36 protein-coding genes, 2 tRNA genes and 3 pseudogenes are annotated in these 41,486 nt (G+C 65.9%); 14 read left to right on the top strand and 27 right to left on the bottom strand.

Going from position 1 to position 41,486, the window contains the following annotated elements; all coding sequences use genetic code 11:
• A partial coding sequence (locus ABZW18_RS25835; protein ID WP_356191574.1) for a heterodisulfide reductase-related iron-sulfur binding cluster occupies positions 1-267 on the top strand: 267 nt, incomplete at its 5' end.
• Between the two features lie 128 nt (positions 268-395).
• Here the strand turns inward: ABZW18_RS25835 and ABZW18_RS25840 are convergent.
• Entirely contained in the window at positions 396-3,170 is a 2,775-nt protein-coding gene (locus tag ABZW18_RS25840; RefSeq protein ID WP_356191576.1) for a SpoIIE family protein phosphatase, read from the bottom strand.
• A gap of 72 nt (positions 3,171-3,242) precedes the next feature.
• Positions 3,243-3,566 carry a hypothetical protein gene (locus ABZW18_RS25845; RefSeq protein WP_356191578.1) on the bottom strand — a complete coding sequence of 108 codons (324 nt, stop codon included), beginning with the start codon at positions 3,564-3,566 and terminating at the stop codon, positions 3,243-3,245.
• Positions 3,567-3,764: 198 nt separating this feature from the next.
• On the opposite strand from ABZW18_RS25845, the gene ABZW18_RS25850 reads away from it, so the two are divergent.
• From ABZW18_RS25850 to ABZW18_RS25860, 3 genes are all read left to right on the top strand, one after another.
• Entirely contained in the window at positions 3,765-5,318 is a 1,554-nt protein-coding gene (locus tag ABZW18_RS25850; RefSeq protein WP_356191581.1) for an FG-GAP repeat protein, read from the top strand.
• Between the two features lie 425 nt (positions 5,319-5,743).
• A complete protein-coding gene (locus tag ABZW18_RS25855; RefSeq protein ID WP_356191583.1) occupies positions 5,744-6,592 on the top strand; it encodes a hypothetical protein in 849 nt (282 codons plus the stop codon).
• 892 nt (positions 6,593-7,484) lie between these two features.
• Positions 7,485-8,450 (top strand): Yip1 family protein, encoded by a 966-nt coding sequence (locus ABZW18_RS25860; protein ID WP_356191586.1) that lies wholly within the window; start codon positions 7,485-7,487, stop codon positions 8,448-8,450.
• Between the two features lie 250 nt (positions 8,451-8,700).
• Here ABZW18_RS25860 and ABZW18_RS25865 read toward each other — a convergent pair.
• Positions 8,701-9,030, bottom strand: a pseudogene (locus tag ABZW18_RS25865) (phosphoribosyltransferase family protein); the annotation flags it as partial.
• A gap of 408 nt (positions 9,031-9,438) precedes the next feature.
• On the opposite strand from ABZW18_RS25865, the pseudogene ABZW18_RS25870 reads away from it, so the two are divergent.
• Positions 9,439-10,187 (top strand): annotated as a pseudogene (locus ABZW18_RS25870) (transposase family protein).
• A gap of 6 nt (positions 10,188-10,193) precedes the next feature.
• On the opposite strand, the gene ABZW18_RS25875 reads toward ABZW18_RS25870, so the two are convergent.
• From ABZW18_RS25875 to ABZW18_RS25910, 8 genes are all read right to left on the bottom strand, one after another.
• Complete coding sequence (locus ABZW18_RS25875; protein ID WP_356191588.1) at positions 10,194-10,508, bottom strand: hypothetical protein; 315 nt, start codon at positions 10,506-10,508, stop codon at positions 10,194-10,196.
• A 925-nt stretch (positions 10,509-11,433) separates the two neighbouring features.
• On the bottom strand, positions 11,434-11,919 hold the full coding sequence (locus ABZW18_RS25880; RefSeq protein WP_356191589.1) for a hypothetical protein: 486 nt from the start codon (positions 11,917-11,919) through the stop codon (positions 11,434-11,436).
• 571 nt (positions 11,920-12,490) lie between these two features.
• The gene (locus ABZW18_RS25885; RefSeq protein WP_356191592.1) at positions 12,491-13,708 is read right to left on the bottom strand and encodes a tyrosine-type recombinase/integrase; all 1,218 of its coding nucleotides are present in this window, start codon (positions 13,706-13,708) and stop codon (positions 12,491-12,493) included.
• Positions 13,709-13,759: 51 nt separating this feature from the next.
• Complete coding sequence (locus ABZW18_RS25890; RefSeq protein WP_356191595.1) at positions 13,760-13,942, bottom strand: helix-turn-helix domain-containing protein; 183 nt, start codon at positions 13,940-13,942, stop codon at positions 13,760-13,762.
• Positions 13,939-15,345, bottom strand: a complete 1,407-nt coding sequence (locus ABZW18_RS25895) for a replication initiator (protein WP_356191597.1) — start codon at positions 15,343-15,345, stop codon at positions 13,939-13,941. The genes ABZW18_RS25890 and ABZW18_RS25895 overlap by 4 nt, the downstream gene beginning before the upstream one ends.
• 267 nt (positions 15,346-15,612) lie before the next feature.
• Positions 15,613-15,807, bottom strand: a complete 195-nt coding sequence (locus ABZW18_RS25900; RefSeq protein ID WP_356191655.1) for a hypothetical protein — start codon at positions 15,805-15,807, stop codon at positions 15,613-15,615.
• Positions 15,804-17,108 carry an FtsK/SpoIIIE domain-containing protein gene (locus tag ABZW18_RS25905; RefSeq protein ID WP_356191599.1) on the bottom strand — a complete coding sequence of 435 codons (1,305 nt, stop codon included), beginning with the start codon at positions 17,106-17,108 and terminating at the stop codon, positions 15,804-15,806. Before ABZW18_RS25905 ends, ABZW18_RS25900 begins: the two co-directional genes overlap by 4 nt.
• Positions 17,108-17,473 carry a hypothetical protein gene (locus tag ABZW18_RS25910; protein ID WP_356191601.1) on the bottom strand — a complete coding sequence of 122 codons (366 nt, stop codon included), beginning with the start codon at positions 17,471-17,473 and terminating at the stop codon, positions 17,108-17,110. The genes ABZW18_RS25905 and ABZW18_RS25910 overlap by 1 nt, the downstream gene beginning before the upstream one ends.
• Positions 17,474-17,631: 158 nt before the next feature.
• On the opposite strand from ABZW18_RS25910, the gene ABZW18_RS25915 reads away from it, so the two are divergent.
• Positions 17,632-18,408 carry a GntR family transcriptional regulator gene (locus ABZW18_RS25915; protein WP_356191603.1) on the top strand — a complete coding sequence of 259 codons (777 nt, stop codon included), beginning with the start codon at positions 17,632-17,634 and terminating at the stop codon, positions 18,406-18,408.
• A 355-nt stretch (positions 18,409-18,763) separates the two neighbouring features.
• Entirely contained in the window at positions 18,764-18,988 is a 225-nt protein-coding gene (locus tag ABZW18_RS25920; RefSeq protein WP_356191605.1) for a hypothetical protein, read from the top strand.
• Positions 18,989-19,545: 557 nt separating this feature from the next.
• On the opposite strand, the gene ABZW18_RS25925 is transcribed toward ABZW18_RS25920, so the two are convergent.
• From ABZW18_RS25925 to ABZW18_RS25940, 4 genes are all read right to left on the bottom strand, one after another.
• A complete protein-coding gene (locus ABZW18_RS25925) occupies positions 19,546-19,842 on the bottom strand; it encodes a hypothetical protein (protein WP_356191607.1) in 297 nt (98 codons plus the stop codon).
• A 426-nt stretch (positions 19,843-20,268) separates the two neighbouring features.
• On the bottom strand, positions 20,269-20,532 hold the full coding sequence (locus ABZW18_RS25930; RefSeq protein WP_356191609.1) for a hypothetical protein: 264 nt from the start codon (positions 20,530-20,532) through the stop codon (positions 20,269-20,271).
• Positions 20,533-20,761: 229 nt separating this feature from the next.
• Positions 20,762-20,983, bottom strand: coding sequence for a hypothetical protein (locus tag ABZW18_RS25935; protein WP_356191612.1), 222 nt, complete (start codon positions 20,981-20,983; stop codon positions 20,762-20,764).
• A 209-nt stretch (positions 20,984-21,192) separates the two neighbouring features.
• Positions 21,193-21,738: an ATP-binding protein gene (locus tag ABZW18_RS25940; RefSeq protein ID WP_356191615.1), complete on the bottom strand. Its 546-nt coding sequence runs from the start codon at positions 21,736-21,738 to the stop codon at positions 21,193-21,195.
• A gap of 215 nt (positions 21,739-21,953) precedes the next feature.
• Between ABZW18_RS25940 and ABZW18_RS25945 the strand changes: the two genes are divergently transcribed.
• The gene (locus tag ABZW18_RS25945; RefSeq protein ID WP_356191617.1) at positions 21,954-23,324 is read left to right on the top strand and encodes a sporulation protein; all 1,371 of its coding nucleotides are present in this window, start codon (positions 21,954-21,956) and stop codon (positions 23,322-23,324) included.
• 6 nt (positions 23,325-23,330) lie between these two features.
• On the opposite strand, the gene ABZW18_RS25950 is transcribed toward ABZW18_RS25945, so the two are convergent.
• From ABZW18_RS25950 to ABZW18_RS25965, 4 genes and pseudogenes are all read right to left on the bottom strand, one after another.
• Positions 23,331-24,251 carry an aminoglycoside phosphotransferase family protein gene (locus ABZW18_RS25950; protein WP_356191618.1) on the bottom strand — a complete coding sequence of 307 codons (921 nt, stop codon included), beginning with the start codon at positions 24,249-24,251 and terminating at the stop codon, positions 23,331-23,333.
• 408 nt (positions 24,252-24,659) lie between these two features.
• Positions 24,660-24,851 (bottom strand): annotated as a pseudogene (locus tag ABZW18_RS25955) (phosphoribosyltransferase family protein); the annotation flags it as partial.
• A gap of 16 nt (positions 24,852-24,867) precedes the next feature.
• Positions 24,868-25,443 carry a dCTP deaminase gene (gene dcd, locus ABZW18_RS25960; protein WP_356191621.1) on the bottom strand — a complete coding sequence of 192 codons (576 nt, stop codon included), beginning with the start codon at positions 25,441-25,443 and terminating at the stop codon, positions 24,868-24,870.
• An 88-nt stretch (positions 25,444-25,531) separates the two neighbouring features.
• The gene (locus ABZW18_RS25965; RefSeq protein ID WP_356191623.1) at positions 25,532-25,732 is read right to left on the bottom strand and encodes a hypothetical protein; all 201 of its coding nucleotides are present in this window, start codon (positions 25,730-25,732) and stop codon (positions 25,532-25,534) included.
• A gap of 317 nt (positions 25,733-26,049) precedes the next feature.
• On the opposite strand from ABZW18_RS25965, the gene ABZW18_RS25970 reads away from it, so the two are divergent.
• Positions 26,050-26,123, top strand: a tRNA-Gly gene (locus ABZW18_RS25970).
• Positions 26,124-26,186: 63 nt separating this feature from the next.
• Here the strand turns inward: ABZW18_RS25970 and ABZW18_RS25975 are convergent.
• Both ABZW18_RS25975 and ABZW18_RS25980 read right to left on the bottom strand, forming a co-directional pair.
• Complete coding sequence (locus ABZW18_RS25975; RefSeq protein WP_356191626.1) at positions 26,187-27,308, bottom strand: tyrosine-type recombinase/integrase; 1,122 nt, start codon at positions 27,306-27,308, stop codon at positions 26,187-26,189.
• 335 nt (positions 27,309-27,643) lie between these two features.
• A complete protein-coding gene (locus ABZW18_RS25980) occupies positions 27,644-28,558 on the bottom strand; it encodes a DUF4238 domain-containing protein (protein ID WP_356191629.1) in 915 nt (304 codons plus the stop codon).
• Between the two features lie 353 nt (positions 28,559-28,911).
• On the opposite strand from ABZW18_RS25980, the gene ABZW18_RS25985 reads away from it, so the two are divergent.
• Complete coding sequence (locus ABZW18_RS25985; protein ID WP_356191631.1) at positions 28,912-30,363, top strand: hypothetical protein; 1,452 nt, start codon at positions 28,912-28,914, stop codon at positions 30,361-30,363.
• Positions 30,364-30,713: 350 nt separating this feature from the next.
• Here ABZW18_RS25985 and ABZW18_RS25990 read toward each other — a convergent pair whose 3' ends face one another.
• On the bottom strand, positions 30,714-31,277 hold the full coding sequence (locus ABZW18_RS25990) for a hypothetical protein (RefSeq protein ID WP_356191633.1): 564 nt from the start codon (positions 31,275-31,277) through the stop codon (positions 30,714-30,716).
• Between the two features lie 891 nt (positions 31,278-32,168).
• Here ABZW18_RS25990 and ABZW18_RS25995 point away from each other — a divergent pair.
• The 3 genes from ABZW18_RS25995 to ABZW18_RS26005 all read left to right on the top strand — a co-directional run bounded on the left by ABZW18_RS25995 (position 32,169) and on the right by ABZW18_RS26005 (position 34,371).
• On the top strand, positions 32,169-33,425 hold the full coding sequence (locus ABZW18_RS25995) for a HEPN-associated N-terminal domain-containing protein (RefSeq protein ID WP_356191635.1): 1,257 nt from the start codon (positions 32,169-32,171) through the stop codon (positions 33,423-33,425).
• 23 nt (positions 33,426-33,448) lie between these two features.
• The gene (locus ABZW18_RS26000; RefSeq protein ID WP_356191637.1) at positions 33,449-33,994 is read left to right on the top strand and encodes a hypothetical protein; all 546 of its coding nucleotides are present in this window, start codon (positions 33,449-33,451) and stop codon (positions 33,992-33,994) included.
• A 293-nt stretch (positions 33,995-34,287) separates the two neighbouring features.
• Positions 34,288-34,371: transfer RNA gene (locus tag ABZW18_RS26005), tRNA-Arg, on the top strand.
• 148 nt (positions 34,372-34,519) lie between these two features.
• Here the strand turns inward: ABZW18_RS26005 and ABZW18_RS26010 are convergent.
• The 5 genes from ABZW18_RS26010 to ABZW18_RS26030 all read right to left on the bottom strand — a co-directional run bounded on the left by ABZW18_RS26010 (position 34,520) and on the right by ABZW18_RS26030 (position 40,668).
• Positions 34,520-34,708 (bottom strand): hypothetical protein, encoded by a 189-nt coding sequence (locus tag ABZW18_RS26010; protein ID WP_356191640.1) that lies wholly within the window; start codon positions 34,706-34,708, stop codon positions 34,520-34,522.
• 1,492 nt (positions 34,709-36,200) lie between these two features.
• The gene (locus ABZW18_RS26015) at positions 36,201-37,658 is read right to left on the bottom strand and encodes an FG-GAP and VCBS repeat-containing protein (protein ID WP_356191643.1); all 1,458 of its coding nucleotides are present in this window, start codon (positions 37,656-37,658) and stop codon (positions 36,201-36,203) included.
• Between the two features lie 320 nt (positions 37,659-37,978).
• Positions 37,979-38,356: a DUF5958 family protein gene (locus ABZW18_RS26020; protein ID WP_356191645.1), complete on the bottom strand. Its 378-nt coding sequence runs from the start codon at positions 38,354-38,356 to the stop codon at positions 37,979-37,981.
• Positions 38,357-38,950: 594 nt separating this feature from the next.
• On the bottom strand, positions 38,951-40,021 hold the full coding sequence (locus tag ABZW18_RS26025; RefSeq protein ID WP_356191647.1) for a CU044_5270 family protein: 1,071 nt from the start codon (positions 40,019-40,021) through the stop codon (positions 38,951-38,953).
• Complete coding sequence (locus ABZW18_RS26030; protein ID WP_356191650.1) at positions 40,018-40,668, bottom strand: RNA polymerase sigma factor; 651 nt, start codon at positions 40,666-40,668, stop codon at positions 40,018-40,020. Before ABZW18_RS26030 ends, ABZW18_RS26025 begins: the two co-directional genes overlap by 4 nt.
• 661 nt (positions 40,669-41,329) lie before the next feature.
• Between ABZW18_RS26030 and ABZW18_RS26035 the strand changes: the two genes are divergently transcribed.
• Positions 41,330-41,486, top strand: a 157-nt coding sequence (locus ABZW18_RS26035) for a leucine zipper domain-containing protein (protein ID WP_356191652.1), incomplete at its 3' end; no start/stop codon positions are given.

Raw genomic sequence — 41,486 nt, forward strand, 5'->3', positions numbered from 1 at the left:
GAGGAGCGGATCGGCAAGCGCATCAACAACGAGCGCGTCGAGGAGGCCCTCTCCCTCGACCCCGACATCGTCTCCACCGCCTGCCCGTTCTGCCTCGTGATGCTGACCGACTCGGTCAACGGCAAGAAGAACGACGGCCAGGCCAAGGAATCCGTCCAGGTCGTGGATGTGGCGCAACTGCTCCTCGACTCGGTGAAGACGCCTCCGGCCGACCCGGCGGACGAGGCCGAACCGGCGGACGAACCAGAACCCGAGCCGGTGAAGTAGCCCGTACGGCCCCACGGCGTACTGAAACGGCCGGTTCCGCAACTACGGGACCGGCCGTTTCCGTTGCCGCCGTGTCACCGGCCCCGTAAAAGCTGCCCTCGTACGCCCGGGGTCGTACGGAACGCGGGCTAGGGCAACGGCTGCTCGGTCCAGATGACCTTTCCAGCCGGGGTGTAGCGGGTGCCCCAGCGGTCGGCGAACTGGGCGACGAGGAACAGCCCGCGGCCACCCTCGTCCGTAGTGGCCGCCCGCCGCAGGTGCGGGGAGGTGCTGCTGGCGTCCGAGACCTCGCAGATCAGCGTGCGGTCGCGGAGCAGCCGCACCCGGATGGGTCCGGCCGCGTAGCGAATGGCGTTGGTGATCAGCTCGCTGAGGATCAGCTCGGTGGTGAACGCCACGTCGTCCAGTTCCCACTCGGCCAGCTTCCGGGCCACCGCGGCGCGCACCCGCCCGACCTCGGAAGGGTCGGACGGCACGTCCCACTCCCCGACCTGTTCGCTGCCCAGCACCCGCGTGCTGGCGACGAGCAGCGCGATGTCGTCCGACGGGTCCTCGGGCAGCAGGGCGTCCAGCACCTCCGCGCAGGTCTCCTCCGGTGTCCTGCCGGGCCGGGCCAGGGCGCGTCGCAGCATGTCCAAGCCCTCGTCGATGTCCCGGTCGCGGTCCTCGATGAGCCCGTCGGTGTACATCACCAACCGGGTGCCCTCGGACAGCTGGAGCTCGGTGGTCTCGAACGGCAGACCGCCGAGGCCGAGGGGCGGGCCGCCGGGCATCTCGGGGAACTCCACGGAGCCGTCGGGATGGACAAGGGCGGGCACGAGGTGGCCGGCCCGGGCCATGGTGCAGCGCCGGTTGACCGGGTCGTAGATCGCGTACAGGCAGGTGGCACCAGTGATGGGCTCATCACCGCCGCCGAGCGACTCGTCCTGGTCGATACGGGTCACCAGCTCGTCGAGGTGCCAGAGGAGCTCGTCGGGCGGCAGGTCCAGATTGGAGAAGTTGTGCACCGCGGTACGCAGCCGGCCCATCGTCGCGGCGGCGTGCAGCCCGTGACCGACGACATCGCCGACCACCAGCGCCACGCGGGCGCCGGGCAGCGGGATGACGTCGAACCAGTCCCCGCCCACGCCGGCCTGCGCGGGCAGATAGCGGTAGGCCACATCGAGCGCGCTCTGGGCGGGCAGGACGCGGGGCAGCAGGCTGCGCTGGAGCGTCTCGGCCATCGAGTGCTCGCGCGTGTACCGACGGGCGTTGTCGATGCTCACGGCCGCTCCGGCGGCCAACTCCTCGGCGACGGACAGATCCTCGTCCTCGAAGGGCACCGGCTTCTCCGAGCGCCAGAAGCTGACCATCCCCATGACGACACCCCGGGCGCGCAGCGGGACGGTGATCATCGAGTGGATGCCGAATTCGACGATCCTCCGTGCCCGTGGCGGATCCTGCAACTGCCACCCGGAGAAGGCGCGCAGGTCCGCCTCGAGGACCGAGAGACCGCGCTTGAAGCCCCAGCCCTGCGGGGTGGTGGGCAGGTAGTGGATCAGCGTGCCCAGCGCGTAGAGCGGGGGCGCCTCCCGGATGCCGCTGATCGCTGTGCGGCGCATGTCGGAACCGGTGCCGCCCAGCTCCTCACCGCGTACGACGGGATCCACGAGATCGACGGTGACGAAGTCGGCGAACCGGGGGACCGCGAACTCCGCCAGCTCCTCCGCGGTCCGTACGACGTCGAGTGTGGTGCCGATCCGCACACCGGCGTCGTACAGCAGATTCAGCCGGGTGCGCGCCACGTCGGCCCGGCCGGTGAGCGCGCGGAGCTCCGTGGTGTCGCGGAACGTCGCCACGCTGCCGGGCGGCCCGCCGTTCTGGTCCGTCAGCTGGTGGTTGACGGCGAGCAGCCGCTCGCCGACCGGATGCACCTCGTCAGCGGCGACCCGCCCCGAGTTCAGCAGCTCGGCCAGGCCGAGAGGGAGACCGAGCTCCGCGACCGGGCGCCCCTCCGCGTCCTGGGGCAGGTCGAGCAGCCGGCGGGCCTCGTCGTTGGCGAGCAGGAGCCGGCGATCGCCGCCGAGGATGATCACGCCCTCCCGTACGGCGTGCAGGACGGCGTCGTGGTGCTCGTACATCCGGGTCATCTCGGCGGGCTCCAGCCCGCGGGTCTGGCGCCTCAGCCGCCTGCTGACCAGCGCTGTGCCGCCGGTGGCGAGGACGAGCGTGGCCGCGCCGGTGCCGAAGATGATCGGCAGCTGCCGGTCGACCACGCTGGTCACGTTGTTGACCTTGAGTCCGGCGGAGACCAGACCCACGATCGAGCCGTTGGCACCCCGGATGGGAACGACCGCCTGCACCTCGTGACCGAGGGGGCCGTGGACACTCTCGATCTGGACGCGACCGGCCAGCGAGGGTTCGATGGTGCCGACGAAGCGCTTCCCGATCCGGTCCGGGATGGGGTGCGTGTAGCGGATCCCCTTCGTGGTCATCACCACGATGAAGTCGACGCCGGCTGCTCTCCGCGCCTTCTCGGTGAGCGGCTGGAGCACCGCGCTGGGGTCGGGGCTCTTCAGCGTCCGTTCGATGTCCGGGGAGTGCGCGAAGGACTCCGCCACGGCGACCGACCGGTTGCGGGCCTCGAGCCCGCTGTCGTGCTGGGACTGCAGGACGAGCGCCACCACCGCGGCGACGACGAGCAGCACGACGACCGCCACCTGCAGGACGAACACCTGTCCTGCGACGGTGCGCACATTCAGCACCGAGCCCAGGCGCCGCCCCCGTGACGGCTGCGGGGCCTGCTGCTCGTACCGCTTTCGCTGCGCTCGTCCGGAGCGCTGGCGCTCGCGCCGACTGCGTGGGCGCCCTCCGGCGAGCGAGCGGACCGACAGGCCCCAAGATCGGCCGAAACGTCCGGCCATGTCACCATTCTTAACACTGCCCCCATACGGGGGGCGAGCGGTGAGCCATCCGGCGGGGAAGCGGCGCACCGGCTACGCCTTGCCCGCGGATTCCCTCACCAGCCGGCCAGCCGCTGCCGGGCTCAGCCCAGGGACCGCGTTGCGCAGCGCCGCCACACCCGCGACGTAGTCGGTGCGCGGATCGATGCCGGACCCGCCGAGAACGTCCCACAGCCGGCATTCGCGCAGTCCCTCGTCCGTGCGGGCCCGCTCATCCGCGATGATGGCGGCGGCCCGTTCCGGGCCCGGGCGTTCGTCCGGGCCGGCCGTGGCCGGCGCCCGCTGCACGGCGTCGCCGATCTCCTCCGCGTCGCGGAGCACGAGCACAGCCGTCTCCTGCTGGTCCATTCCGAACATGGCACGATCCTGTCCGCGAAGTGACCCGTCCCACAAGAGAGTTGCGCGGCCCAAAACCATCCGCCGCGCCTTCTTCCGCCTTGGGACGTCGCGTACAACCCTTCGTTCCCATCCGCCGTCATACAGGCGCCGGAAAGGACGGGCCCTTTCCGGCCACCCCGCACCAGCCCGGCATTCCTCATCAAAAGGAGCCGTTTCGTGCGCAAGAACTGTTCCACGGCCGTCGCCGCTGCCTCATTCCTTCTGCTGGCCGGCGCGGCCATCACCGTCGCCCCCGCCGCCCACGCCGGTGCCCCGGGCGGGACGCACGCCAGTGACCGCAACACCGACTTCAACGGCGACGGGTACGAGGACGTCCTCACCGGCGCGCCGGGAGCCACCGTGGGCGGCGACCGCGGTGCCGGCTACATCGCCGTGCAGTACGGCTCGTCCGGCGGGATCACCGCCGGCAACCGCACGGTCATCGACCAGGACACCGCGGGCGTGCCCGGCGCCACGGAGCCGGGCGACTCCCTCGGCAAGTCCCTGGCCTCAGGCGACCTGGACGGGGACGGCTACGACGACGCGATCGTCGGCGTACCGGGCGAGGACATCGGCACCCTGGCGGACGCGGGCGGCGTCATCATCCTGTGGGGCTCCCCGCAGGGGCTGAGCGGATCCGCCGCCCAGTGGCTGGAGTCCGACATGCCCCGGCAGCAGGAGACCTTCGGCGCGGGTCTCGCCGCTGCCCGCTTCTCCGGTGACACCCCGGGAGATCTGCTGGCCGTACTCGACCGCGACGACCTGGGCATCTACCTCTTCGGCTCGGCGGAGCAGCCCGTCGCGGGGGCGGAGCGCAAGGCGACCGGCGCGGCACGTACCCCACATCAGGTCCATGAGGACACCACCGCGCTACGGAACCTCGGCGGATCCGCGCGGGCCGCGGAGGCAGCGGCCCGGGAGATCGCCCCGAAGTCCCTCACCACCGGCGACTACGACAACAACGGCTACGCGGACCTGGTCGTCTCCGGTGTCAGCATCGGCGACGAACCCGGTCACGGCTGGTCCGTCTTCTTCGCCGGACAGCAGGACGGCCTGGTCCACGGCCGCGACCTGCGCGGCGGCCCGGTCGCCGCCTCCGGCGACATCAACAGCGACGGCTACGACGACCTGGTCACCGGCGAGCCGAACAGCCCGGACGACGGTGGCGAGACGCTGACCGGCGGCCTCGTCGGTGTCCACTACGGCAGCGCCGACGGCCCCGTCGGCACCGAGGGCCCGGACAGTCCGCCGCAGTGGTGGACCCAGGACTCGCCGGGCGTTCCGGGCACGGCGGAGGCCGGTGACGGCTGGGGCACGGACCTGTCGCTGGGCGACACGGACGGCGACGGATACGCCGACCTGGCCGTCGGCGCGGCCGGCGAGGACATCGGCACGCTCGCCGACGCGGGCGCCGTCTGGGTGCTGCGCGGCTCGCAGGACGGCCTGACCACGACGAAGGCCAAGGACTTCAACCAGGACACGGACGGTGTGCCAGGAGACCCGGAGAAGCTGGACCGCTTCGGCGGCCAGGCCCGGCTGGTCGACCCGAACCGGGACGGCAGGTTCGGTCTGCTCGCCTCGGCTCCCGGCGAGAACACCGATGACGGCGTGGTGTGGGTCTTCTCCGCGGGCTCGGGCGGAGTGACGGCGCCCGGCTCGTGGACGTACGGCGGTGGCTCGCTGGGGGCACCGGCGGCGGACGCGCGGTTCGGCGCGGCGATCGACGACTGAGGGCCGGCTGAGGGCCGGCTGACGGACGGCTGACGGACGATTGACGGACGGCTGACGGACGGCTGCGGGACGGCGGGGGGCCAGCTGACGGGCGGCTGAGGGCCGACGGAGGGACAGCTGACGGGCGGCTGCCGACCCGTGCCCCGGAGTCCTGGAGCGGTTTTCCGGTTCAGGACACCGGTTCCCGGATCTCGTGTGTGCGTGCGAGGCCCGCGGGCAGCTCCGGCACGCCGGGCGCGTACGGCCCGGCCCGCACGCCGACCGCGCCACCTGGGCTCTTCCTCGTCGGTCACCGGTTTTCACCGCCATGACCGCTTGTCCTATTGAGCGGAAGTCAGTAATGACGTCCGTGCGAAGAATCGTCTCTTTGGGTGCAGCGTCACGCCGAGCGATTTCCTGGACCCGGCTGGTGCGTTGGATCCGGCATGGACCCCCGGCAGTTGTGGAACCGGAACACCGCGCTCGCTGAGGCGTTCTGCCTCAGTGACGAGCACGTACGGTCCGCGCAGAGTGCCCTCGACGAGACACAGGCGCACAGATCGCGGCTGCTGGCCGCCTTCGCGGTGACCGTGGGCAGTGACAGCGCGGTCGCGGACCTGCTCGGACTGAGCGAGCGGGAAGTGCGCATCGCGCGCCGCACCGTGGGCAAGGACGATGCGCGGCGGATGGCCGATGACGTGCTCGCCCGGGCGGCGGCCGGTGAGCCGGAGGACGAGTCCGTGCCGGAGCCCGCACCCACGCCTCAGCACGCGGCGCCCCACCCGTCGCAGGCCTCGGCTCACCAACCCCAACCTCAGCCGCAGCCCCAGTCCCAGCCACAACCCCAGCAGTACGTCTCGCATGCGGCACCGCAGCAGTACGAGGTCCCGATGACCGTGCCCGAGCCCGCGCCGGCCACCAACGACATCCCGGGGGTCCGGGAGACGGCCTGGACCTCCGCCATGGACCTCGTCCTCATCGACAGCTGGCAGTCCGGTATCGATCTCCGCGTGCTGGCGGACGAGTTCGGCCTCGACCTGGCCCGGCTGGTCGCCCGGGTCCAGCAGCTGTCCGCGGAAGGGCGCCTGATGCCCCAGCAGGCGGCCCCGGCCGAGGACCGCTCCGGCCGACACCGCCGCGACATGCACGGCACCTCCGGATACGACCCGTACGGCACCTCGGTCGGGACGTCCAGCTGGGAGGCGCCGTCCACCATCCCGGACGAGATGCTCGCTTCGTACCTCCCCCCGCAGCACACCTGGCCCCAGTACATGAGCGGGTCCGGCGTCCGCTAGGTCCGCCCTCCCGGAACACGCGCCCACGGGACAGCCACGACGGCGACGCCAGGATCGGAATCGTGTACGGCTCGGCGCGCGGCCTCGCCCCGCCACCCGGCAGTTACTCGCCCCATCCCAGCACGCCGCCCCACCGACGGCACGCTGCCGGCTGTCTTCGACGAGGCCGCCTGCGACCTGGTCCGGGCCAAGGGATCTCGGCTGACGCTGCTGCTGGGCGGTGCCCAGGGACAGGGGGCGGCGCACGGCCGTACTGTGCCGGTGCCGGTGCCGGTGCCGGTGCCGGTGCCGGTGGCCGGGCTGCCGGGGAAGGGCCCGACGGTGACCACCGTCCTCACCCTCACCAGCCGTGGCCGCACCACCCTTCCGCGAGCATCTCCTCGACGACTCCGGGGAGTTGCCCCGACCGCGCCTACCCGCGCACCATGCGGCGGCGTGAAGCGCGCACCGTGGCGGGCGAGTTGGCCGCCGGGCCGGACCGTACGGAGGGCGACCAGCACCACCGATTTCGCCCCGCCGGAACACGGCCACGATCGGAACGGCTCCGTCCAGGCACCGTTGGCACGCGAACGCGACCGGCAGCGGGCTGGGCAGTCACATTCACCACCTCCCCCGGCCTCGTGGAACAGTGGGCGGCCGCGGGGCGCGATCGGCGTCCGGAGGAACACGCGGCCCGACCGGACATCCGCCACGGTCTGCGCGCGAGGCGTTCCGCGCAGCCCCGTCAGCCGGAATCCCGGCTGACGGCGGTGCCCGCCCTCCCCGCTCGCTCCAATGGCCGAGCTGGGGAAATCCCCCCAGGGATCCCCTAAGGGATGTCACAGCTCGGCAGCAAACCCCCGCCGGTTCCCCTGGGCCCGGCACCTCGGCGCTCGCAACCAGGTACGTTCGAATGGTGGCTGGATTCAGGATGGGACGCGGCCGGGACTCCCGCTCCGCGCAGCAGCAGGCCCCGCAGCAAGGGCAACGGCCGTACGGGCAGCCGTACGGCGGACAGCCCGTGCCCCCGCACGCGCAGCAGTGGCAGCAGCCACCGTCGTACGGCGGAGGGCAGGGCAGGCGCGGCGGACAGGGCGGGCACCGCGACGAGCCGGAGTACTTCGGCGGCCCGGACCAGGGCTACGACCCGTACGCGGGCCAGGGCCACGGCCCCGACCCGTACGCCAACAGCCCTGGCCACACCCAGCAGTTCAGCGTCGGCGACGCCCCGGACGCCCACAGTGCCGGCTACGGCCCGGAGCAGGGCTACGACCCGTACGACGACGGCAGCGGCCGTGCCAACACCTACCGCGCCGGCCATGCCGCCGCGCCGACAGGCCCCCGCCTGCACTGGAAAGAGCTGCTGAGGGGCATCGTGCTGCGCCCGGGCCCGACGTTCTGGCAGATGCGCGACCTCTCCGTATGGGGTCCCGCACTCATCGTGACCTTCCTCTACGGCCTGGTCGCCGTCTTCGGATTCGACGAGGCGCGTGAGGACGTACTGAACGCCACGCTGTCCAACAGCATCCCGTGGGTGATCAGCTCGGGTATCGCCGTGGTGATCAGCGGTCTGCTGCTGGGCGCGGTGACCCATACGCTGGCCCGCCAGCTGGGCGGCGACGGCTCCTGGCAGCCGACGGTCGGCCTGTCGATGCTGATCATGTCGATCACGGACGCCCCGCGGCTGGTCTTCGCGATGTTCCTGGGCGGCGACAGCTCGCTGGTGCAGATCCTGGGCTGGGCGACCTGGGTGGCGGCGGGGGCGCTGTTCACCTCGATGGTGAGCAAGTCGCACGACCTGCCGTGGCCGAAGGCGCTGGGTGCGGCCTCGATCCAGCTGATCGCGCTGCTGGCCCTGATCAAGCTGGGAACGCTGTAACAGCTGCAACGGACGCTGCATGACGACCGAGGCCGGTGCCCTTCCTCTCGGGCACCGGCCTACGTGTTGTCCGTCCACGAAACACGCCGGCTCCGGCGAACCACCCACCTGCGGGGGTACGGCTGACGCCGCGCTGTACGGCCTGTACGAAGGCCGCCCTGTACGGCCTGTACGGAGGGGGAGCCCTGCTACGAAGGGAGCCCCTGCCGTGTGCGCCGGCAGGGCTCCCTTCGTACAGGTCACAACAGCTCTAGAGAGCCTCACGCGATGGAGTGAGCGGCGTACCGGACTTGCGGCACGGGGGCAGCACGGACCAGGGGAAGTTGATCCACTGATCGGTCCTTCGCCACACGTACTCGCACTTCACGAGCGATTGCGGCTTCTCGTAGATCACCGCGCACCGTACGTCCGCGACGTGACCGGCGCAGAAGTCGTGCACGAGCTTGAGCGTCTTGCCGGTGTCGGCGACGTCGTCCGCGACGAGGACCTTCTTCTCGCTGAGGTCCACGACGTTCGGGACCGGCGGCAGCATGACGGGCATCTCGAGGGTGGCGCCGACGCCGGTGTAGAACTCCACGTTAAATACCAGAAGGGCAGCTACCAGGCATAATGCCTGGCGACTGTCCTTCAACTCAGCACCTGCTCAGCACGTGGGCCACGTGGAGTCAGCACATGCTAGCCCGGGCCTTTCCGGAGCCGCCTAGGGGAGTCGAATCCCTGACCTACGCATTACGAGTTGTCCGATCTTGGTCCGGGTACATCCGGGGGCGTCCGTGAACGGCGCTCCGTGCCTGCTCAGCAATGTTGGCATGCCTCATCGGACGACAGCGGATGGTCGCGGAACGAGTAACTATCGAGACCATGAGCCTTTTCAGAGCGGCCACCGATCGGGTGACGGCGGTGCTGTCGGTGTGAGGGCATGACAACGAGGCTCCCGGGCGGTTGAGAGCGATGTCTGAAGACTCAACTGTTCGACTGGAGAGCCCCGTTGGTCACGTATCCTGCCGCACTGGACCTGCCGCATGCCCTCGTTGAGTGGGTCACCATGCTGATCGTCACCCGGGAGGGTGACCGAAGGTGCAAGCTCCGGCCCTCGCAGCGAGCCATCGTCGCGTTGGTCTATCTGCGCAAGCACGACACCCTCGCACAGATCGCGGCCGGCTTCCGCATCAGCGTCGGTACCGCCCACGCCTACGTCCACCAGGTCACCGACCTCCTCGCCCGCCGCGCGCCCGGCCTGACTCGGGCCTGCGCGAAGCCGACCCCGAGTACGTCCTGGTCGACGGGACCCTCGCCGAGTGCGACCGCGTCGGCGACGGCCGTGCCGACTACTCGGGGAAGCACCGCCGCCACGGCGTGAACCACCAGGTCATCACCGGTCCCGAAGGCAGACTCGTGTGGGTCTCGCGCGCGCTGCCGGGCCGCACCCACGACCTGACCGCCGCCCGTACCCACCGCATCGTGACAACCTGCGTCAGGCTCCGGATCCCCGCCCTGGCCGACCTGGCCTACACCGGCGCCGGAGGGACATTCGCCGTGCCGGTCAGGCGAAAGCCCGGTAAGGAGCTCACCGCAGCCCAGAGATCGCTCAACCGGGCCCACGCACGGTTCCGGTACCCGGTCGAACGGGGCGTGGCAATACTCAAGCGATGGCGGATCTTCCGCCATGCCCGCTGCAGCCCGAACTGGCTTACATCAGCAGCCAAAGCCGTCCTCACCCTGGAGCTGCAACGCTGAAAGAGCTCAATGACTACTGTGATAGATCTCGGTACCGCAGGGGGAATCGAGACTGACAGTTCCATCAGACCACCAACCTACGCACAGTTGGGGATGGTCCGGTGTGGCGTCATAAATCTCAACCATGGTGACTTCCCCGTGACTCGCCGCGAGCGCGGCGGGTGGCGAGACGGGATTGCGTGGAACGAACTTCCGGGTTGAGTTTGGATCAAGTTTGACACCTGCAATGCGAGCGCCAATCTGAGCAATCTCCTCAAGCCGTCCTCGCACTTCTTCAGCAAGCCGTGTCAGCCGCTGCGCGTCGTCTGCATAGTCTCGCATGTGCTCAATCTCCTTGTTCGTTTGCCGATGGAATGTAGCAGCGGACGGAACGGTAGCGAGGTACGTGGAGCAGCCGCCGGACAGACATGTGTCCATGGTGGATGCCTGCCCCATCGCTGTGGAGGTGGGATTCTGTCTGACCCACAGCCCGACCCAGTCATTGTTGGCTCGTCAGAGGAGCCCCCGGCTGGCCATCGCCACAGGAAGTGACAAAGCGCCGGCGGAGAATATGGGGACCCGCTCTCGAAGGTGCCGATCGCTTGTTGACCACGAGCGCCTGCCGTTCGGCGAGGAACGCCTTGGATTCCGTAGGAGGTCCCAGATGCCGTCACGCTGTCTGCGCGTCAAACCAGGCCGCATACAGGCGAGGGGCCACCCGGTTCCGTCTCCTGTTTGCCCACCTCGTTCCGAAATTCCGTACTGTCGGAGACATCTCGACCCAGTTGAGCGGCAACACCACAGCTTGGCCAGGTCGTGTGTGAAATTCTGCGGCCTCGGCCAGCTAACCAGCTCTCCTGGCCGCCCGCACGCCCATGGCAGCAAACGGTGTAACAGCGGGGCGGAGGTCCAGGCTGGGGTGGTGGCGCAGCACCGCAGTGGCCCTGGCCGCCGCAGTCCCGGCTACGGGAGCACCCGCGTCCCAGGTGTCGTGAGTGCGGAGAGGGCCAGGCCTACGTGGAAGTGGCACCTGTCCAACCCCGGTAGCCTCGGTGAGGCCCTCTACATACCGGGGCGGCCTGTCTGTACGAACACGGACTGTCCCTGCAACCCTCAGCACCGGAATCGAGAACAAGCACGCGAGCGGGACAGAGACCGTTACCGAGACCGTAGCCGTACCCCGACAGACTGAGGGGTCATGTCGGCCCCCTCGTAGGTGTCCCTGGCGGTGTCTCTCCCGTGAGAACCGTAGGCCGGCTCCCCTCGCTCACTCGTCGAGCAACAGCCACTCGTCGGCTTTGAGCTTGGAACTGACGATGGTTTCGCCGTTGGACAGCAGTACCCGGAACCGCAGGTGCTTGCGTTGCTCACTGTCGGTCAGACGCTCCGTAGGCAGACGGAACCGATGCGTCATGCCATTGAGGGCGGGAACCTCTGGGGGTTCGTCGTCTCGAAAATCGAACCGCTGGCCCTTGACCAGTTCAAAGCGCTTGGTGCGGCGCCACTTGGGATACGTCACCAGTTCGATACGCTCCACCTTTACCGGGGTCGTGCCCGAGTTACTGAACCTCAAGGTGAACTGGTACTCGGTCGCCTCGGGCTCCCGTCCGCCAATCCTCACACCGGTACGAAAGAGCCGCACCTTCACCTTGGGACGAACCCTGCGGTACGTCAGAGCCGTGAGTACCACGTTAGTAGCCGCCGCACTCGCGGCACCGATGGCGATACCTCGGGCCCACCAGTCGACATCCATACCTACTCACTCTCGCCGCTCGGGGGTTGATTTTCTGATCCTTGCTTTGGCTGAATCCTAAGCAGCGAAGCACCATAAGCCGCCGCCGCTAGGGCCACTTCCCGAACACGTCTATCCCGCTCTGCCATTGCGTACATCAACCCAGTCCCATGGGTGCTCAGCCTTTACTCATTCATGCTTTTCATGGCAATATTCTTCGAGTTCAGGGCCGGGCGAGTCCCCAGAGAAACCGGAAAAGTGGCTCTCTATGATTGCGGGCAACTTCCTCTGGATTCCGATAATGGATCCTGACGGGGACCGCGGTTGGTGGGGAAGATTCTGGATCTGGGCCGGAATCATCGTGCCTTCGTTTGGCCTCAAATTTCTGATCATCAGCTTCGTTGGGTTTGCCCGCGATCGAAAGAAGAAGCAGCTCCAATCAGGCATCTGAATGGTCGCTGTAACGGCTAAGCAACACAGCCGCCAGTCCCTCGGTCATCGAACCGAGGGACTGGCGGCTGTTCCGCAACAGACAACACCTTGGCGGCCCGGCGTGGTCCATCACTGTAACCACGATGATGTCCGCCACTAGCTAGACAGCACGCACCCGCCCGAGCGCTTCCGAGAGGTCCCGCGCCACGGCCAGGGCCACGGCACCCTTGATCCTTTCCTCCGCTCCGGGCAGCAGGTGCACATAGACCGTCTCCGTGGTCTTGCTGCTTGCGTGCCCCATCCATACGGCCAGCTCCGGCAGCGGCACACCGGCACCGATCGCGACTGAGGCGAAGTAGTGCCGCAGGCTCTTAGGGGTGAATTTTCGATCTTCGAGTCCAGCCTTTTCGATCGCCTTATTCCACCTAGAAGCGAAGGTGCTTCGCGCCGGGAACCGCTCGGCGTAAGTCTCGGACTCATAGAACCATCCTTCGTCGCCCCAAGTGCCGTAGGTTCCTAGGTGCGTGTCCCATTCCTCCCGCGTGACGTCCACCACCGGAACCTTGCGGCCCATGCGAGACCATTTCACTTCCGACTGCACAGCAGTTCCCCGACCAGCCCCCTCATTCTTGCCGAATGATCCGAGCTGAGCATTGACCGCAAAGAACCCCGTCTCCCGATTCCATTTCTCGTCGCACACGGCCAGCGCCTCACCTACGCGCATGCCACACCCGGCCATACTCCACACCGTGGAGCGGTAGTACGGTCGAATGCTGTCGTAGATGGCCTCGACCTCTCCGGTGGTCGGCACTTCGGAGGGATCAATAGGCAGGTAAGCCGGGTCTTTGCGCTTGCGCGGGTCCGCCTTCTTGCACGGATTCTTCGGGATGATCTCAGCTTCCCAGGCATACTTGAACACCGATGCGAGGACGACCTTACGGGTGTGAATTCCGTAGGCCTTGTAGCCTTTTTCTTTCTGCCAGGTTGCCCATTTGGTGATATCACTGGCAGATATCGACCCGATCGGGCGAGCACCAAACCACTCCGCATAGTGGTTTGCATAGATGCTGCGATATTGCACACGCGACGAATCGGCTAGCTGGCCTTCATCCGAACCGGCATTCAACCACTCGTCCCACACATCCGAGAAGGTCCGCTTCGATTGCTGAGGGTCGATGTAAGACCCGGTGTCCTTAGACCGCTCGACCTTCCGTTCCCACTTTTCCGCTAACCCCTTGCCGGTGGCGCCCTTCTCGAAGGACTTCTCACGCTGCCGACCCGATCGACCGCCAGGCTCACGCCAGCGCACCACCCAGGGGTGCGGGCACCGTTCCCACGCCGTCACTGCACAGTCGCACCGCTTGAGGATCGCACCCATGCCAGTCACTCTCCCTCCGACCATCCAACTCAGCACGAGTATTCTACACACCTACCTGACGATGTGTCGATTGAGCCACGCTTCCAAGTCCCTTTCGCGAAACCGCAGATGACGGCCGACGCGGTACGCCGGAAGCCCCCAGCGGCGCCACTGGCTGTACAGGGTGGAGAGCGGGACCGCGAGGAATTCGGCGGTCTGAGGAGGTGTCAGAAGACGGTTAGAGCCTCCCCTCATGCCGCACCTCCGCCCGGCAGCTCTTCTCGGGCGATCTCCCGGTTCAGCGCCAGGTCTTCCGCGATTCCTGCGGCGACCAGTGCGGCGCCGGAGGTGTGACCGGAGCCGACATAGCGCCAGCGGGCATCGGTAACCGTGCCGGGAGCGTCGCCCATGTCGGTCCCGGCACGTTCGTGCTCAGCCCGTTCGGCACGCAGCGCTCCGTAGGTGGTGGAGTAGGTACGGGACTTGGTCAGGATGTGGCCCCGGTAGCCGAGGGTGTGGCCCCAGGCGCGGAGGCGCAGGGGTTCGAGTTCGGCGAGGCTGCCGAGTCGCCAGCACGTGCGCATGAGGGTGCGGACGTGCTGGGACACGGGTGCGTGGTCGATGTCTTCTGGGCTGTTCAGGCGATAGTCGGTGCCGCCGGCTGAACCGGCAGCACTCGCGCCCTTGGTGACGTACTTGGCTACATACGCGGCGACCGCTTCATCGGCTAGTCCGTCCGGGCCGCCGAAGCTCCGCAGGGGCCGGGAGTCGAGTTCCGTGCCCCAGGTCAGTTCGTGTTCACCCAGGGCCGGGGTGTAGTGAGTGCGCAAGCGTACAGCCGCCACAGCGGTGCGTATGGCGTCGGTGAGCATGCCCGTACTGGCCCAGGCCGGTGGATCGTCGTCCGGGCCGTTGGCACCGTCAAGGCGTACCACCGCGTGCACGTGAACGGCTGAGCGCCGCTGGTATTCGGCGACCTTCGCGTACGAGATGCGGACCGTACGGCGCAGGCCGGTGCGGGTGAGGCCGGTGCGTGCAGCAAGGTGGTTGTAGAGGTTGTCTGTGAATGCCTTCCACAGCCGTCCGGCATGTGCGTGCCAGAGGATGTGTGCCGAGTAGTCGTAGCAGTCGGGACAAAGCGGCTGCCCCACGGACGGATCAGTGTCGGTGTGGACGGCAGGGCAACCGATGGGGCGGCCGTGCTCACACGTGCCAGCAGAGCGGCGGGGACGGCAGCGCTCCCCGTTGGTGGCGCGGTGTACCGGGCCGAAGCCGGGGGCGGTGAGGGTGAGGAACAGCCGGGGTCGCTCGCGGACGTCGGTGGGGATGTTCTTGCCGCCGAGGAGTCCGGCGCGGACGAGGTGGAAGGTGTCGCCCGCGTGGAGGCGTGAGCAAGGCGGACATACGGTGGCGCGGCGGTTGCGGCACCGGACCATTATCCGTTCGCCCGGTTCGGCCGAGGTGTCGTAGTGGTGCAGTACCTCGCCTGTGTGAGCATCTCGCACGGTCGTGGAGCCGGACAGGTGGATGGGGTGAGCGCACCCGCCGGTAGCGGTGATCTGCTCCAGCCATCGGCCGAAGAGCGGGTCTCGCGCGAGGCAGATGATCTCTTGGTCAACTTCGGGAAGCTGACGCAGGCGCGCCGCGCGGTCGAGCACGGCGCGCCTATCAGCCGACGTGGAGTCGGGGTTGATGGTGGGGACCTCCCTGGGTGGGCCGCCGTAGCGGCGCGGATGGATGAGGCTGGGTGGCTTGCCTCCATGGCGATCGCTCCTTGCGTTTCGGTCGTGCGGAAATTCACCGGATGGTTCCCGTGCCCCGGCAGCAGCGGCAGCGCCGCTTGCGTCCGGTGCGGGTGATGCGGTGGCGCTCGCCCTTGCAGATGGGGCAGCGCACGCGGTGCATGGCCATGGGCCTGTCCCCTTCTAGGTGTGGGTGAAGCCGGAGAGGACCCAGTTCACGACGCCCATCACGGCCCAGCCGATCGGGGTCAGCGCGGTGTAGAAGCCGAACAGGCCGATCATCACGGCCTCCCACGCGTTCACATCGCGCGAGCGGACCAGCAGCACGCTGATGATTCCGAAGACCACCACCAGCGGCATGGCAGCCGAGGCACTCACGTGAGCTCACCTCCTCCCGCTGTTTCCAGGGCACGGGCCACGCCAGGCAGTTCGGGCGTCAGGTCGCCGTGCTTTGCGGCGGTCTGTTTGGCCTCTTCGGTAGTGGTCAGGTGGGAGCGGGCACGGCCCCAGCCGCCGTCAGCACCCGTGCACACCGCGACGCCCTGTTCTTCCGGGGTGATCGACTGGGCCACCGCTACGGCGTCCTTGTTGAGGTCACCGAGGGCCATTTCCGCCGTGCCGGGGTCGTTGACCCGGTGGCAGATCCGCCCGGATAGCTGCGCGCGCAGGGCGGTGACGCCAGGGCCCAGGTCGGAGCCGACCCGCTGACCGGCGACCACCAGATGCACCCCGAGGGCTGCACCGAGCTGCGCGAGCCGGAGCAGGTAGGTGGAGCAGCGCTCCGCCTCCGCCTTGCCCTCTCGCGTGCTGTCCGACAGGTACAGCTCGGCCAGCTCGTCGACGAGGACCACGATCGGGACCGGCCGCAACTTCTCCGGCAGCTCCCAGATGGAGCGGGCACCGGCCAGACGGCAGGCCTGCATCCGTTCCTGCGTCTCGACCACCAGCGCACCCAGCACCGCCACCGCCTCACGACGACAGGTAGTCAGCGCCGACAGCCGGGCACCGAACAGGCCCAGTTCCATGCCGCCCTTACAGTCGATCCCCACCAGCGCGACCCGCTGCGGAGCGAGCTGCGCGACCAGACGGGCGAGGAGGGTGGACTTCCCCGACTGTGTCGCGCCCACGATCAGCCAGTGCGGAACCCGGCGAAGGTTCATAACCCACGCGCCACCGGACTCCAACACCCCGACCAGGGCCGAGAGGAGCGCCGTCGGAGCGGTCGCCAGGCCCGGCCGCTGAAGCGGATCAGCGGCCGTTGCGACCAGCAGCACCGTCCCCCGCTCCGGAGACGTCACCCGCACCGCATGCACCCGCCAGGCGTGCGCGAGCGCATCGGCTGCCGCGATGAACGGCCCCGGCGTCTGCCCCGGATGCAACCGCACCACCAGGGACAGCCCGTTGCGCGTCGCCCGGGGAAAGGAAACCCGCGGTGCGATGGGCCGCAGCGGCTCACCCTTGACCGCCAGGCCGCCGAGCATGGCCCTGTTCGGCCGGTGCGATACCGCAAGGTCGTTGAGCTGTGCGACCTTGCGCCAGGTGATCAGCACCCGGCCAGCGGTCACCGGGTATCCGGTGAGGTACCAGAACCACGCCGGGTGGCGTTCCCGCAGCGCGGACCCGGCGACCAGCAGCCAGGCCAGCGCGGCGAGAGTTAACGCGAGCAGGGTCGGCCCCATCAGGCACCACCAGTCTTGCTGCCACCGGTGATCGGAGCGTTCGCCGACCCGGCCGGTACGGGGGTGACGGCAGCGGCGCGGAAGCTGATCCCGTGCCGGTCGCCCATCGCCCAGGCGAAGGCTTCCAGGCCAGTCACCTTCACCGGCTGGCCCTCGACGACACCTTTCGGCTCCCCGGTCACCGAGATCTCGATAACGGAAATCCGGCGCCCTTCCTGCCGCACGGTCACGGCCACGGTGTAGATCGTGTTGCCGTCCCGGTCCTTCTTGACCTCCTTGCTCTCGAAGTCCGCGATCTTCGGTTCCGGCTTGACCACGCACATCAGCGCGCCCAGCCGGGATGTGTCCACAGGTATGGACTGCATGTGTTGTCGGCCTCCCTGGCCATCAGACGCCAATCCTTCTAACGTCACTCGTCCTTACGAGTGACGACTATGCGCCCCTGGTGCCGCGAGAGTCAAGCACTTATGCTGACGAGTGATGTGAGAGGTCTGGACGACATACAACAGAGGAGGATCCCGGCATGGGAGAGATCCAACGGCCCGGAGCGCTGTACCAGCAGGTCGCCGCCGCCATCCGCGAAGCGATCACATCCGGCGAGTTCCCGCCCGGAGCCCCACTCCCCTCCGAGACCCAGCTCATCGAGCGCTATAAGGTCTCCCGCCCCACCGTGCGCAATGCCGTTGCTGCCCTCCGCTCGGAAGGGCTCATCGAGGTCATCCACGGCAAAGGATCATTCGTCCGCGCCAGCTCCACACCCGTGGTCACCATCGAGCGCACCATCAGCCGCAACGGCTCAGGCCGCTTCACCACCAACACCGGCATCGAGTGGGAGCAGGAGCAGGGACCGGCCGTCTACCGCACCGAGACCACCGCCACCATCGGCCCCCTTCTCCAACTCGCCGAGGGTGAAGCGCTCTTCGGCTGCGACCGGCTACTGACCGACCCTGACACCGGAACCCGGCTGCTCCACCGCACCCTGATCCCATTCGCCACGGCCGAGGACACACAGCTCGCCGACGCCCCCGACACCGGACCCACGGCGATCTTTGACCTCCTCGCCAAGACCGGACACAAGCTGTGGTGGTCCGAGACCGTCCGAGCCCGCATGCCGCTCCCCGACGAACGCACCACCCTGGAGCTCCCCGACGCCACCCCCGTCATCCACACCCTGCGGATCACCCACGGCAACGACGACGCCCCACTGATCCTCGAAGAGTTGCGCGCCAGCGGCGACCGCGCCCAACTCTCCTACCGCATCACCGTCGAGAGCCCGCGCCGGCTGCGAACACTGAACTAAATTGGCGCGAGCACCACCCAGACGTCACCATGGGGAGTCCTCGTTGTCTGAGAACAGTCCTGCCCCTAGCGCGCCAGTGCCCGAATCGGATGGCCCCGCCGCCAAGGAGCCAGATCCACGCTCATTCTGGAAAACCCAGGGACTCCTCGGTGTCATCACCGCGGTGTTAGCCATCGTCGGGACCGTCACCGGTGTACTGCTTGTCAACGACGAAGGGCCTCAGCCACCACCCGATTCAACACACGCCACTAAGGCTCCTCCCTCAAGCGGCAGCGGACATTCACTAGGGTCAGCCTGGGGTCAAGCGTCGATCACCCTCTCACCATCGTCCGGACCTCCAGGCACAAGGTTCTTCGTGATCGGTAAGGGCTTCACCGGCTCCCTTCGTGATGATCTCTTCAGAGTGCGGATTGACGACGTCATCCCAGGGCTCGATTCTCAAGTCGCCTACGCGGACAAAGAAGGAAACTTCCGCATATTGCTGCAAGTCTCATCAGAAGCTGAACCCGGACAGTACCCTGTGACAGCCGAGGATGACCGCGACAACGTAATGGCATTGGCCAATTTCCGCGTGACCTGAACCTCGGCAAGCCAACCCGAATCGCCGAACGCAAAGACAGCCCGGCTACCGGGCGAGTGATTCCCTGACGTCTCCTTCAGGCCGTACGAAACTGGCGAGTCCCTCCCATGCCAGCCGTCCATGCGCCCTCGAAGGCGTTGAGCGCGTGATAGTCCGATCTGTCGAAAGCTGTCTTTACTTACTCAAGGGCGCGCCTTGCGGCGCGCCGGGCGGCCGGGCCGCCCCGGCCGGGCTGCGGCGTGGCCGCCGGTCCCGTCCGGGCGCCTACCGCCCACGCACCCAGCGGCCCGAGCGTCGACGAGGGCGACCAACTGGCCATCACGGGTCGAGACGTTGTGGCTGGGGTCGACGGCCTCCGAGGCTTTAGGCAGCCACCATGGGGCGAGCCTCCAAGAGCAGGGGGCCCATCGGCCGTAAACGCGGGCAGGGCAGGTGCCCGCCCGATTCGCCGCGCCAGCGTAGGGCCCCCTGCTCTCTCGCCCCATGGCAGCTCCCGCCCAAAGCCTCTACGGCCGGCGACGTGCTCACCTGACGCCACACGGCACCGCGCGCCCACATCAGCCCGCCCTGCGCCACGCCGCTGAGTCCCGCACCAGAGCCGCTATGCCTCTCAGCATCGCCGCCGACAGCCGCAGATGAACCACCCCGGACCCATCAACGTCAGCCGCCGCACGCGCCCGTACTCCGGTCTCTCCGGTCACATCCATGCCCGCCGCCGTCAGCGCTGCTGCGAGCTCGGCCGCCGCATCCTTGGCATCCCGCCAGCCCGTGACGTAATCCACCCCGCGCACCCACAGCAATGCATCAGGGTCCAATGCTTCGCTCTCGAAATCCCGTTCTCCTGGGTTGTGCACGCTGAAGTCCCTTCCCTGTCTGGGTGGTTGATCTGTGGCGTTGTCCGGCTGCATCGCGTCAGCGAACGACGACAGCCCCGGTACCATCGGCACCGGGGTTCTCCCAGAGGACTCCCGCCGGACCACCCCGCTTGCTGCCAGGCGGAGGGGTGGTCCGGTCTTCGTATGCGGTTGTGATGCGTGACCCTGACCCGAAACGGTCGCCATGGGTTGGTCTCTGAGCGGCCCGGCCCCCGGTGGCGGGGGAGCGGTCGAGAAGCCGGGCCGCAGGCAGCGCAGAGACGTTGCGCCGCCTCTCCCGAGCGCGGTGTCAACCAGCAGGCCAAGGCGGAGCAAGAACACCCCGCCCGGGCCTATACGCGCTCCAAGGGAGTTGGAAGGGCGGGAACTGCCGCTGCCGTCACTCACGGCAGCCCCCGCCCAGCTCTACGGCGGATGCGGACTAAGTGACGCCTCTCGGTGCTTTCTGATCGCCCGATACAGGCCACCCGGGCTCACGCCGAACCGCGCCGCGATCTCCTCATGCCCCACTCCACTGGACCTCAGCTCGGCGTACTCGACCACCCGCTCAGCGTTCACTGCCACTCCATGCAGCCGCACCCTGACGCCGTGCGCTGCCAGCAGCGACAGCACCCGTGCCCGGGTGAGCCCGTACCGCCCGGTGACCCAGAGCCGTTCACCGCCACTCACCGGACACTCCCTATGGCCGCCCGGAGGAAACTGGTCGTGATCGCCCGAAAACCCGTGTGCCCCGTCCGGCCCGCATGCCGCAGACACCACATCTCCGGCTGCTCTTTGCCCTCGGCAGCTCCCGACTCCTCCCCGCACGTCGTGCACTCCGCCACGTAGATCGGTCCGCTTCCGGAGACGTCCACGCCCAAGGACCAGTCCGCGAACCGCATCACCGAACGAGATGCCATCACCGCACCTCCCGAACAGCACGCTGCCCGCCGCGATCCACGGACAGCACGTCCGCCGCATGCACCCGCAGCGCAGGCCCGGACTTGAAGATCAACACCACGATCGGGCCACCCGCCGCGAACCGGCTTGACCGGACGTTCTTGACCTCCCGCCACCGGCCCTTGTCACACACCAAGTCCCCACGCCGCACCCGCAACGCCACAACACGCACACCGCTCATCACACATCACCATTCGCACCTGGAGCCCTTCACCACGGCTCGCACCAACGGGTGACCTCCCTGCTGTGGCAGGGGAACCAGCGAGCTGGGAGGCCACCCAACCGCCCGGAACCTTCCTGGCCCCCGAGCAGTCCCCCGGATCCGTCACCCATCCCTCTACTGCGAGGGGCCCGGGCTGCCTATGACGGATCCGGAGCTTCTCGACACCGTCAGGAGCACGACCGTCCACCGAGGTCAAAGCGACAGAAGACGCTCTTGCCTCCCGACTCGCGGGGGGCCCACCACACCGCATCGGCAAGGCTCTGGACGATGAACAACCCACGCCCGCTGTCCGGTAGCAACACCTCCGGCAGCACCCCAGAAAGGTCGGGGTCATAGAACTCACCGAAGGGCAGGGTCGGCGGAGTGGAATCCTCGTCCCCGACTTCCACGAAAAACCACTTCGGCCAGGCCCGAAAGGCGATGGCGACACGACGCGCCCCACCGGGCCTCGCAAGCCAGCGATCCGGTACTGCGTGATGTACGGCGTTGCCGACCAGCTCAGACACGCACAACAGCACGTCGTCGGCTGCGAGTGTCACCTCCCAGTCCCGCAGCACATCCACAGCCATCCGGCGCGCGACATGGGCCGAGTCGGGGGAGTCCGCGAGCAATGTGACCGCTCGGAAGTGCTCGGCGGTCGAGCCGGCTGAAGTCTCCAAGGTGGCAAGGTGCTCCGATTGCATCGGTAGCTCCTGCATCTCGTGCGACGCCATCGCCGTCCCCTTCCTCCACCGGCAGAGTGGCGCTCCGCCGTCGTGTGATGACCAGTCAATGGCGCAATCCACGTAACCGGCAGCGTTCACAAGGGGGTTCGCGTACACACCGGGGGTTCACGGAATCGCTCGGAGGGTTCGCCCATGAACCCCCCACCTCACCAGGTGCTGTGACACGATGAACACCGGAAGTCATCTCGGGATGGCAGGGGAGCATGAGCAGGGAGCCGAACCACCGGCTGGCCGCTCTCATGGCCGAAGCTGGCGCATCGAACAAGGGTCTTGCGAAGCGCATCCGCGAGGGGGCTGCGCGGCATGGCGCACACGTAGGCACAACGCATGTCTCCGTACAGCGATGGCTTGACGGCGGCGGTATCCAGTCGCAGACAGCATCATTCGTAGCCGAAGCACTGAGCGCCAAGCTGCGACGAAGAATCACACCGGCGGATATCGGATTCGCCTCCGCACCACCACCACCCGCAGCACTCGGCGCCAGCTACGCCGCATCGCTGCCCGACTCGCTGAACCTGCTCGACGAACTTGCACAACACAGCCTCGACGACGGACAGCCCTCCGAAATCCTCTTACCTGACGGAGAAGTTGACTCAGCCGTCCTCTCATGGCTCGTCTCCCGCCCCGACGGGCTGCCAGTCGACGCGCCAGCATCACGCCGGGTCGGCATGCGAGATGTGGCCGCCATTCGTACGGCAGGCCAGATGTTCATGCGGCTCGACTTCCTGTACGGCGGCGGCCATGGACATAAGGCACTGCGGCATTACTTCCGGCAAGAGGTCCTGCCACTGCTGAACGGCAGCTATAGCGCCAAGGTGGGGAACGCCCTGTTCGGTGCGGCGGCGGAGATCTCCCAGCTTCTCGGCTGGACGGCGTACGACACGGGAAACCACGCGTTGGCAAATCGGTACCTGCTCTCGACTCTCCGCCTGACGAAGGTCGTTGACAGCCGCATGATGGGTGCGCGGATCCTGAGCAACATGAGTCACCAGGCCAATTACCTGGGTCAGGTTTCCCGCGCCACACGGCTTGCCCGTGCCTCAGCCGAGGGAGGCAGAGGACATGCGACGCCGCGCGCCATGTCCCTGTTCGCTGCTCACGAAGCCCGGGCTCTGTCCTCCGCCCAGGACTACAGGGGTGCGGCCCGCGCGATGAACGAAGCGGAAAAGTTCCTGGAGCAGGCGGATACCGCACAGGATCCGGATTGGCTCTCCTACATGGACGAGGCCGAGCTTGTGGGAGAGTTCTGCCACTGCTTCCGTGATCTAAAGCGAGGCCCGGAGTCCGTCCGTTTCGCTGAGCGTGCCGTGGCTCTCACCGATCCGCAGTACGCGCGCACGCTAGGGTTCTGTCGCATGGTTCTCGCACAGAGTCAGCTACTGAATGGCGAGCTGGAAGCCGCCGTCACAACGGCCGGCTTGGCTGTCGAGGGTGGAGACGCACTCCAGTCCGCCCGCTTTCAACGCTACGTTGCCGACTTCCAGAGGGAAGTCTCTGTGCACGCTGAGAATTCCGCCGTCCAACATCTCAACGAGCAGATACGCGCCGCGATGGCCCAGCTGGACGACGAGTAGCCCGGATCAGCCCGGGCTCCAGTTGCGTGGCGCGTCATCGTCGCGCAACGAGGCGATACGCCGGGCGTACTCCTGGGCAACTTCGGGGCTCTCGGCAATGTTCTGCATCAGCCATGTGGTCATCTTGAACTCCTGGATCGCTCGCAGTGTGGCGAAGCCAGGCCAGTCCCGCAGATCGCGACCGTATGCACCTACGAATTCCGCGTACTGCTCCGTCGTCTGCCAACCCAGGCTGTCATGCTCCGTAGCGGTGACCATGAGGTCCCACTCCGGATGATCGAAACAGAAGTTCTCGAAGTCGATCAAGACCACCTGACCACGCTGGTCAATCATGAGGTTCTGCACATGGGCATCTCCATGGACAGGGCCCTTCGTGGAATCGAAGCGCAGTTCCCCCAGCCGGTCACGAAGCTCACGCCCACGCTTCCGGAGAAACTCCCGATCGTCCTCCGGTATCCCGTCCGCCTTGTCGATGCGCAGATCGCTTCGACCGAAGACGGAGTAGGGAGGCAGGCCCAGCCCAGCTGGGAGGGTCAAGGAGTGGAGGGCTCGCAGAACCGTCCCCAGTTCTTCATACGTCGCCTGTCGATCACCTTCGTCGATCAGGTGCCAGAAGGTCACCGGATGGCCATCCACGATCATGGGCTGTTCCAAGTCGTCCAGAACGCGGGCCGCCGGGAACCCCTCATGCGCCAGCCACCGCGAGACATCCACCTCGCCCCGGACCGATGGCAGGTACTCCGGTGATCTGGCAATGCGGACGATCACCGGATGCGCTTCCAGACGGAACAGCGCGTTCTCCCCCAAGCGGATCAGAGTCGCCCCATCGCTGGCGAACCCGGCGGCTCGGCACGCCGCCGACATCAGCCGCTCAGCCCTGGCCGACGTGAACCCCTCTTCCGCTGCCCGACCCCTGTCAGACGGCATGCCGGTACCAACTCCCCTAGTACGCGAAACAGCAGCCGCGCGCTACTTAGGCAGTTAGCGGCGCGCAGCAGTCACACAGACGGTACCCATGGAAGAGGTCGCCGACGAGGCCGGGACGTGGCCACGAGCCAGCTGACCCACCGGTGCCGAGGGGCCCAGCATCAGCCAGGCCCCTTCGCTTCGTGCTTGGCTGCCAGGGGCAGTGAGTCAACGGCACGTAGCTGAAGGTTGCCTGCTGTCCGCCCGCAGCAGTCAGCTCCCCTCGCCAGAGCTCAGCACCCACTCAGCACAAGGACCATGATCACTGGCAAACAACGACAACGAACGGCAAGATCACAAAGGCATCGAGTGGCGCCCACCTGCTTGTTTGCCAAGCTCAGAAATGATCTGCTAAGCGGCCAGCGAAATGTACTCCACGTTCATGACGTGCAGGTTCTTCACGTCCAGGGCGTATCCCAAGCCGCCTGCGACGAAGAGTCCGCCGCGGGCTATGGAGAGGATGATGTCCGGCTCGTAGCCGTCGTCGGCGACGCTCTGCGCCAGCTCGCGCACGGCCTGCCCGAAGAGCGGATAGGTCAGATTCTCGCGCTCGCCACTCACTGTCGTCTCCAGCGTCTCAGACCTGCGTGCGATGGAAATTCATGAAGGAGCGGGAGGGCGTCGGTCCGCGCTGGCCCTGATAGCGGGAGCCGTAGCGAGCGGAGCCGTACGGGTGCTCGGCGGGCGAGCTCAGCCGGAACAGGCACAGCTGGCCGATCTTCATCCCCGGCCAGAGCTTGATCGGCAGCGTGGCGACGTTCGACAGCTCGAGCGTGACGTGCCCGGAGAACCCGGGGTCGATGAAACCGGCGGTCGAGTGTGTCAGCAGGCCGAGCCTGCCCAGGGAGCTCTTCCCCTCCAGCCGCGAGGCAAGGTCGTCGGGGAGGCTGACGACCTCGTACGTCGAGGCGAGCACGAACTCGCCGGGGTGAAGAATGAACGCCTCGTCGCCGTCCGGTTCCACGAGCCGCGTGAGATCGCTCTGCTCGACCGCGGGATCGATGTGGGGGTACCGGTGGTTCTCGAACACCCGGAAGTAGCGGTCCAGCCGCACGTCGATGCTCGACGGCTGCACCATGGTGGGGTCGTACGGATCGATCCGCACCCGACCGGCGTCGATCTCGGTCCGGATGTCCTTGTCAGAGAGAAGCACGGAGCGAAGGGTACGCGGCCCGCGCGGGCCCGGCCCAATCGGGCCGGGCCCGCGCGCCGCAGGCTGCTTTCCGCCGGGGCTGACGTTGCTAACGCTTCTGCGCCGCGATCTGCGTCGGTGCCGGCCCCGGGACCGGGACCGGCACCGGAACGGCGTGCCGCAACCGGGCGCACCGGGGACAGCGCAGGAGCCGTCCGGGTCCGAGGCGGTCGGTGCCGAGGTTCTGCAGCGGGAACGTCGCGGTGCTGAACAGGTGCCCTTCGGCACAACGAACGACAGTGTGCTCCATCGAGTCCCTTCCCCAAGAGCGTGCACGAACAAATGCCACATTAGGGGATGACTCGGTCCCCACTCCACGCGCCGCTCCGCACCACCACCGTACGCCCCAACTCCCCGCCCCCACACCCGCATCCCCTTCGCCGGGCACCGCCCGACCACCGACCCGAGGACGTGCGCGGGCATTGACCCGAGCACCGGCCCGAACGCCACTCCGAGCAGCACCCCAGCACCACGCCGAGCAGCACGAAGGCCCCACGGCGAATAACACCGGGGGCCAACGATGGGGTACAGTGTGCGACGGTGAGAGCCCCGCAATGGGCCCTCCGCGCGGGTGTAGTTTAATGGTAGAACATGAGCTTCCCAAGCTCAGAGCGCGAGTTCGATTCTCGTCACCCGCTCCAAGGAAAAAGGCCCAGGCCAGGGACATGATCCCCGACCTGGGCCATTGTGTTGTCTAGACCGATTCAGGCGTCGCGCACCACCTGCGCACCACCTGCCCCCTCTTCGGGCCGGTCAGAGGGCTTCTTCCGGGCGGCTCGGACCATCTTGTCCAGCCCGCGCGCGACCTCCTTCTGACGCTCACGGTCCGAGTGTTGGTAGATGAGCGCCGCCTTCTCGGAGGACAGGCCAGCACGCACCATCGTGTCCTTGAGCGTGGCGCCGGACCTCGTGGACAGGGTGTGTCCGGTGTGACGAAGGTCGTAGAACCGGAAACCGTCCGGCATGCCGACCTTGGCCCGAGCCTTCCGCCACTTCCGCCCGAAGGATGACCGGCGAAAGGGGGCGCCTTTCTCCCCCACGAATAAGAGACCATCCGGCCCTTTCCCCTTTTCCGCGTACCAGTCGAGATGGCGCCGCAGATCCTTGTGCAGGAAGGCAGGCAGAACTACGTACCGCTTGCCTGCCTCGGACTTCGTGTCTCCCACGACCCGCTCACCGGTGTTGAGCTCTGGCGCAGCCCGCCGGACCTGCACTGTCATGGCGTCCAGGTCCACATCCTTCCGGCGGAGCTCTGCCTGCTCCTCCGGCCGCATCGGTCCGTACGCGCCGAGGTAGACCATCAGCCGCCAGCGCGGACCGACCGCGTCCGCAAGCGCGTCGACCTGCCCAACTGTGGCAATTTCCCGTTCAGCTGAGGATTCCTTGCCTGCACCTCTGATCCGGCACGGGTTCCTGCGGATCAGTTCATCGTCGGTCGCTGTCTCCATGATGGCTTTCAGCAGCCGGTACGACTTGGCCACGGTCGTGGCGGCACCCGTGGCCGCGAGCCGTGCGGCTCGCCACTCACGGACCTTGGGCGGGGTGATCTGATCCAGGTCGTACCGCTCGAAGGTGGGCAAGATGTGCAACCGAAGTAGGCGCCGGTACAGCTCATCCGTAGTCGGAGCGACGCCACGTTCGGGAACCCACTTCAGGGCGTACTCCTTGAAGTTGACCGCACCCCCATCCGGATCACGCCAGTCTCGACGGCTAATGTCCGCTTCAACCTGCGACAGCCAAACCTCTGCCTCGGCCCTGGTGTCGAAAGCTCCGGGCGCCCTCCGCCGTTGTCCGGCAGGGTCGATGTAGGAAGCAGTCCAGCGCACGGCGCGGGCGCGCGCCGCCTTGCGGCGCGGCCTGCCTCCTGTCTTCGCCCCGGCTGGCCGCGCCCGGCGGCGCGCTGGTGGCTGCGGGCATGAAGTGGGAAACACCCTCTGTGGCTGGGGCGGTCGGCTCCACGGCTTTAGGCAGCCACTTTGGCGCGAGCCTCGAAGATCACGGCCCCAACGTCGTGCTTTACCGGGCAGGTCCACAGACTGCCCGACGCGCCGGAAGCTTACGGGGCCATAATCACTCGCGCCAAAGCAGCTCCAGCCCAAAGCCGCTCCGCCGACCTAAACTGCCCACGTGATGAGCCGATTCCCCCTGCTTCCGAATCCCTTCATCGTCCGGAGCGGCTTTCCGCACCAGCCTTGACAAAGGACTCCAACCCGCTACGCGGGTGCAAATAGACGTACCGATTTGCGGCAAGAACCTGCACAGCATTCAGCTCGTCCACCAGGGCCTTGGGAACCTGAAGACTCCGATTCTGCGGACCAAGGGCTAGCAGGTGGTGCGGGTCAAGTGGCAACACAACCGTGTGCGCATCCCCGAAGGCCATACCATACTCAGTGCCCTTCTCATCCCTCCGCAGAGTAATCGCGGGAGTGTCACTAATGAGGAATTGACCCTCCTGAGGCGTGATGATCTCTAGCTGCCAACTGTCCGCCTTGGCCCGGATCTTCTGGAACATTTCTTCGATGCTAACCCGAAACAGCTTTCCGCTGGCGTGCTCCTGAGCGGGGACAGAGCTCTCGATCATCCGATCAGCGAACACTCCCAATACCTGCGACCCTGCCAGGTGAAGCCCGGTCTCACGCAGAGCCTCTGTGCGTAGCTGTTCCGCGTAGTTCCGCAGTAGCCCGCTCCGCACGTCGTCACGAGCCTTCACGAAAGAATTGCGGTAAACGTAACGGTAACGGTGAGAGCGAACGAGGTGCAGTGTGGCGAGGTCCCGCAGAATACCAGCGTGCTGGGGATCCTCGAAAGGAGTTCCTGCATCAACGGCAGCGAACGCTTCCGGTACCCGCTGCTCGATCTGCCGCCACAGGTCCTCAGCGGAGGCCGAATCGAACGACACGAAGTCTTCAACCCAGCCGCACGCACGGGGACTCTTCAGCTTGTGGTGGCGCTCCGGGTAGTCAAGATCAAACGGAACGAGCTGCCAACCACTGCTCCTAGCTCCGGGCATTGCGAACCGTTTGAGTAGCACCTGAGAAACGAGGTGCTGCCGCGACACCCGCTGAACCTCACTCATGGACTAATAGTGCCAACGATCATCAAGCTGGGCACAGTATCTACTGGCTTCAAGAAAGTGATCAAGGGTGTGATTCCGGATCGAACACGTCCGTCCCGATCGCAGATCGCGAAGAGAGGAACAGCTCGCGTGCACGTCACGGCCGCCGACGATCAGTTGTGGCTGTGCAGGAGCCATCACCCGTCCGCGAGACGGCCGGCCCGTGGCCGCGCGGCTGGAACACGCCACCACGGGAGCCCCTGGCTCCAGCACTCCCGCCCGTGCACTTGCATCGCGACAGGCGCTCTTGTGCCTGCCTGCATCCGCATCTACGGTCGATCTGCTCAAGCAGTGCTGTGCCGTTGGGGGGAAACGTGCATCTTGACTTCAGTGCCTTAGTGCGCGAGCTGGGGACGCCTTCCAAGCTTATTGTCAGCTCGAAGCCGGAACTGGCAGAAGAGGTCGAAAAGGAAGCCCGGGAGCGCGTTGCTCCGAAACGCGGTGCTTCCTACCTCTACCGGAAGCCGGTGTATGCAATTCCGTCCAACTTATTTGCCGGGATCGAATCCAGCCCGGCAGAGGTGCTGCGCGAATTAGGGTTGGCCACCACATTCGTTACGGCTTCGCCTTTCGCCGACATAGCACGCCACTGGGCGCATGTACGATACTGCGCCACTCTCAGGAGCAATAGAAAACAGGTCTTGGCCCTGACTCAGGCGGGCTCCGATATAGTGCACCACCACAAAGTGGCACAGTCGGAACAGCTCGGCATTGGCTTAGCCCTGGTGGTAGCCAAGCGAATCCTTGAACGGAAATACCCCGGGTGGCTGTTTTCGAGCGTTGATGTGGATGTGGCACTCGCAACCGGCTTCGTTGAAGGAGTAGGCCTAGTCCGGCAGAAGAACAGGGCAACAATGCGCCCAGATTATTTCTTGGTCGGCCGCCGTGCCGAAGGCGGAAACTCAGGGTGCAAGGTGTACGTATTGGAGTGCAAGGGCACTCACGGGAGTGCGTACCATTCGAAGCGGCAGTTGGCCACAGCTTCTCTTCAAGTAGGTTCAATTGAGGTAGGGGCTCGAACCTTGCCGAGCCTCATGGTTGCCTCTCGTCTGTCCACGACAGGCGTCTCCATCGACGTACTCGACCCGCCTGGAGATGACGACCTATGGGACGGGGAATCTGAAGAGTTCGATGCATTGCTATCCGAGGATCCTGGTCCCCGGCAGTGGAGGTCGGGCAAGCCCACCTTCGAACAGTTCTATGCACGGCAGCGCGAGTTTCTTGGAGCCGGAGAATTTCAGCCCAGTGAAGCAGAATTAGAGGCCGCGCACACCGAGTACGAGGCAAGCGTGGGTGAACTTCCTGTCATCTTCCAGGTACCTGAGGATGGCAAGAAATGGCTATTCCGCATCCTGGCAAGAAATGCGGCTCACTCTGTTCTACGGTTCGCGGGCGACAACACTTCTGCATCGCAATTCGCCTCACCAAGAACCGCAGACCTTCAGCGCTTGCCCTTAGACGACCCAGCCCCGGATTGGCAGACGTTTACAGTTAGTTCCGAGTCCAACATTGATTCACACCGGTTCGTTGGCGTCAAGTATTCCATGCCGCTCCCCAACGGCGCATCTCTCGAAATCTTCAAAGGGGTCGAAAAGGGGATGTACGAAAGTCTTCGCGAAGGGAGAGTCAGCGCCTACGTGCGGAGAGCTCACCAACTTCGCGGTTCGTGGGCGTCAGTTGCCACCGGAGCAGGTACGAACGGCCCCCGGCACCAGGCCGTCTCGGTCGGAAGCGACGGAACCGGTCTGCGGATCCGTGTGGTGTAACGGGCTGAGCGTCCCAGAATCGGCGGGCAGCGGCTGACATCAACGGCGGCGCACGCTAGGGCGTCCGGCGTTCACGGTCCACCTGGCGGCTGTGCGAGCGCATCCCGGATGAGTGTCAAACTGCGTGACAACGCCGACGCACACCGGCGGACCACCGCGCACTCCTTCGCACCGTCAAAGCAGATGAGCGGCACCCGGCCCAAGGTCGAGCGCCCGCCCGAGTTGCTTCGGGACGAAGAGGTCCTGGGTTCACATCCCGCCACGACAGGTGGTTCATACCAACCGCGACGAAGGTGCCGGCGGTCGCTCGACTGCGGGTCGTACCGTGGCATAGCGAGTGCTGAGCGTGTTCAAGGGGCGGTAAGAATTCCGGAAATCTCCTTCTGGTACCGCTTCAATCGCTCGTACGTTGCAATTACATCGCTTTGGAAATCTCGCGGCCAACCCGTTCTGGAATGCCATCGGTAAGGCACCCCATCTTCCTTCCAGCGAAGATGGCTGACATGCCAAGAGTTATGGTGATCCAAAAATTGCAAATAGGATGCAGGCATTCGCGATGCGTCAATTAGGTGAGCCTTTGTGGACAAGAGAGTCTGGATGGCACGGTTCCGGGGCATGAAGTCGTTATCGACCCAAAATAGCCATGGTTGCAGGTTGTCAGGTTCGATCTGTTCGTTCACGAAGACGGCATGACCGCCGACCGTCTGTGTGAAGTCGCTAAAGGAGGATTCGCCCTCATGCATCAGAAAAAGCAGCGGTCCATACAATTCTTCCAATTGACGCTCAACATGAGTCAATGCCGCTTGATGCCTTGCTCTCTTTCGCTCTGCCCGTCCAGATAAAGCGTGATTCACTAGCCAACCGACCGCCGAGACGGATCCCGCAATGACCGCCACCGTGATTGTGCTATCCAAATTTGACACCTCATATGAATTAATCTGCTCGCTTACCCGGCAAGCAGCTCCACCGTTACTGAGAGGAAGATGTCCAACTACCGATGGGTAGACACACTGGCCTTCAGGGCGACCGTTCATGCAGGTGGCGGTGGAACACTCGGGTTGACATCCATCACTGACATCAACAACCGCGCAACGGCAGCCCCAGACGGCCTTCAACAACCGTCCCTCCGCAGCATCGGTCTGTCTGTCCGCCCCCTCGACCGAACTCCTAAAGCAGTGGTCAGCTCGCTGTTCTGTACAGCAGCGAAGTACAGCAACCACGGCGACCCCGGCCGACTGGCATTAATCGCAGGACCACTGACGACCAGCCGAGCAGACCTCACCGGCCGCCCCGCCGGTAGTTCGCATCGAGGGGATCGGCCGTGCCACAACCGCGCCAGATCGGGCGGGAAGTCACGGGGATCTGCGGATGCCGGCAGCGCACACCGCCTGGATCCGTCGAAATCTGGATGCCGCAGCTCAGGCCCCAACTCGCCCCGCCTCACTCCTTGAAGCGGCGCTTCCCCGCTCCGTTCATGGCAAGACGGTGAAGCCGGTGGGCTGGAAGGCGGAGTCACGCCGGACGCGGCCCCGCGGGCGCGGGCATGGAAGCGGACCGCTCTGCCGACGACCAGCACTGACCTGCCCCGGAACTCCAGCCCCCTACACCAAGTGCTCCCGAGCAAAGGTGATAGCGCCGCAGGCGAGTGTCAGCTACCGGAATCTTGAACATTCATACTCTCGATGCCAGCGCCCCAGGTAAAGTGCATCACCTCACACTGCTTAGTGGCGTCCGTGCTCTCCGCCCCTGAGGCCGAAGACACCACCACGAAGTAGCAGACGAACCTCAGACTCTTGGGGGAGTGCATGGGACGTGCCAAGCAGGACTGGATGGAAGCCCATGACCGAGGTTGGTACTCAAGTGGAGACAAGAGGGTGTGCGAGCAGTGCGTTGATGAGCCCTTCCTTGCGAGCAAGGTAAAAGAGGCATCCTCGCCTGAGAAGACATGTAGCTTCTGTGATGAAAGCCCCGCTGCCGAACTAGACATCCTTATTGAAGCATTCATGCGTGGAGTCACACTCCGATACGAAGATGCAGATAACGAACACCGCTACGACTCAGAAACAGGCGAGTACCTAGGCAATACCTTCGACACATCGGACCTAGTCACCTGGGAATACGGGCATATCTTCGTTGGCCCAGAACTCCTAGAGGCCGTGTGCGACTCCATCATTGAGAGAACATGGACCGACAATGATTACTGGTATTACTCGCCAAGTGAAGCACTCGGCGCTGGCTGGGAGCGGTTCCGCGAAGCCGTAATGTACGAATCTCGATACGTATTCTGGCTACGCAAGGACTGGCAAGACCAGGGTTACGACGCGGACGGTGTTCATCCAGCCAAGGTTATGCAAGCCCTGAGCGAGTACGCAGATAAGCACAGCCTGTACCACACCCATGAGGTAGGCGAAACTTTCTGGCGAGCCCGTACACATACGGACGCTGAAGTTTCTTGGGGAGCGAAGGATCTGGGGACAGCCGGGCGAGAACACGCGAAGCAAGCGAACCGCATGAGTCCTGCTGGCATCCCTATGTTCTACGGTGCCGCAGACAAAGACACTGCGGTGAGGGAGAGCCTCGTGCGAACCTCCGACACCCACGTCAGCGTTGCCGCCTTCCAGGGAACACAGCGTTTCACTGTAGTCGACCTGACTGGCAGCAAGCTCCCCCCGATTCCCTCGGAATTCGATGTCGATCGGTTTACAGAGCGACATCGAATCTTGTTCCTCAAAAACTTTGTGAAGGATCTGACTAAACCGATCCGGGAGAGCTACGAACAGATCGACTACGTGCCCACACAAATCTTGGTGGAGTACCTCCTGAAAGTGCACGAACGGGAGGAAGGCAGCGTGGACGGGCTGATGTACACCTCTGCCGTGACAGGCAAGACCTGCGTCGTGCTCGACGTACCCAACAAGCGATGCATCGACCGGGATGACCAGATCGAGCGCTTCGCAGATGACAAGCTCCATTTGAAGATGGACGCTGCGTCGATGACCACGTTCAAGATTAAGCGAGAGTACGAGCCGTTGCCACCTGCCAACGACAACCCGTTCGAGTAGGTGGATGATTTTCGGGGGGAAATATGAGTTCGTCCACAAGCGCTCTAGTCATTGCCATCTTGGGTATCACGGGCACGCTCGCTTCGGCACTCCTCACCCAACGCAGTGCCAACAACACCAAAATACGAGAACTTGAACGGGCCGACCAGCAGTGCCGAGAAGAGCGGGCGTACCAAGCCGAGCAAGCAGCTATCGAGAGCCGACGTGCCTGCTACGTCGCGCTCAACATCGCCGCCCGTTTATATCAGACGGCGCTGACTAACTATCTTGTCGCCATTCGTGCTGGTGCCATAACTGATGAGATACGTACCGATGTCGACGTAATGCGGCGAGATCACAGGGCGCGTCACGCTGAAGCTCAAATGATGCTACCTGGCACCGTGCTGGAAACGGCCGGTGCTGTCAACGGAAATCTCGGACAGTTCTACGGAATACTAAAAGAGGTTGACCTTGGCGCTGCCACCTCAAACGAAATATTGGAGGAGGCTGAAGCTCGACGCGTAAAATCTTGGGATCTCTTAGGTGAGATGCGCGCCAGCATGCGACGCGATCTTGGGATAGATCCGTAGAAGGCGTCAGCGCCTGGATCGAAGCGTGAAGGGAAATAATATTGACCTGGCACGACATTGGCACTGCGGACGCCATCAAGCTCGGGGCCTCGGCCGCCGGCGTATGGGGGGTTCCTCGTCACCACCGCTACGGCATTGGTCAGGTCCCTGATCCTCACAGCCCACCCCTGGTCTCGTCTGGTGCCGAGAGCCTATGCAACGGCACTGACACTGGTACCGCGCTGGACAAGGCCTTGCCTGTCCACCGCGATACCTCCAGGCCATGGACCATTTGTGTACGGGGCACATGCAACAGGGCAGTTGCAGCTCCCTGATCAGGAAGAACGCCGCGATGCACAACGGCCTCCGGAGCCGTGTGCGCAGGTTCGAATCCCGCCTTCCGTCCCGCTGGATGACTCCAGTGGGAGCCTGCCTTGTGGAAGACCGCGAAACAGGATGAACGAGCCCGTGCAGAGTTGGGGCTCAGCCACCGGACCCCGCATCCCACCGAATGGGAGCGGGGCCCGGTATGAAACTGGCGGCGAATCAGGGAAGTCGCCGCCCCATTTTCGCCGATTGCCGGTTGTACCCCTTGGTGTCCCACCACTCTTCAATATGGGCACGGACCATGTGTACGAGTAGCTTGAGTCGTTCCGGATCGGGAGCGGCGGAAGCGAGCACATCCACGCAGGACTTGTCATCCCACAGCAGAGTGAATTCCCAGCGCTCGTCCATGTGTCCCTTCCGGCCCACAGTGAGACGGTACGTCAACGTGACGTTTCGGTTGGGATGATGTTCGGCCGACAGGTCAGAGACGTCGAATCGAACCTGACCGTCACCAGTGGTGTATGAGCGAGCCAGAGCCTGCTCAGCCGGAGTCCGCGCCACCATGTACACCCATCTCCCTTTCGCCTCATCTTGGGGGAACGATCATTACATGATCGCTAGCACCTGCCGGCAAGCGTGTTGACCCGGTACGCAGTAAGGACGTCGTTGGGTCCGGCCGGGGTGCCGAGGATGGTGCGGAACACCTCGCGCCTCGGGCACGAGGTGGCCCAGGTGGAGTAGCCACCACGACCGTTGCGAACGCCACTTCCGATTGCGTGGGTTATGTTCCTGTCCATGGTTCTGTTCCAGTTGTGGCGCCTGTGAATGTGCTTCCAACCCCACCTCTTCGTACCGCAGCGCAGCACAAACCGGGCGGGCCCCCGGTAATACTCCCGGACGATGTAGTTGGACGAATGACGCCGGCACGTTTCGCCAATGCTTCGGGCGGAGACTCCCGCGGGGCTGCTGACGGAGACTCCCGCGGATGTGGTCTCAGCGTAAGCTGAAGCAGATGACGGGACTGCCAGCGCCGTCGCGAGGACGGCGGTGGCCAGAGTTGCTTTTATGGTGCAAGTTACGTTGAAACGCAAGAGATCTTCCCCCTTGGTTCAGAGCCCCATGGTCGTTGAAGGCTCGCCTATTTGGCCCTCTTCTCAGGCCATGTGAGCATCCGACCAAGAGGTCCTATGCGCGGTCAAAGGGTTAACGCGCGAGTCGTTCTGACTTTTCATCAACGTCAAGGTTGGCTGACTTTGGTCCTTCCGTTATTGCCGCGGGGTTACTAAGACCGCTGGAAGGCTGGCCTCGGCTGCCGGGGAGGCGCCGGCAGGGGAGCCGTGCGTGCGACTCCGCGCATGCAGCAGGGCCCGTTTCATCCGAAGCACCCACGGTCGCCCTTGGTGCAGAGGATCGGGTGGAAGGAGCAGCCCTCGTAGACGTCCCTCACGCGGATGCCCGCCGGATTGCGGGGTCTATGGCCTCATTCATGTGGCCCAACCTGCCATGACGGACCCCGCAAGCGCTGCTGATTCCCGCGGTCACCCTCTGGACGTGCCAGATCCGTGCCAGATCGGTCGGTAAACCACGGTCAACGACGGGTCCGACATCCGGCCGAACATCCTGGCGTGAGAACCAACACCGCAGCTCAGGCCGCACGAACGACTCCTCGCCCCTCGTGATTCCCAAGCTCAGAGCGCGAGTTCGATTCTCGTCACCCGCTCCACGACAAAGGCCCAGGTCAGCGACCCGGGCCTTGTGTGTTTTCTAGACATACATCTAGAGCGTCCATAGGCGACCGCCGCACCACAAGCGCACCAGATCGAGTCGTAAATCAGCACAACGGAAGGGGCGGCGCCGGAATCCTCGGGTGCCGCCCCTTGCCGGCTGTCTGTCTACGTGCTCATGAGCCCGACATGGCGTCCCCGAACATGGGGTCGTCCCCCGAGTTCCCGATGCCCACGGACAACGCACCGAAGCTCACCGCGCCGGTGGTCGAAACGCCTCCGGTGGAGCCGCGCAGGACCCATACGGCGCCGTCGTCGCTGTTCTCGCCGCCCGCGCCCACCGACAGATCGGCGCGGCCGTCCTTGTTGTGGTCGGCGAGGTGGATGGCGTCGCCGAACAGGTCCGACGACTCGTTGGCGCCCGGGACACCCGAGGTGCCCTGGTTGAAGGACTGGGCGCGGGTCCCCGTCAGGCCGGAAGCGCCACCGCGCAGCACCCAGACGTTCCCTGCGTGGGTCGCGGAGCCGATGGTCTCGAAGTTCGCGCCGACGGCGAGGTCCGGGTAGCCGTCGCCGTTGACGTCGCCCGCGGCGAGTGTGCCACCGAACGAGTCGTCGGACTCGTCCGCTCCCGGCACACCCGTGGTGTCCTGGCTGAAGACGGCGCAGCGAGTGGTGTCGACGCCCGCCGTACCGCCGTAGAACACGGTGGCGTAGCCGCCCTTCGCCGTCTGGTCCGTGACGGAGACGAAGTCGGAGCCGACGACCAGGTCGTCGTGCCCGTCGCGGTCGAAGTCGGCCACGGTGAGCGCGCCCGCGTACCCCGTGCCCACCTCGGTCTGCAGCGTGGGCCCGGTCGAGGCGCCCCGGTAGACGAAGTTGCCCGCGGAGGACCCCACCACCACGTCATCCGCCCCGTCGTTGTCGAAGTCCCCGGCGGCCAGCTGGACGGCGCCCTTGGGGTACGCGCCGGACTCGATCTGCGCGTCGAAGCGCAGCTTCCCGGCCGCGCCGCCGGACTTGGTGAAGCCGTCCTTGAAGATCCACACGTCCTTGCCAGTGGAACCGACCGCCAGATCGGCCTTCCCGTCACCGGTGAAGTCGCCGACCGCGAGGGACTGGCCAAACCGGTCGTGGCCCGACGCGTTCGGGTCGCTGATCGTCGTGCCGCCTGACAGGCCGGACGAGCCGCCCCACAGGATCGTGACCGAACCGCCGTCGACATCGTCGCTGACGTCCTCCAGCGGTGTGCCCACGACGAGATCGCCGTAGCCGTCGTTGTTGAGGTCGCCGTGCGCGAGTTCGGTGCCGAAGCGGTCGGAGGTCTCCGAGGCGCCCGGCACGCCGGAGGAACTCTGCGATGTGGTCTTACGGCGCGCGGCACTGATACCGCTCGACGAGCCGTAGTTGACGACCACGGCGCCCGCCTTCGCCTTCCCGCCCGCGACAGCACCCGGGGCGCCGGTCGCCAGATCGCGGTAGCCGTCACCGTTGAAGTCGTCGGCGAGGCCCGACGCGGCGGCACTCGCGCCGCCGGGCAGGGTGATGAGCAGGCCACCGGCCAGGACGGCCGCGACGACGGTGGCGCCCAAGACGACGGGACGCCGGGAGCGCTTGTGATGGGGCCGGGCCATGGGTTCCTCTCCAGGACATACGTGCGGACTCAGAGACGACCTCTGGTGAGCCTGAAGGGTTGTACGGGAAAGGGGAGGCAGCAGTACAGCAGCGAAGTACAGGAACCGCGTGAACCGCAGGTGACCTTCCCTAACCTCTGACAACCCTCTGATCGCTGCTGGGCCGTCTGTGGGGCGTGCGAGGCTGGTCAACAGTGCCCAACAACGACCAATGACAGCCACTCGGCTGCCCGACAGTGGCGGGTCTGAGCTGTGGAAACGCAGGTCGCAGAGAACACTGGTCAGACCCAGGGCAAGAAGTAACCCTAGGTTGGATCCTTTTACTGAGCCGACAAGTTGTGCCACTCGTGACCGCATCCGCTGGCGCAGTGCAGTGCCCGCCTGCGGGTGTCCGCGATGCTGAAGAGGGCGACGAGCAGGCGAAATGACTTGGTGAGTTCATAGGCCGGGAGGTCTTCCATCCCGAAGCGCCACTTGGTGAGCATCACCGCAGGGGCGTGGATGGGGCGGATTCCAGAGCGCGCGATGCTCTCCGGAACGTCGTCATCGCGAGCACGGGCCTGCCCGCAGAACAGCACCAGCGCGTGCAAGGCCTTGCGCTGGTCATCCTCCGGCAGGCTCTCGAACCACTCGACACCCTCAGCCGTGGATCTGAGCCCTTGTGCGAGTTCGGGGATCACCTCGTGTGCGTACAACACAGCCTCCCACCCCCACGCGACCAGGCCGACGGTACGCCCACGACTGCCTGCGAGCAGCACCGTTTTGCTTGTTCCACCTGCACGTCCGTGCCCGATCCGTGCCCGACAGGTCGGTAAGCCATGGTCAACAGCGGCTGCCAGGAGGTGCTGTGCGGTTCGCCCGGGTGCCCGTCGACGCTGGTCAGAGCCCCAACGGCCGGTAGAAGCACGGTGATTCCCAAGCTCAGAGCGCGAGTTCGATTCTCGTCACCCGCTCCACACAAAAGCCCCAGGCCAGCGGCCCGGGGTAAAGCGGGTGTCGCAGGTTCGAATCCCGCCGGGGACACCAGGTCTGACCAGCGCGTTCGTCCCTGTGGGGCGGGCGCGCTGTTCGTCGTGGCCATGGCATTGACCATGAATAGGTTCCGAAGTCATGGCGACCAAGACATCCAGGCGACGTCAGCGCGGCGACATCCGCCCCCACGGGGCGGCTTCCAGATCCGCGTCTACGCGGGGCGGCAATGATCGAGCCACGGCCAACGGCAAGGCGCCCGCCGCGCGCCCCTGGATGACGCTCCAGGGACGCGCGGCGGGCCGACGGATGGCTCGGGGCGATCAGCTCTTCTGCGAACCCGGCCTCGTCTCCTGTGCGGCGGCAGGTTCCTCGCCCGCCTTGTCGACCACAGCGTGCTCGATTTCGGCCCTGCTGGACATCAGGGTGCCGTGCTTGCCGTACTGGCTGTCCTTGATGAGGTAGCTGCGCGAGCCGAGGAACGTGAGGTCGTCCTTGTCGAAGACCCATTCGGTGCGGGTGCCGAAGGTGGTGTCGTCGCGGGCGATGCCGACGCCGCGACGGCCGATGGCGTCATGCGCGTCGGGGGCTTCGTCGACCCCGGGGATCTTCGCCGCAGCCTGATAGAGGGCGGCGGCCGTACGGGGCGGCATCACGCCCCCGATGAGGTCGCCGACCCGCTCGAACACCGCCTGGTCGCGTTCCTGACCGTCCACCTTGGGCGTCTTGGCGTACAGGTACGTCAGCATCTCGTCGGAGTCGGTGGGCAAGGAGGCGAGCCAGCGGTAGGTGGGCCTGCTGATGCCTGCCGGTGTGCCGTTGGTGTCGCCGAGTTCGGCGTTGATGGGCAGGGTTTCACCGTCGACCCGGGTGAGGCCGGGCTTGTGCAGCGGGCCCTGCTGCTGCGAGGCCCAGGTCTCGTGCTCCTTGAGCGGCCCGACCACGGCCTTGCCGCTGGTCAGATCCGCCTCTCGGATCTTGGCCCGGGTGTAGGTGAACTGGTCGTCCCTGACCGACGGGGTGTCCCCCTTGAGCGCGACATCGGAGATCTGGTCGAGCAGTGCCGCGGCGGGCCGCATGTCGTTGGCACCGTGTGGCTGCGACCCAGCGGTGGAAGGCCGCCCGTCGTCTCCGGTGAAGGCGACGCCCACGGCGAGTATGCCGCCCAGGCCCAGCGCCGTCACCGGCAGCAGGAGCGCGGGCCGTAGCAACCGCCGGGCCGGGCGGGCGCTTTGGGTGGCCTGGTCACGGTCGATGTGTTGCATCAGCAGTTCCTTGTGATAGAGGTGCTGCTCGTGCGGAAGGTCCCACTCGGCCGGGGCCGGCAGCAGCCCGGCGAGGTCATCGACGTCGGAGTGCCGGGGGTGGGACGGGGGGATGTCATTGCGGTTCATACGGTTTCCTCCCGCACGGGCAGGGCCGCGAGCGCGGCTTCACCAGTCATCTCTCCGCGAGACCTGGGCGGTTCCTGATTTTCGTTCCCTTTGTTGAGTTCATTCTTCTTGTGCTGTTCGTTCTGTTCGTCGACGAGCCGGGCGAGTTTCGCGCGGGCACGCGAGAGGCGCGAGCGCACGGTGCCCACGGGAACGCCCAGGGCGTTGGCGGTCTGCTGGTAGTCCAGGCCCGCCCACACGCACAGCGACAGGACCTCCCGCTCCTGGCGCCGCAACCGGACAAGAGCACCCTGGACGGCCTGCAGGCGCCGTGCGTCGTCAATGCGTCCGGCCACCTCGGGGGCGAAGTCGGCGACGACGGCCGGTTGCCGCTGGCGGGCCAGGAAGGCGAGCCGGCGGCGCAGTCCGCGCCGGGCGTTCTCTGCCTTGTTGGTGGCGATCCCCAAGAGCCAGGGAACGAGAGAACCGCCGTCGACCTCCAGCCGTTCCCGGACCTTCCAGGCGGTCAGGAACGTCTCCGACATGATCTCTTCCGCTGTCGACCAGTCGCCGGTGAGCCGCAGCGCATGGTTGTAGACGGTGCGGGCGCACCGCTCGTACAACTCGGTGAATGCGTCGCGCTCCCCTGCCCGGACCCGTCGGCGCAGGTCGTTTTCTGAGTCCCTCACAGTCGATACCTCTCCGCCGGCTCAGAGAGGTTCCTGTGACGTGCGCCATGGTCGCCCCGGGGACGGCCGTTTCGAGCCGATGAAAGGTTCCTCTGAGTAACGACGAAACGGTCGTCATCATGATCACGGTGGTAGCTGTTTTGCTTTGTATTTGTCCTGTCTCGCTGAAGATTGAGCAGTCTCATCGAGCCTTGATGAGGGGGGTGACGTGGGTGAACGCTAAGGGTGGCGGCCGGTGATGGCCACAATCCGGTCGAGGAGCGGGCGTCGGTGGGGACCTCAACGGCCGGACCCCACAGGCCATCGACGGGGCGCGTTGTCGATCATCTGGTTGCCGGGGGCGTCGTAGTACGGCGCCCAGGTTCGGTACACGTCGCCGGTACTGATGGCGTCGGGCGTCGCGGTCACGCCCTCGGCTTCGGCGAGGCCAGGATCTTCGAGCAGGGCGCGGGTCTCGGCGATTCGGGCTCGACGTATGCCCGATCGGCAGTTCGTTCCCTGAAGCCCCGTAGCGGGGCTAGCTGTTCTGTCCGGGGAGGTTGTGGACGGTGAGGCAGGTCTCGGCTGCGGGATCTTGAACGGGTGAGGGCCTTCCGGGTTCGGTGTGGATTGCGACGTCTACACCGACCGAAAGGCCCTCGTGCCCCACCGTAATGCACCCCTGACCGAGACCGGACGGCTGCGTCTGGCCCGCTGCGTTGTCGAGGACGGCTGGCCCCTGCGACGGGCCGCCGAACGCTTCCAGGTCTCGCCGACCACAGCCCAGCGATGGGCTGACCGCTACCGGGCCTTCGGCC

This window comes from Streptomyces sp. NPDC004647 (assembly GCF_040609575.1).
Classification (GTDB): Bacteria; Actinomycetota; Actinomycetes; order Streptomycetales; family Streptomycetaceae; genus Streptomyces.

Excerpts from the sequence above, each read along its gene's own strand:
- ABZW18_RS25915 (WP_356191603.1), top strand. The coding sequence starts at position 17,632 with ATGGGAGAGATCCAACGGCCCGGAGCGCTGTACCAGCAGGTCGCCGCC.
- ABZW18_RS25980 (WP_356191629.1), bottom strand. The coding sequence starts at position 28,558 with ATGAGTGAGGTTCAGCGGGTGTCGCGGCAGCACCTCGTTTCTCAGGTG.
- ABZW18_RS25905 (WP_356191599.1), bottom strand. The coding sequence starts at position 17,108 with ATGGGGCCGACCCTGCTCGCGTTAACTCTCGCCGCGCTGGCCTGGCTG.
- ABZW18_RS25875 (WP_356191588.1), bottom strand. The coding sequence starts at position 10,508 with ATGCGAGACTATGCAGACGACGCGCAGCGGCTGACACGGCTTGCTGAA.
- ABZW18_RS25880 (WP_356191589.1), bottom strand. The coding sequence starts at position 11,919 with ATGGATGTCGACTGGTGGGCCCGAGGTATCGCCATCGGTGCCGCGAGT.
- ABZW18_RS25910 (WP_356191601.1), bottom strand. The coding sequence starts at position 17,473 with ATGCAGTCCATACCTGTGGACACATCCCGGCTGGGCGCGCTGATGTGC.
- ABZW18_RS25965 (WP_356191623.1), bottom strand. The coding sequence starts at position 25,732 with ATGGAGCACACTGTCGTTCGTTGTGCCGAAGGGCACCTGTTCAGCACC.
- ABZW18_RS25950 (WP_356191618.1), bottom strand. The coding sequence starts at position 24,251 with ATGCCGTCTGACAGGGGTCGGGCAGCGGAAGAGGGGTTCACGTCGGCC.
- ABZW18_RS26025 (WP_356191647.1), bottom strand. The coding sequence starts at position 40,021 with ATGAACCGCAATGACATCCCCCCGTCCCACCCCCGGCACTCCGACGTC.
- ABZW18_RS25860 (WP_356191586.1), top strand. The coding sequence starts at position 7,485 with ATGGTGGCTGGATTCAGGATGGGACGCGGCCGGGACTCCCGCTCCGCG.
- ABZW18_RS25845 (WP_356191578.1), bottom strand. The coding sequence starts at position 3,566 with ATGTTCGGAATGGACCAGCAGGAGACGGCTGTGCTCGTGCTCCGCGAC.
- ABZW18_RS25890 (WP_356191595.1), bottom strand. The coding sequence starts at position 13,942 with ATGAGGGGAGGCTCTAACCGTCTTCTGACACCTCCTCAGACCGCCGAA.
- ABZW18_RS25945 (WP_356191617.1), top strand. The coding sequence starts at position 21,954 with ATGAGCAGGGAGCCGAACCACCGGCTGGCCGCTCTCATGGCCGAAGCT.
- ABZW18_RS25940 (WP_356191615.1), bottom strand. The coding sequence starts at position 21,738 with ATGGCGTCGCACGAGATGCAGGAGCTACCGATGCAATCGGAGCACCTT.
- ABZW18_RS26010 (WP_356191640.1), bottom strand. The coding sequence starts at position 34,708 with ATGGACGAGCGCTGGGAATTCACTCTGCTGTGGGATGACAAGTCCTGC.
- ABZW18_RS26015 (WP_356191643.1), bottom strand. The coding sequence starts at position 37,658 with ATGGCCCGGCCCCATCACAAGCGCTCCCGGCGTCCCGTCGTCTTGGGC.
- ABZW18_RS25995 (WP_356191635.1), top strand. The coding sequence starts at position 32,169 with ATGGGACGTGCCAAGCAGGACTGGATGGAAGCCCATGACCGAGGTTGG.
- ABZW18_RS25855 (WP_356191583.1), top strand. The coding sequence starts at position 5,744 with ATGGACCCCCGGCAGTTGTGGAACCGGAACACCGCGCTCGCTGAGGCG.
- ABZW18_RS25885 (WP_356191592.1), bottom strand. The coding sequence starts at position 13,708 with ATGGGTGCGATCCTCAAGCGGTGCGACTGTGCAGTGACGGCGTGGGAA.
- ABZW18_RS25840 (WP_356191576.1), bottom strand. The coding sequence starts at position 3,170 with ATGGCCGGACGTTTCGGCCGATCTTGGGGCCTGTCGGTCCGCTCGCTC.
- ABZW18_RS26000 (WP_356191637.1), top strand. The coding sequence starts at position 33,449 with ATGAGTTCGTCCACAAGCGCTCTAGTCATTGCCATCTTGGGTATCACG.
- ABZW18_RS25935 (WP_356191612.1), bottom strand. The coding sequence starts at position 20,983 with ATGAGCGGTGTGCGTGTTGTGGCGTTGCGGGTGCGGCGTGGGGACTTG.